Source organism: Psychrobacillus sp. FSL K6-2365 (genome assembly GCF_038003165.1).
GTDB lineage: Bacteria > Bacillota > Bacilli > Bacillales_A > Planococcaceae > Psychrobacillus > Psychrobacillus psychrodurans.
Genome location: NZ_JBBOOO010000001.1, coordinates 3,633,304 through 3,688,288, shown reverse-complemented (window position 1 = coordinate 3,688,288; position 54,985 = coordinate 3,633,304). Strand labels below are relative to the sequence as shown.

Annotated in this window: 81 protein-coding genes and 1 pseudogene (2 of these 82 running past the window's edge); 71 read left to right on the top strand and 11 right to left on the bottom strand. The window is 35.4% G+C overall.

Going from position 1 to position 54,985, the window contains the following annotated elements; genetic code table 11:
* From rimI to MKY29_RS18615, 5 genes are all read left to right on the top strand, one after another.
* Positions 1–132: the 3' portion of a ribosomal protein S18-alanine N-acetyltransferase gene (rimI, locus tag MKY29_RS18635; RefSeq protein WP_340880526.1), read on the top strand. Its footprint begins 324 nt before the window's first position; 132 of the gene's 456 nt are visible here — the last part of the coding sequence; its start codon lies beyond the left edge, outside the window; the stop codon is at positions 130–132.
* Positions 129–1,148, top strand: a complete 1,020-nt coding sequence (tsaD, locus tag MKY29_RS18630; RefSeq protein WP_241600051.1) for a tRNA (adenosine(37)-N6)-threonylcarbamoyltransferase complex transferase subunit TsaD — start codon at positions 129–131, stop codon at positions 1,146–1,148. The genes rimI and tsaD overlap by 4 nt, the downstream gene beginning before the upstream one ends.
* A 550-nt stretch (positions 1,149–1,698) precedes the next feature.
* Positions 1,699–2,184: a DinB family protein gene (locus MKY29_RS18625; RefSeq protein ID WP_340880525.1), complete on the top strand. Its 486-nt coding sequence runs from the start codon at positions 1,699–1,701 to the stop codon at positions 2,182–2,184.
* A complete protein-coding gene (locus MKY29_RS18620; protein WP_340880524.1) occupies positions 2,185–2,460 on the top strand; it encodes a hypothetical protein in 276 nt (91 codons plus the stop codon). It begins immediately after the preceding gene.
* A 140-nt stretch (positions 2,461–2,600) separates the two neighbouring features.
* Positions 2,601–3,680, top strand: coding sequence for a serine hydrolase domain-containing protein (locus tag MKY29_RS18615; RefSeq protein WP_340880523.1), 1,080 nt, complete (start codon positions 2,601–2,603; stop codon positions 3,678–3,680).
* Between the two features lie 57 nt (positions 3,681–3,737).
* Here the strand turns inward: MKY29_RS18615 and MKY29_RS18610 are convergent, their stop codons facing one another.
* Complete coding sequence (locus MKY29_RS18610) at positions 3,738–5,669, bottom strand: ABC-F family ATP-binding cassette domain-containing protein (RefSeq protein ID WP_340880522.1); 1,932 nt, start codon at positions 5,667–5,669, stop codon at positions 3,738–3,740.
* Positions 5,670–5,799: 130 nt separating this feature from the next.
* Here MKY29_RS18610 and MKY29_RS18605 point away from each other — a divergent pair, with 130 nt between their 5' ends.
* Entirely contained in the window at positions 5,800–6,441 is a 642-nt protein-coding gene (locus MKY29_RS18605; protein WP_093495947.1) for a redox-sensing transcriptional repressor Rex, read from the top strand.
* Positions 6,442–6,486: 45 nt separating this feature from the next.
* Here MKY29_RS18605 and MKY29_RS18600 read toward each other — a convergent pair whose 3' ends face one another.
* Complete coding sequence (locus MKY29_RS18600) at positions 6,487–7,224, bottom strand: CPBP family intramembrane glutamic endopeptidase (protein ID WP_340880521.1); 738 nt, start codon at positions 7,222–7,224, stop codon at positions 6,487–6,489.
* A 187-nt stretch (positions 7,225–7,411) separates the two neighbouring features.
* Between MKY29_RS18600 and groES the strand changes: the two genes are divergently transcribed.
* Positions 7,412–7,696, top strand: coding sequence for a co-chaperone GroES (gene groES / locus MKY29_RS18595; RefSeq protein WP_090568929.1), 285 nt, complete (start codon positions 7,412–7,414; stop codon positions 7,694–7,696).
* A gap of 38 nt (positions 7,697–7,734) precedes the next feature.
* Entirely contained in the window at positions 7,735–9,369 is a 1,635-nt protein-coding gene (gene groL, locus MKY29_RS18590; protein WP_090568932.1) for a chaperonin GroEL, read from the top strand.
* A gap of 84 nt (positions 9,370–9,453) precedes the next feature.
* Here the strand turns inward: groL and MKY29_RS18585 are convergent, their stop codons facing one another.
* From MKY29_RS18585 to MKY29_RS18575, 3 genes are all read right to left on the bottom strand, one after another.
* A complete protein-coding gene (locus MKY29_RS18585) occupies positions 9,454–10,641 on the bottom strand; it encodes a site-specific integrase (protein ID WP_340844911.1) in 1,188 nt (395 codons plus the stop codon).
* A gap of 167 nt (positions 10,642–10,808) precedes the next feature.
* Positions 10,809–11,396 carry an ImmA/IrrE family metallo-endopeptidase gene (locus tag MKY29_RS18580; protein WP_340844910.1) on the bottom strand — a complete coding sequence of 196 codons (588 nt, stop codon included), beginning with the start codon at positions 11,394–11,396 and terminating at the stop codon, positions 10,809–10,811.
* Positions 11,377–11,817 (bottom strand): helix-turn-helix domain-containing protein, encoded by a 441-nt coding sequence (locus MKY29_RS18575; protein WP_340844909.1) that lies wholly within the window; start codon positions 11,815–11,817, stop codon positions 11,377–11,379. Before MKY29_RS18575 ends, MKY29_RS18580 begins: the two co-directional genes overlap by 20 nt.
* A gap of 168 nt (positions 11,818–11,985) precedes the next feature.
* On the opposite strand from MKY29_RS18575, the gene MKY29_RS18570 reads away from it, so the two are divergent.
* The 26 genes and pseudogenes from MKY29_RS18570 (at position 11,986) to MKY29_RS18450 (ending at position 22,790) form a co-directional block, all read left to right on the top strand.
* The gene (locus MKY29_RS18570) at positions 11,986–12,189 is read left to right on the top strand and encodes a helix-turn-helix transcriptional regulator (protein WP_445677884.1); all 204 of its coding nucleotides are present in this window, start codon (positions 11,986–11,988) and stop codon (positions 12,187–12,189) included.
* Between the two features lie 14 nt (positions 12,190–12,203).
* Positions 12,204–12,509: a hypothetical protein gene (locus MKY29_RS18565; RefSeq protein WP_340844908.1), complete on the top strand. Its 306-nt coding sequence runs from the start codon at positions 12,204–12,206 to the stop codon at positions 12,507–12,509.
* 75 nt (positions 12,510–12,584) lie between these two features.
* Positions 12,585–13,112, top strand: a complete 528-nt coding sequence (locus tag MKY29_RS18560; protein ID WP_340844907.1) for an XRE family transcriptional regulator — start codon at positions 12,585–12,587, stop codon at positions 13,110–13,112.
* Between the two features lie 177 nt (positions 13,113–13,289).
* On the top strand, positions 13,290–13,748 hold the full coding sequence (locus MKY29_RS18555; protein WP_340880519.1) for a hypothetical protein: 459 nt from the start codon (positions 13,290–13,292) through the stop codon (positions 13,746–13,748).
* A 34-nt stretch (positions 13,749–13,782) separates the two neighbouring features.
* On the top strand, positions 13,783–14,442 hold the full coding sequence (locus MKY29_RS18550) for an ORF6N domain-containing protein (protein ID WP_340880518.1): 660 nt from the start codon (positions 13,783–13,785) through the stop codon (positions 14,440–14,442).
* The gene (locus MKY29_RS18545) at positions 14,435–14,695 is read left to right on the top strand and encodes a hypothetical protein (RefSeq protein ID WP_340880517.1); all 261 of its coding nucleotides are present in this window, start codon (positions 14,435–14,437) and stop codon (positions 14,693–14,695) included. Before MKY29_RS18550 ends, MKY29_RS18545 begins: the two co-directional genes overlap by 8 nt.
* On the top strand, positions 14,688–14,825 hold the full coding sequence (locus MKY29_RS18540; protein ID WP_340880516.1) for a hypothetical protein: 138 nt from the start codon (positions 14,688–14,690) through the stop codon (positions 14,823–14,825). The genes MKY29_RS18545 and MKY29_RS18540 overlap by 8 nt, the downstream gene beginning before the upstream one ends.
* Before the next feature lie 56 nt (positions 14,826–14,881).
* Positions 14,882–15,724, top strand: coding sequence for a hypothetical protein (locus MKY29_RS18535; protein WP_340880515.1), 843 nt, complete (start codon positions 14,882–14,884; stop codon positions 15,722–15,724).
* Positions 15,666–16,535: an ATP-binding protein gene (locus MKY29_RS18530; RefSeq protein WP_340880514.1), complete on the top strand. Its 870-nt coding sequence runs from the start codon at positions 15,666–15,668 to the stop codon at positions 16,533–16,535. Before MKY29_RS18535 ends, MKY29_RS18530 begins: the two co-directional genes overlap by 59 nt.
* A 1-nt stretch (position 16,536) precedes the next feature.
* Complete coding sequence (locus MKY29_RS18525) at positions 16,537–16,692, top strand: hypothetical protein (RefSeq protein ID WP_340880513.1); 156 nt, start codon at positions 16,537–16,539, stop codon at positions 16,690–16,692.
* A complete protein-coding gene (locus tag MKY29_RS18520; protein WP_340880511.1) occupies positions 16,689–16,841 on the top strand; it encodes a hypothetical protein in 153 nt (50 codons plus the stop codon). The genes MKY29_RS18525 and MKY29_RS18520 overlap by 4 nt, the downstream gene beginning before the upstream one ends.
* Positions 16,842–17,013: 172 nt before the next feature.
* Positions 17,014–17,205, top strand: coding sequence for a hypothetical protein (locus MKY29_RS18515; protein ID WP_340880509.1), 192 nt, complete (start codon positions 17,014–17,016; stop codon positions 17,203–17,205).
* Positions 17,206–17,477: 272 nt separating this feature from the next.
* Positions 17,478–18,647: a hypothetical protein gene (locus tag MKY29_RS18510; RefSeq protein WP_340880508.1), complete on the top strand. Its 1,170-nt coding sequence runs from the start codon at positions 17,478–17,480 to the stop codon at positions 18,645–18,647.
* 29 nt (positions 18,648–18,676) lie between these two features.
* Positions 18,677–18,799 (top strand): hypothetical protein, encoded by a 123-nt coding sequence (locus tag MKY29_RS18505; RefSeq protein ID WP_340880507.1) that lies wholly within the window; start codon positions 18,677–18,679, stop codon positions 18,797–18,799.
* 21 nt (positions 18,800–18,820) lie between these two features.
* Positions 18,821–19,042: pseudogene (locus MKY29_RS22030) on the top strand (YopX family protein); the annotation flags it as partial.
* 324 nt (positions 19,043–19,366) lie between these two features.
* Positions 19,367–19,564 carry a hypothetical protein gene (locus MKY29_RS18500; RefSeq protein WP_340880506.1) on the top strand — a complete coding sequence of 66 codons (198 nt, stop codon included), beginning with the start codon at positions 19,367–19,369 and terminating at the stop codon, positions 19,562–19,564.
* Positions 19,539–19,754, top strand: a complete 216-nt coding sequence (locus tag MKY29_RS18495; protein ID WP_340880505.1) for a hypothetical protein — start codon at positions 19,539–19,541, stop codon at positions 19,752–19,754. Before MKY29_RS18500 ends, MKY29_RS18495 begins: the two co-directional genes overlap by 26 nt.
* Before the next feature lie 202 nt (positions 19,755–19,956).
* On the top strand, positions 19,957–20,160 hold the full coding sequence (locus MKY29_RS18490; RefSeq protein ID WP_340880504.1) for a hypothetical protein: 204 nt from the start codon (positions 19,957–19,959) through the stop codon (positions 20,158–20,160).
* Positions 20,161–20,202: 42 nt separating this feature from the next.
* Positions 20,203–20,511, top strand: coding sequence for a hypothetical protein (locus tag MKY29_RS18485; protein WP_340880503.1), 309 nt, complete (start codon positions 20,203–20,205; stop codon positions 20,509–20,511).
* Complete coding sequence (locus MKY29_RS18480) at positions 20,486–20,701, top strand: hypothetical protein (protein WP_340880502.1); 216 nt, start codon at positions 20,486–20,488, stop codon at positions 20,699–20,701. The genes MKY29_RS18485 and MKY29_RS18480 overlap by 26 nt, the downstream gene beginning before the upstream one ends.
* Positions 20,702–20,760: 59 nt before the next feature.
* Positions 20,761–20,946, top strand: coding sequence for a DUF3954 domain-containing protein (locus MKY29_RS18475; RefSeq protein ID WP_340880500.1), 186 nt, complete (start codon positions 20,761–20,763; stop codon positions 20,944–20,946).
* Positions 20,946–21,110 carry a hypothetical protein gene (locus MKY29_RS18470; protein WP_340880499.1) on the top strand — a complete coding sequence of 55 codons (165 nt, stop codon included), beginning with the start codon at positions 20,946–20,948 and terminating at the stop codon, positions 21,108–21,110. Before MKY29_RS18475 ends, MKY29_RS18470 begins: the two co-directional genes overlap by 1 nt.
* Before the next feature lie 97 nt (positions 21,111–21,207).
* Positions 21,208–21,477, top strand: coding sequence for a hypothetical protein (locus MKY29_RS18465; protein WP_340880498.1), 270 nt, complete (start codon positions 21,208–21,210; stop codon positions 21,475–21,477).
* 9 nt (positions 21,478–21,486) lie between these two features.
* The gene (locus MKY29_RS18460; protein WP_340880497.1) at positions 21,487–21,666 is read left to right on the top strand and encodes a hypothetical protein; all 180 of its coding nucleotides are present in this window, start codon (positions 21,487–21,489) and stop codon (positions 21,664–21,666) included.
* A gap of 21 nt (positions 21,667–21,687) precedes the next feature.
* The gene (locus MKY29_RS18455; protein WP_340880496.1) at positions 21,688–22,239 is read left to right on the top strand and encodes a sigma factor-like helix-turn-helix DNA-binding protein; all 552 of its coding nucleotides are present in this window, start codon (positions 21,688–21,690) and stop codon (positions 22,237–22,239) included.
* A complete protein-coding gene (locus MKY29_RS18450) occupies positions 22,236–22,790 on the top strand; it encodes a tyrosine-type recombinase/integrase (protein WP_340880495.1) in 555 nt (184 codons plus the stop codon). The genes MKY29_RS18455 and MKY29_RS18450 overlap by 4 nt, the downstream gene beginning before the upstream one ends.
* A gap of 586 nt (positions 22,791–23,376) precedes the next feature.
* Here the strand turns inward: MKY29_RS18450 and MKY29_RS18445 are convergent.
* The 5 genes from MKY29_RS18445 to MKY29_RS18425 all read right to left on the bottom strand — a co-directional run bounded on the left by MKY29_RS18445 (position 23,377) and on the right by MKY29_RS18425 (position 28,016).
* Entirely contained in the window at positions 23,377–24,336 is a 960-nt protein-coding gene (locus MKY29_RS18445; protein ID WP_340880494.1) for a DUF2268 domain-containing protein, read from the bottom strand.
* A gap of 251 nt (positions 24,337–24,587) precedes the next feature.
* Complete coding sequence (locus tag MKY29_RS18440; RefSeq protein WP_241600705.1) at positions 24,588–25,076, bottom strand: hypothetical protein; 489 nt, start codon at positions 25,074–25,076, stop codon at positions 24,588–24,590.
* Between the two features lie 243 nt (positions 25,077–25,319).
* On the bottom strand, positions 25,320–26,273 hold the full coding sequence (locus MKY29_RS18435; protein ID WP_241600707.1) for a calcium/sodium antiporter: 954 nt from the start codon (positions 26,271–26,273) through the stop codon (positions 25,320–25,322).
* Between the two features lie 521 nt (positions 26,274–26,794).
* Positions 26,795–27,004, bottom strand: coding sequence for a hypothetical protein (locus MKY29_RS18430; protein WP_093496779.1), 210 nt, complete (start codon positions 27,002–27,004; stop codon positions 26,795–26,797).
* 586 nt (positions 27,005–27,590) lie between these two features.
* A complete protein-coding gene (locus MKY29_RS18425; protein WP_420877850.1) occupies positions 27,591–28,016 on the bottom strand; it encodes a hypothetical protein in 426 nt (141 codons plus the stop codon).
* Between the two features lie 623 nt (positions 28,017–28,639).
* Here MKY29_RS18425 and MKY29_RS18420 point away from each other — a divergent pair.
* The 34 genes from MKY29_RS18420 (at position 28,640) to MKY29_RS18255 (ending at position 53,496) form a co-directional block, all read left to right on the top strand.
* Positions 28,640–29,164, top strand: a complete 525-nt coding sequence (locus tag MKY29_RS18420; RefSeq protein WP_340880493.1) for a hypothetical protein — start codon at positions 28,640–28,642, stop codon at positions 29,162–29,164.
* The gene (locus MKY29_RS18415; protein WP_340880492.1) at positions 29,157–30,935 is read left to right on the top strand and encodes a phage terminase large subunit family protein; all 1,779 of its coding nucleotides are present in this window, start codon (positions 29,157–29,159) and stop codon (positions 30,933–30,935) included. Before MKY29_RS18420 ends, MKY29_RS18415 begins: the two co-directional genes overlap by 8 nt.
* On the top strand, positions 30,932–31,162 hold the full coding sequence (locus MKY29_RS18410; protein ID WP_340880491.1) for a DUF6148 family protein: 231 nt from the start codon (positions 30,932–30,934) through the stop codon (positions 31,160–31,162). The genes MKY29_RS18415 and MKY29_RS18410 overlap by 4 nt, the downstream gene beginning before the upstream one ends.
* 21 nt (positions 31,163–31,183) lie before the next feature.
* Entirely contained in the window at positions 31,184–32,800 is a 1,617-nt protein-coding gene (locus MKY29_RS18405; protein WP_340880490.1) for a phage portal protein, read from the top strand.
* Positions 32,790–33,011: an Acb2/Tad1 domain-containing protein gene (locus MKY29_RS18400; RefSeq protein WP_340880489.1), complete on the top strand. Its 222-nt coding sequence runs from the start codon at positions 32,790–32,792 to the stop codon at positions 33,009–33,011. Before MKY29_RS18405 ends, MKY29_RS18400 begins: the two co-directional genes overlap by 11 nt.
* A gap of 29 nt (positions 33,012–33,040) precedes the next feature.
* Positions 33,041–34,105, top strand: a complete 1,065-nt coding sequence (locus MKY29_RS18395; RefSeq protein ID WP_340880488.1) for a head maturation protease, ClpP-related — start codon at positions 33,041–33,043, stop codon at positions 34,103–34,105.
* Between the two features lies 1 nt (position 34,106).
* Complete coding sequence (locus tag MKY29_RS18390) at positions 34,107–34,472, top strand: head decoration protein (protein ID WP_340880487.1); 366 nt, start codon at positions 34,107–34,109, stop codon at positions 34,470–34,472.
* A gap of 18 nt (positions 34,473–34,490) precedes the next feature.
* Positions 34,491–35,540, top strand: coding sequence for a major capsid protein (locus tag MKY29_RS18385; RefSeq protein ID WP_340880486.1), 1,050 nt, complete (start codon positions 34,491–34,493; stop codon positions 35,538–35,540).
* Positions 35,541–35,557: 17 nt separating this feature from the next.
* Positions 35,558–35,944 carry a hypothetical protein gene (locus tag MKY29_RS18380; protein ID WP_340880485.1) on the top strand — a complete coding sequence of 129 codons (387 nt, stop codon included), beginning with the start codon at positions 35,558–35,560 and terminating at the stop codon, positions 35,942–35,944.
* A gap of 12 nt (positions 35,945–35,956) precedes the next feature.
* A complete protein-coding gene (locus MKY29_RS18375; protein ID WP_340880484.1) occupies positions 35,957–36,277 on the top strand; it encodes a hypothetical protein in 321 nt (106 codons plus the stop codon).
* A complete protein-coding gene (locus tag MKY29_RS18370) occupies positions 36,274–36,831 on the top strand; it encodes a phage tail protein (RefSeq protein WP_340880483.1) in 558 nt (185 codons plus the stop codon). The genes MKY29_RS18375 and MKY29_RS18370 overlap by 4 nt, the downstream gene beginning before the upstream one ends.
* Before the next feature lie 3 nt (positions 36,832–36,834).
* The gene (locus MKY29_RS18365; RefSeq protein WP_340880482.1) at positions 36,835–37,302 is read left to right on the top strand and encodes a hypothetical protein; all 468 of its coding nucleotides are present in this window, start codon (positions 36,835–36,837) and stop codon (positions 37,300–37,302) included.
* Positions 37,299–37,637, top strand: coding sequence for a hypothetical protein (locus MKY29_RS18360; RefSeq protein WP_340880480.1), 339 nt, complete (start codon positions 37,299–37,301; stop codon positions 37,635–37,637). The genes MKY29_RS18365 and MKY29_RS18360 overlap by 4 nt, the downstream gene beginning before the upstream one ends.
* Positions 37,627–39,081, top strand: coding sequence for a phage tail sheath family protein (locus MKY29_RS18355; protein ID WP_340880479.1), 1,455 nt, complete (start codon positions 37,627–37,629; stop codon positions 39,079–39,081). The genes MKY29_RS18360 and MKY29_RS18355 overlap by 11 nt, the downstream gene beginning before the upstream one ends.
* A gap of 2 nt (positions 39,082–39,083) precedes the next feature.
* Positions 39,084–39,602, top strand: coding sequence for a phage major tail tube protein (locus MKY29_RS18350; protein ID WP_340880478.1), 519 nt, complete (start codon positions 39,084–39,086; stop codon positions 39,600–39,602).
* 18 nt (positions 39,603–39,620) lie between these two features.
* Positions 39,621–39,920, top strand: a complete 300-nt coding sequence (locus MKY29_RS18345) for a hypothetical protein (RefSeq protein WP_340880477.1) — start codon at positions 39,621–39,623, stop codon at positions 39,918–39,920.
* Positions 39,921–40,095: 175 nt separating this feature from the next.
* Positions 40,096–42,690: a phage tail tape measure protein gene (locus MKY29_RS18340; protein WP_340880476.1), complete on the top strand. Its 2,595-nt coding sequence runs from the start codon at positions 40,096–40,098 to the stop codon at positions 42,688–42,690.
* 13 nt (positions 42,691–42,703) lie between these two features.
* On the top strand, positions 42,704–42,907 hold the full coding sequence (locus tag MKY29_RS18335; RefSeq protein WP_340880474.1) for a tail protein X: 204 nt from the start codon (positions 42,704–42,706) through the stop codon (positions 42,905–42,907).
* 4 nt (positions 42,908–42,911) lie between these two features.
* Positions 42,912–43,931, top strand: coding sequence for a phage late control D family protein (locus MKY29_RS18330; RefSeq protein ID WP_340880473.1), 1,020 nt, complete (start codon positions 42,912–42,914; stop codon positions 43,929–43,931).
* On the top strand, positions 43,931–44,365 hold the full coding sequence (locus MKY29_RS18325; RefSeq protein ID WP_340880472.1) for a hypothetical protein: 435 nt from the start codon (positions 43,931–43,933) through the stop codon (positions 44,363–44,365). Before MKY29_RS18330 ends, MKY29_RS18325 begins: the two co-directional genes overlap by 1 nt.
* Positions 44,366–44,373: 8 nt before the next feature.
* Positions 44,374–44,772: a phage tail protein gene (locus MKY29_RS18320; protein WP_340880471.1), complete on the top strand. Its 399-nt coding sequence runs from the start codon at positions 44,374–44,376 to the stop codon at positions 44,770–44,772.
* Positions 44,773–45,081, top strand: a complete 309-nt coding sequence (locus MKY29_RS18315) for a hypothetical protein (protein WP_340880470.1) — start codon at positions 44,773–44,775, stop codon at positions 45,079–45,081.
* Positions 45,068–46,201, top strand: coding sequence for a baseplate assembly protein (locus MKY29_RS18310; RefSeq protein ID WP_340880469.1), 1,134 nt, complete (start codon positions 45,068–45,070; stop codon positions 46,199–46,201). Before MKY29_RS18315 ends, MKY29_RS18310 begins: the two co-directional genes overlap by 14 nt.
* The gene (locus MKY29_RS18305) at positions 46,194–46,865 is read left to right on the top strand and encodes a phage tail protein I (RefSeq protein WP_340880468.1); all 672 of its coding nucleotides are present in this window, start codon (positions 46,194–46,196) and stop codon (positions 46,863–46,865) included. Before MKY29_RS18310 ends, MKY29_RS18305 begins: the two co-directional genes overlap by 8 nt.
* Positions 46,866–47,165, top strand: a complete 300-nt coding sequence (locus tag MKY29_RS18300; RefSeq protein ID WP_340880467.1) for a hypothetical protein — start codon at positions 46,866–46,868, stop codon at positions 47,163–47,165.
* Positions 47,166–47,762 carry a hypothetical protein gene (locus MKY29_RS18295; protein ID WP_340880466.1) on the top strand — a complete coding sequence of 199 codons (597 nt, stop codon included), beginning with the start codon at positions 47,166–47,168 and terminating at the stop codon, positions 47,760–47,762. It begins immediately after the preceding gene.
* Positions 47,763–49,130 carry a hypothetical protein gene (locus MKY29_RS18290; RefSeq protein WP_340880465.1) on the top strand — a complete coding sequence of 456 codons (1,368 nt, stop codon included), beginning with the start codon at positions 47,763–47,765 and terminating at the stop codon, positions 49,128–49,130.
* A complete protein-coding gene (locus MKY29_RS18285) occupies positions 49,130–49,321 on the top strand; it encodes a hypothetical protein (protein ID WP_340844854.1) in 192 nt (63 codons plus the stop codon). Before MKY29_RS18290 ends, MKY29_RS18285 begins: the two co-directional genes overlap by 1 nt.
* Positions 49,321–49,455, top strand: coding sequence for a CD1375 family protein (locus MKY29_RS18280; RefSeq protein ID WP_340844853.1), 135 nt, complete (start codon positions 49,321–49,323; stop codon positions 49,453–49,455). Before MKY29_RS18285 ends, MKY29_RS18280 begins: the two co-directional genes overlap by 1 nt.
* A 450-nt stretch (positions 49,456–49,905) precedes the next feature.
* Entirely contained in the window at positions 49,906–50,451 is a 546-nt protein-coding gene (locus MKY29_RS18275) for a phage holin family protein (RefSeq protein ID WP_340880464.1), read from the top strand.
* Positions 50,448–50,732 (top strand): phage holin, encoded by a 285-nt coding sequence (locus tag MKY29_RS18270; protein ID WP_340880463.1) that lies wholly within the window; start codon positions 50,448–50,450, stop codon positions 50,730–50,732. The genes MKY29_RS18275 and MKY29_RS18270 overlap by 4 nt, the downstream gene beginning before the upstream one ends.
* Positions 50,726–51,490, top strand: coding sequence for a peptidoglycan recognition protein family protein (locus MKY29_RS18265; RefSeq protein ID WP_340880462.1), 765 nt, complete (start codon positions 50,726–50,728; stop codon positions 51,488–51,490). Before MKY29_RS18270 ends, MKY29_RS18265 begins: the two co-directional genes overlap by 7 nt.
* A 180-nt stretch (positions 51,491–51,670) precedes the next feature.
* Complete coding sequence (locus tag MKY29_RS18260) at positions 51,671–52,663, top strand: HipA family kinase (protein WP_340880461.1); 993 nt, start codon at positions 51,671–51,673, stop codon at positions 52,661–52,663.
* Complete coding sequence (locus MKY29_RS18255) at positions 52,633–53,496, top strand: DUF3037 domain-containing protein (RefSeq protein ID WP_340880460.1); 864 nt, start codon at positions 52,633–52,635, stop codon at positions 53,494–53,496. Before MKY29_RS18260 ends, MKY29_RS18255 begins: the two co-directional genes overlap by 31 nt.
* A 40-nt stretch (positions 53,497–53,536) precedes the next feature.
* On the opposite strand, the gene MKY29_RS18250 is transcribed toward MKY29_RS18255, so the two are convergent.
* Positions 53,537–54,310: an ATP-dependent DNA ligase gene (locus MKY29_RS18250; protein ID WP_340880459.1), complete on the bottom strand. Its 774-nt coding sequence runs from the start codon at positions 54,308–54,310 to the stop codon at positions 53,537–53,539.
* A 140-nt stretch (positions 54,311–54,450) separates the two neighbouring features.
* Here MKY29_RS18250 and MKY29_RS18245 point away from each other — a divergent pair, with 140 nt between their 5' ends.
* The 3 genes in view from MKY29_RS18245 to MKY29_RS18235 are tightly spaced (each overlapping or abutting the next) and all read left to right on the top strand, a layout consistent with a single transcriptional unit that may run on beyond the window.
* Positions 54,451–54,672 (top strand): transcriptional regulator, encoded by a 222-nt coding sequence (locus MKY29_RS18245; protein WP_340880458.1) that lies wholly within the window; start codon positions 54,451–54,453, stop codon positions 54,670–54,672.
* Positions 54,669–54,872 (top strand): LexA family protein, encoded by a 204-nt coding sequence (locus MKY29_RS18240; protein ID WP_445677883.1) that lies wholly within the window; start codon positions 54,669–54,671, stop codon positions 54,870–54,872. The genes MKY29_RS18245 and MKY29_RS18240 overlap by 4 nt, the downstream gene beginning before the upstream one ends.
* On the top strand, positions 54,869–54,985 hold the start of the coding sequence (locus tag MKY29_RS18235) for a Y-family DNA polymerase (RefSeq protein ID WP_340880457.1). It continues 1,146 nt past the right edge of the window; the window shows 117 of its 1,263 coding nt (coding positions 1–117); its start codon is at positions 54,869–54,871; the stop codon falls past the right edge of the window. The genes MKY29_RS18240 and MKY29_RS18235 overlap by 4 nt, the downstream gene beginning before the upstream one ends.

Here is a 54,985-nt window from a genome sequence, read left to right as displayed (position 1 = left end):
GAAGTTAGAGTATCAAATGATGTGGCGAAAAACTTATATTATAAACTTAACTTCCAAGACGGAGGCATACGGAAAAATTATTATTCAGACACCGGAGAGGATGCACTTGTGATGTGGGTGGAATTTAAATGAGAAAAGACCAATATATATTAGGAATTGAAACGAGCTGTGATGAAACAGCAGCATCGATTGTAAAAAATGGGCATGAGATTATATCCAATGTAGTAGCATCACAAATCGAAAGCCATAAACGATTTGGTGGAGTAGTACCAGAAGTCGCATCGAGACACCATGTGGAGCAGATTACGATTGTTATCGAAGAAGCATTAAAACAAGCGGATATGACACCACAGGATTTAGATGCAGTTGCAGTTACAGAAGGCCCAGGGTTAGTCGGAGCACTTCTGATAGGTATAAATGCTGCGAAAGCATTCGCTTTTGCAAATGGGCTTCCACTAGTTGGAGTCCACCACATCGCGGGGCATATTTACGCTAATGCACTAGTACAGAAGATGGAATTCCCACTTTTGGCATTAGTTGTTTCTGGAGGTCATACGGAGCTTGTATTGATGAAGGAAGATGGACAGTTCGAGTTAATCGGTGAGACTAGGGATGACGCTGCAGGTGAAGCGTACGACAAAGTAGCTCGAGTATTGAATCTTCCATATCCAGGAGGTCCACATATCGATAAACTTGCTAACGAAAGTGATGAAGCATTGCAATTTCCTAGAGCATGGCTAGAGGAAGGGTCATATGATTTTAGCTTCAGTGGATTAAAATCTGCAGTTATCAATTATCAGCATAACGCCGAGCAACGTGGAGAAGAGATAAATCCGAACCACCTAGCGGCAGGATTCCAGCAAAGTGTAGTGGAAGTGTTAACGACAAAAACTATACGTGCAGCACGTGAATTTAAAGTGAAGCAAGTTATTGCTGCCGGTGGAGTTGCTGCAAATAAAGGACTTCGTAATTCACTAGAGGAAGCTTTTACAAAAGAGAATATACCTTTTTATGTACCACCCATCAAGCTATGTACAGACAATGCTGCCATGATTGCTGCCGCTGGAAATTCTAAGTATTCAGCAGGACATTTAAGTGATATGTCGATGAATGGTAGACCAGGTCTAGAATTAAATAGTTGGAATTAAGAAAAACAAATGCGCCTATTTTAGTACCGAGATTCTGAAACGAGTCAAAGCCTATTCGCTTGTAGTCTAGACTCTAAACAACTAAATGAAATACTCAAATCCTCTTTTCTTCGACAAGAAAAGAGGATTTTTTATCATGGAATTTAGAAGTTGTCAATAGAGAACATTCGTACTTATGCACATTTTGTGGATAACATGTGCGTAACTTAGACGCAAACTATATATAGTATGATTGTTATACACATCAATGTGGACAACTTATTTTTAAAATTGTGGACAATGTGGATAAACCTGTTGATAGATTGATATAACTAGTTTTTCTTTGTGAATAAATATGTGGAGAAAAGTTATTATAAAATAGTACTTGACCAACATATATGTATACTATTCGACACTGCAACAATTATAAGATTAAAACATAAGAAGGATTATCGCTGAAATTGTAGAATTCTAGTAATAGGTGGAAAGTATCAGAATAGGTTGTAAGGTTTCATTCTGGCCAATAAAAATAAGATAGAATATTATTACTCAATTTTAGGGAGGAAACTTAGTGAAGATGTTTTTTCAGTATAATTGGTTGGTTAGGGAAGACTGGTATCTATGGTGTGAGAGATTAAGTGAAGAAGAACTGTTATGCAAACGCACAGGTGGAGTAGGAAGCATTTTAGAAACATTATTTCATATAGTAGATGTGGAATGGAGTTGGATTCGTGTTTTACAGGATCAGCCTGATTTTCAGGAGAGTTTTGAAAATTATAGTACTATGGAGAAAGTAAGGCAATTAGACGCAAAATTTCGATTGGAAGTCGAAGCCTTTGTAAACAACTGGAATGATAGCATGGAAAGTCGCATACTTTACGATACGTTGCCAGATGGAAGAATTGAACGGGATACTTGGGGTGAAGTTATTCGACATGTAATTGCTCATGAGATACACCATATCGGACAATTATCTATTTGGGCAAGAGAATTAGGAAAAAAACCGATATCTGCTAATGTAATTGGACGTGGACTTGCTGATTCAGCAAAAGAATAAATGATTCACAAGACAAACGGAGTTGTAATTTACCGCACATCTTCGATGAAGTTTTATCTTTATCGGAGGCATCTGATTACCTTAAAAATAAGTGAAAAATCTATTGAGGCAATTATAAGTCAGGATAAAATACAATTGAATAATTATGGTTCATTTTTAGGTATGATGTTCCCTTATTCAAAAGTATATGAGGAGGTTATCTTTTCAAAAAAGTCCTTAGATGCTTGGGTAAATGAGACAACAAAAAATAGGAACGAGTTTTCTAAAGATAATTAGGAAGAATCAGTTAGGTTCTATACACATATTTTGAGATTCAAAGGATTAGGTCATTTTTAGAAAAGGTAAAAGAGTGCAACAGCTAAAATATTTTTCTAACAGCTTATTTCAAATGTTGTAAAACGATGGAGGACATAATGTTGAATACGACAAGTATAGAGGCCGTAAAGAGGCATTTGGATAAATACTTTAATAAAATTCATCAAAAAAATACTCAATCAAGCATCCAAATTCTGATTGATAGTAAAAAGTTAGATTTTCAGTATAACTATTCATCAGAAGATTCAAACCAACCTTTCCATATTGCAAGTATTGGTAAAATGTTTACTGCTACTCTAATAATGATTTTAATAGACAGAAATAGTTTATCCTTACACGATCCGATATCAAATTATTTTACAAATATAGAACTTGAAAATCTCTTTATATTTAAGGATAAAGATTATATGAAAGAAGTTACCGTAGAACAATTATTAGCGCATACTTCAGGAATCGGTGATTATTTCGAAGATCCAGTAAATTTAGGTAGTCCGATGTCTAAATTGATCGTTTCCGAATCTGAAAAGAAATGGACTCCTTATGAATTAGTTGAATTCACACGGAAAAGGCAAAAAGCTGCAGGGATACCTGGGAAGGTCTTTCATTACTCAGATACTGGTTATATTTTACTTGGTTTAATCATTGAAAAAGTTTCAGGAAAACCATTTCATGAGAATCTACATGATGAAATCTTTACCCCACTTGGAATGCAGGACTCTTATATGCTGTTCTATTCGGAACCTAAAAATCCCCTACAAAAATTTCAAAAGATTTGGCTTAACGGCACAGATGTAACAGACTTTCAAAGTCTAAGTGTGGACTGGTCGGGAGGTGGAATAATATCTACTCCAAATGATCTTCTTTCTTTTAATAGAGCTTTTAGAGAAGGAAGATTATTTCATGAAGAAAAAATACAGTTTATGGAAAAATTCAAACATAAATTCAGAACTGGTATTCACTATGGAACAGGGCTAATGGAAATCCGATTTGAAGAGTTCTTTTTTCTATTGAAAGGGTTACCAAGAGTAAGAGGGCATATTGGAGTTCTTTCAACTCATTTGTTTTATGACCCATCTACTGAGACCCATATTATTATGAATTTTGGATCGAGTAAACTAATGGTTCAAAGTTTCAAGGCATTAATTGAAATTATTAGACAACTAAAAAGAGTAAAATCATAAGCAATTAGAAAAGGTAGTGAAGCCAAAAAAACGAATTGGTTTCACTACCTTTTTTCTTTATGGGGCTATTTCTTCTAATTGTTCCTGTAATTCTAACCATTCATTTGATAGGTCATCTTGTTTTTCCTTCAACTGATCTAGTTCACGCTGTAATTGTTGGACAGCTTCGTGGTCTTGGAAGATTTCAGGGTCACATAACTTTTCTTCGATAATAACAATTTCCGCATCAACAGTTGGAATCTGACTTTCCAATTCCTCTAGCTGGCGTCGAAGCTGACGTTCTTTTTTCTTTGCTTCTTTATCAATTGTGGATGTGTTCACTTTTGTAATTACTGTATTTTCAACTACTGCATTTTCTAAAGCAAGCTCTTCCATTTCTTCTTTTTTCTCTAGGTAATAGTCATAGTCTCCAAGGAATAGAGTTGCATCTTCGCTTGCTAACTCAATAACCTTTGTTGCAATTCGGTTAATAAAATATCGGTCATGGGATACGAATATGATAGTCCCGGGGAAGTCGAGTAATGCATTTTCGAGAACTTCTTTACTGTCTAAGTCTAGATGGTTGGTAGGCTCATCGAGTACGAGGGTGTTCGCTTTTAAAAGCATTAGCTTTGCAAGAGCGAGTCTTGCCTTTTCACCACCGGATAGTGTAGATACCGTTTTTTGTACATCATCTCCTGAAAACAAGAAACGACCTAATACAGTGCGGACATCTCGTTCATTCATTAACGGCCATTCATCCCATAGTTCTTGTAAAGCTGTTTTGTTGCCAGTTAATGCTGCTTGTTCTTGATCATAGTATCCAAATTGGACATTCGTACCATACTGGATTTTCCCATCAGCGGCATTTAATTGTTTCATAATTGTTTTTAGTAAAGTTGATTTGCCCACTCCGTTTGGTCCAACGAGTGCAATGCGGTCTTGCTTGTACACAGAGAAGGAAATATTCGATGAAACAGTTTTGTTTGGATAGCCAACTGCAATTTGCTCCAGACGAAGTACGTCATTGCCACTTGGTCGATCGATAGTAAATCCGAAAGAAGCAGATTTTTCATCACCATCTGGGGATTCCATCCAATCTGTTTTCTCAATAACTTTACGTCTAGATTGAGCCATTTTAGTTGTAGAGGCACGGGCAAGATTTTTACTGACAAAATCCTCGAGCTTTGCTTTTTCCTCTTGCTGTTTTTCATACTTCTTTCTATCTAACTCATAGTTTTTTGCTTTTTGCGTTAAGTACGAACTGTAGTTGCCAACGTATCTTACTACATTATGCCGAGATACTTCGTAAACAAAGTTGACTACTTGGTCTAAAAAGTAACGGTCATGTGAGACGATAAGAACTGCACCGCTATAATTTTTCAGGTAGTTTTCTAAAAAGCTTAGCGTTTGAATGTCCAAATGGTTGGTAGGCTCATCGAGGATTAGTAAGTCTGGCTTACTTAGAAGCATTTTTGCAAGTGCTAGCCTCGTTTTTTGTCCTCCTGACAATGCTTGGACAGGCTTATCATAATCATCTGGGAAAAACTGCATGCCGTGTAATATAGAGCGTATATCTGATTCGAAGCGATAGCCACCTGCCTCATTAAAGGCTAACTGTAATTCATCGTACGTTGCTGCCACTCTTGCATAAGCTTCAGTATCTTCATATATAGTAGGGTCTGCCATTTGTGATTCTAGGGAACGAAGCTCTTTTTCAGAGTTAATGAGATGACTAAATATTGTCTTCATTTCCTCCCAGATTGTCAATTTAGATTCGAGACCTGCATGCTGTTCTAAATAGCCAAGACGAATATTTTTTGGCATAATTATTTCGCCTGAATCATACGACATTTCACCTGCTATTATTTTAAGTAGTGTAGATTTTCCGGCACCGTTTCTACCAACAAGGGCAACCCGGTCTCGATCCTGAACCTCTAGCTTTACGTTAGTTAATATATCTTCACCGTTAAAGGATTTTGTTATTTGATTGACTTGTAAAACAATCACAATTATTCGCACCTCAATTCTATCCTTAGTGTAATAGATAGGGCTTGTCGTTGCAACGCTCTAGGTTTACAATGGTAGAAATGTCTAGTAAGATAATAACGATTTGTTTGACTAAACTAGGAGGATTTTTATGAAGCCAGAAATACCGAGAATTCCTCAAGCAACTACGAAAAGACTTCCATTATATTATAGATTTTTACAAAGCTTTCATAATGCTGGGCACAAACGAGTTTCTTCGCAGGAATTGAGTGAAGCGATGAAAATCGATTCCGCAACAATTAGGAGAGATTTCTCTCATTTTGGTGCGCTTGGAAAAAAGGGTTACGGTTATGACGTTCCGACTTTACTTGAGTTTTTCCGTAAAACACTCGATCAGGATGAGGCTGCGAATGTTGCGCTCATTGGAGTTGGAAGTTTGGGAACTGCTTTTCTAAAGTATAATTTCCAAAAAAACCATAATACAAAAATTGTCGTGGCATTCGATACAAAGGCTCCGGTAGAAGGAACGACCATAAGTGATATTCCTGTGTATCATTCGAGTGTTATGCTTGAAAAGCTAGAGGAATATGGAATTGAACTGGTCATTTTTACTTTGCCAAGTCGGTCTGCACAGCAAGTAGCCGATCAATTAGAAGCTTCTTCTATTAAAGGGATATTAAACTTTACACCAATACGTTTACAAACAACCGATGCTATCCGTGTACATACCATCGATCTTTCTGTAGAATTACAGACTCTTATTTATTTAATAAGAAATGAACTGACTGAATAACAAAAAAAGCCTTTGACCATAATGCTAACAGGTCAAAGGCTTTTATTAATGAAAAAATAGGAACTGCATATTTGAATATTGTTTAAGAAACTGTTGAATTTCCTCACCGTAAAATTGAACTAGCACAACAAATCCATTTAATAACATATGGGAGATAATTGATGCGATAATTCGCTTTGTCTTGTAATAGATAAATGCGAATATAAATCCGGAAACCGCATATAGTAGTATGTGCGTAAAGTCAAAGTGAATAATTCCAAACACAATTGCACTTACAGAAGCGGCTACAAAGAAATTCGTTTTTGGCAACAGAGTTCCGAAAATGATTCTTCGGAATATCAGCTCCTCTAATATAGGGGCAAAAATGACAATTGAAAAAATAGCTAATGGTACGGTATGGGCAATTTCTATAAACTGAGTTGTATTTTCTGATCCAGGATCCACACCAAATTTAAGCTCGATGCTTGCTGCAATACCCTGTCCTACAAATACTAGAAAGAAACCAGCAATTCCCCAACCGATCGTTTGGAGGGTTGGGCTTGGCTTACTATTTAGTGGCTTCAAGTAAGTCTTGTCTTTACGGATGACTAGCAGGGTGATCAATGTAGCGATTCCCATGCTAAGAAATACCCACCAACCAGAAATGAAAAGTGCTGGATTTTCCACTCCTTTAGCTTCTAATAGGGTATAAAGCTCTGGTAGGAACGGGACAAGTATACCTGAAGATAGTTGCATTATACAGTAAACGATTAAAATGTATATACCAGTTTTTTGTTGTTTCATAAACAGTTTTATTCCTCTCTATATGTACCTTCTTTTCTTATTGTATCGGAAATAGAAAATAAAAGAAAAAGATAGCTTCTTACTTGCAAAATGTTCTGTGATTAATTATTATTATAAGTGTGTTAGCACTCAAAGAGTAAGAGTGCTAATAATATTACATTTTACTATTTTAGGGAGGTAGTTTCACTTGTTAAGACCATTAGGTGATCGTATCGTAATCGAATTAATCGAAGCTGAGGAAAAAACAGCATCTGGCATCGTACTTCCAGACTCTGCTAAAGAAAAACCGCAAGAAGGAAATGTTGTTGCTACAGGGACTGGACGAGTACTTGAAAACGGCACTCGCGTTGAACTTGACGTAAAAGAGGGAGACCGCATCATCTTCTCTAAATATTCAGGCACAGAAGTGAAATATGAAAACAACGATTATTTAATTTTACGCGAAAGCGATGTTCTAGCTATTATTGGCTAATAAAACTTAGGAAAATATATTCAGGAGGTAACTAACACATGGCTAAAGAAATTAAATTCAGTGAAGACGCACGTAGCGCAATGTTACGTGGAGTAGATAAACTTGCAGATGCTGTTAAAGTAACACTTGGACCAAAAGGACGTAACGTAGTTCTTGAGAAAAAATTTGGTTCACCACTTATTACTAATGATGGTGTAACGATTGCAAAAGATATCGAATTGGAAGATGCATTTGAAAATATGGGTGCTAAATTAGTGGCAGAGGTTGCTTCTAAAACAAACGATATAGCTGGTGACGGTACAACAACTGCTACTGTATTAGCGCAATCGATGATCCGTGAAGGGTTGAAAAACGTAACAGCTGGTGCTAACCCAGTAGGAATCCGTAAAGGTATTGACCTTGCAGTTGCTGCTGCAGTTACAGAGTTAAAAGCAATTTCTAAACAAATCGAAGGTAAAGAGTCTATTGCTCAGGTTGCAGCTATTTCTTCAGGAGATTCTGAAGTAGGTGAACTAATTGCTGAAGCAATGGAGCGCGTTGGTAACGACGGTGTCATTACAATTGAAGAATCTAAAGGGTTCACTACTGAACTTGACGTGGTAGAAGGTATGCAGTTCGATCGTGGATATGCATCTCCTTATATGGTAACAGATTCGGATAAAATGGAAGCTATTTTAGACAATCCATATATTTTAATAACAGATAAAAAAATCACAAGCATACAAGAAATTCTTCCTGTGCTTGAGCAAGTAGTACAACAAGGCAAACCACTTTTACTAATCTCTGAGGACGTAGAAGGGGAAGCTCTAGCTACTCTAGTATTAAACAAATTACGTGGAACTTTCAATGCTGTAGCTGTTAAAGCGCCAGGATTTGGTGACCGTCGTAAAGCGATGTTAGAAGATATCGCAGTTCTTACTGGAGCTGAAGTAATCACAGAAGATTTAGGTTTAGACTTAAAATCTGCTAACATTACTCAATTAGGTCGCGCTTCTAAAGTTGTTGTATCTAAAGATAATACTACAATCGTAGAGGGTAACGGAGAGTCTGATCGCATCGCTGGTCGTGTAACACAAATCCGTTCTCAATTAGAAGACACTACATCTGAATTCGACAAAGAAAAACTACAAGAACGCCTAGCTAAATTAGCTGGTGGTGTAGCTGTAGTTAAAGTCGGAGCAGCAACAGAAACAGAACTAAAAGAACGCAAGCTTCGTATTGAAGATGCTCTTAATGCTACTCGCGCAGCAGTTGAAGAAGGTATCGTAGCTGGTGGTGGTACTGCACTAGTAAACGTATATAACAAAGTTGCCGAATTAGCAGAAACAAAAGAAGGCGACGTAGCTACGGGTCTGAAAATTGTACTTCGTGCATTAGAAGAACCAGTTCGTCAAATCGCTAACAATGCAGGTCTTGAAGGATCTATCGTTGTAGATCGTTTAAAACGTGAAGAAGTCGGTATCGGATTCAATGCTGCAACTGGCGAATGGGTGAATATGATCGAAGCAGGTATTGTTGATCCAACTAAAGTAACTCGTTCAGCACTTCAAAACGCTGCATCTGTAGCAGCATTATTCTTAACTACAGAAGCAGTAGTAGCAGACATTCCAGAACCAGCAGGAGCTGGCGGTATGGGTATGCCTGATATGGGCGGAATGGGCGGCATGATGTAATTTAATAAAAATACCCTTTGATACCATTGGTGTTAAAGGGTATTTTTTTATTTTCGATGCCTAAATGATGCCTTAAATATAAATTTATAAACTTCTCATAAGTTTTCCGAACTTTTGAGAAGCTTCTTTTTTTCTATCTTTTGTAATGTGAAGGTAGACTTGGGTCGTTGTTTCATCATCTGTATGACCAAGACGATCCATTATTTGAGTTAATTCAACTCCAGCCTCGGCCAGTAACGATGTATGGGTATGTCTCAGTGAATGTGGTGTTAAATGCTTTTTATTATCAATTTTTTTTAATATAGAAGCCATTCTATTTTCAACAGTCTTGATGAAATGTGGATATCCATAGTAAGGTGGGAATAAACGAACAAAGATAAAATCATCATCAAAATATTCTTTCCCAACTACTAATTTCACTTCTTTCTGTTTAATACGGTGTTTCTTTAAAGCTATAATTATCTCATCTTCAACATCAATTTTACGAATAGATCCGTCAGTTTTTGGAGGGAGAAGAGTGAATTTTTTTGTGTTGTTATTGGGATTATAATATGTTTTTGTTATGTTAATTGTTTGTTCATTGAAGTCAATGTCTCTCCACTTTAAAGCTAGTAATTCACCAACTCTTAGTCCAGTCCATGCTAAAGTTAAAAATATTACGTAATCATCTGAATCTGCATTTTTTTCTGCAGTATCTAAAAATAATTTAAGTTCATGCTTCTCTAAAAATTTTTCTTCAACATTTGTATTCTCAATATCTTCAACAGTTTTTTTGTCTTTTGGTATATATGCATATTCGGTTGGATCTTGTGATAAAATATCTTGCTCCATAGCACGTTTAAATATCATTCTTGCAGTACCATGTATTCCAGATATAGTGTTGTGTGCTAACCCGTCATTTTTAAGTGTAGTTAATAAGTTTTGATACATTTTTTTGGTTACATCTCGTAATTTTACATAAGCAAAATACTTTTTTAGATGACCAATTTCATGCTTTCTTACTCGTATAGTGCTTATTTTTACACTTGATTGACTATATACCTCTAACCATTCGTCAGCCATATCTGCAAAAGATATTTGATTCTTTAAGTCAATCTTCCACTTACCTAACTGGTATTCAACTTCTTGTGCAGCCTTCTTTGCCTCTTTTTCCTTTATAAACCCTCTTTTTACAATCCGACTACGTTTTCCTGTGGATGGATCAATACCATTTTCAATAGTATACATCCATCTATCGCCTTTTTGAGTTTGATACTTTTGTATCGATGCCATGACAAGACCCCCTATGTTTTGATTATGATTCTATGTATTTTATTGTTCTTCATTGATTCACCTTTAAAAGAAGTGCAAACATAAGTTCTTTTTATAACTACAAAAAATTCGCCAACAGAAAGGCGACTTTTAAAAACAAAATAATAAAATATAAAAGTTATGTATTGTTACTCCAACCATTCAATAGCTCCTAATTTTCCTCTAATAGAGAATAAAGCATCAACATTTCTATTTAATAATAATTCGATACGATATTTCGCAAATTCTTCTGATACTACGAAGTAGTCGGCTATCTCGTAGATTAATACGGTTTGTTCAGCAGCTAAGTCAAAAACATCTTGGATATATCTAAGAGGCATTAATAAATATGCAGACATCCGTTTTGCCTGATTTTCTAATTTGTTTATTACATGAGTATCTAATGTCAGTTGCGATGAATGATGAGCATATATGTGGCAAAACTCTTCTGCAAGTAACAACTTCCTCTCAATCGCATCTAATCCAGGTTTTAGAAATATTATTCCTCTCCTATCCCTTTCGCTTGGAATGGCGAATGATTTCAAAGAATCAATTTCATCTCTTTCTAAATACGGTTCAGCAAAATATATATCTAACGGTTTAATTTTTATACCATATCTCCAACAAATATCTTCTATATCGATTTCATCAGGACCATCCATTTGAAAATTGGAAAGAACCTTTTCTGCACGTTCTTCCCAATAGTCCGAACTACAATCAATCTTTAAGGTCGCCAAATCCATCACCTAATTCTTCATCGTCTTCTAATAGTAACTTTTTCATTTTGTGAAGTTTAACAATTTCTCTTACTTTTTTTTCTGGATCAACAGATAGTTCATTAAATAGAACAGGGTGTTTTTTGATTTCTTGAAGTAATAAATAGTCAGCATCTGTAAAATTCTTTAATGGGCTGTTTTTTAATACAGGTATGTCGTATGAGGAACTTGGTTCTTGAATTGTACTTGTTCTACCTAACAAATAATCCGTACTAACTTCGAAAAAGTTAGCTATAGATTGTAAAGTATCAAAGTCAGGTTGGCGATTGCCTTGTTCATAAGCACCATATGTTGCCCTTGCAACACCAACATGTTTGGCGACATCAGCTTGATAGAGTCCTTTACTTTTTCTCAATTCAATTAGTCTCTTATTGAATTCCACGATTTGCAACTCCTTTTTAATAACTCTATTCTAACTCTACATAAAGAAGAATAAATGCAATTCTTCAAAAAGAAGAAAAAATGTTGACATGCTACAAAACGTAGTTTATAGTAAGTTTATAAGAAAGCTACGAAGTGAAGAATGTAGGTGAAAATAATGAGAACCTGGTTGAGAAAAAAACGGGAAGAATCTGGACTGACTCAAGATCAACTAGCAAAGAAGGCAGGTATAGCTAGAGCAACATACGGACATATAGAATCTGGAGAACGTAATGCTACAGTTGCTAGTGCCAAAAAAATTTCGAATGCATTGTCCTTTAGTTGGACTCTTTTTTTTGAAGATGAGTGCCACGATATGAAGAATGAAAAATAAGGAGAGATGAAAAAATGGCTAATGTTCAATTTGATTTGGAGGATTTAAGTCAAATAAGAGAAATTATTCGAGAAGAATTTCGTGAGAGCTTCAAAAACTCTTCAAACTTAAACAAATATCCACCAACACTAACCAGAAAAGATTTATCAGATATTTTTCAAGTGGAACAAACTGCAATTAACAAACTAGTATCTATTCCAACATTTCCTAAGTTTCAACATGTTAAATCTAGATACCCTCGTGATTTGGTACTTGAGTGGATTGAAAAAAACTCTACTTGGGTTGAAACAAATACCAATCACTATAGCAAAGTAATCTAACTCAAGTTTAAAACAAGTTATTGTATCAAAACAGAGCCATTTAGATACAAAAAAGGAGCCGTGGGGGAAATGACAATGAAAACTGCTACACACATGGGACAAGCCATTGAAAGGTTAATGCAAAGTGAGGAACTTAATGGAGATCAATTAGCATCTGATTTAAACATTAGTCGTCAGCTGGGAAGTCACATGAAAAATGATAGAAGGATGATGCAACAAGATATAGCTGTATCAGCAATGCAAACATATGACAATGCAGAGTTCATTGCAGATATGCTACATGAGTTTAGTGAGGGATATACTTCGCCGGTATTTAGAGGTCCAAACATTGAGCAACACAGACTATCCATTGAATCACTCGCGTATAGAGAGTTAAAAGAAGCCATTAATAAACTTGAAGAAGTTTGTTTAGCAAAGCCACCTGGAGTGATTACCAAGGAAGAACGGCAAGAAATCAAAGTCCTAATGGAAGAATTATTAGATGGTAAAGCATTCATTAATAACTTGTTAATTCAATTACAAAAGGATTATCGGATTTCTATTAAAGAATGCATTAAGGGATTAGTTCCACGGTGGATAGCGAAAGGATGGCTAGCACAATGAAGGAACCAAAAGAAAATAAAAAAGCTGATTAACTCGGGAAAGTTAACCAGCAGTAAAACTTATATGTAACTTTATTATGACGTAGAGTTTGGCTCTCGTCAAGAAACTCATAAGTATCCCCCTTTGCACTTGTGAGTTTCTTGATGTGATTCAACATCAACAGGAGGTGAAATAATTGTGGAAAAAGTCATTGAAAAAGGAAAGGTCTATGGAGGCAGATACTTTTTATCTGTAGTTTGTATGGCTCTTGAAGATGCATCTAATCCCGATGATTTTATTCACGTAATAGATTTAGAGACTGGTAAAGACTCATATATTTATGCACACCAGTTGGAGTTAATGCAAGAGGAATACGCACGTGAATACACTCAATCAGAAATGATTTGGGAATATCCTAACTGGATTGAGATAGTTCAAAGTCATTCGGCAAAGCACATTTTTACGTTTGGGGGAGGACATCGATTCTGGAACAGATATGTAATCATTCAATCAGCTTCTGTAGACCGTGCAAGACAATCGATGTTTGATACTTTTGGGAACGAATGGTCCATGCAATATACGGAGAAAGAATTTGCAAAAGCTAAGTCTGAAGGATTCTTCTTGAATTTAGATCCTTTTCCAACGATAAGGGCGTGAGTCAATATGACGTAATCCTAAAAGGAGTGATGAAATGGAGTTACAAGCTATCGAACAAAGCGGTAAAAGAGTGCTTACTACTTCTCAACTTGCTGAATCATTTAACGTGAACCCGAAGATTATTAATCGTAATTTTCAAAGAAATAAAGTTCATTACGAACAAGGGAAACATTTTTTCGCCTTAACAGGTGAAGACTTAAAGGGTTTTAAAGCTGAACGTCAAGAAGACGCAAGCCTTAAATTTGTATCTGTTTTGTATCTTTGGACTGAACAGGGGGCATGGTTACATGCAAAATCCTTAAACAATGAAAAGGCAAGAGAAGCATATAGCGCACTAGTGGATGGTTATTATAACCTTGCAGACAAGATGAAGTCTCCAGAGTTTTTAATAGCTATTCAAGATGAAAAAATATTAGAGATGGCAGAAAAAATAAACAAAATGGAAAAGGGGATGATGACAATTCAAACTCAAATGCAAAACCAAATAACCTTAAATTCTGGTGAACAACGTCGTCTTCAAAAAGCTGTAGGAGAAAGGGCGTTTACTCTTGAAAAAGACTCTACAGCAAGAGGGCAAGTATTTAGAGGTATTTACAGTGCAATTAAAAAACAGTTTGCAGTTAAATCATACCGAGATGTTAAACAACATCAACTTCAAAAGGCAATACGGTTTGTGGAGAAATGGAATGGTTAAGTTAGATCAGCAGGAACTAGACAATTTGGCAACAAAAATTGTGAAAGAAAAATCATGTGTTGAAGATTGTTTGACACTGATTCAAGTCTATATGGTTCGTGGCGAATACGAGCAAGCTATCTCTCATTGTGAAGATACAATCAAATCTTTAAAAGAGTTAGTGGCATTGGAATGGAAGCATTCGAGACATCAAAAGGTAAACGATTTAAATGCACAAGGCTTTCACATAAAGGTGGTGAAGCGAAGTGTTTAACAGCCCAGAAGAAGTTTTCATATTCTTATTTTCTATTGTTGCTGTAGTGTCGGCAACTAAACTATGGAACAGTCCAGAAGACAATAAAAAAACTGAACAACTCGGCAAAGTTGGTCAGCGGTTTGAATAACAATATTACATTTATCTTATAACAAGAAAGCCAAAAACACAAATGGAAGTGGTTAAATGGATAATTACAGCACAATTAGAGAACTTTTAAAACGTATCAGTGGTCAAGACAATACATTTACCATACCAAAAATTTATGTAGAATACACCGGAGATTTAACTACGGCTGTATTACTTAATCAAATAGTTTTTTATTCTGACAAGTCAAAAAGGACAGATGGTTTTTTCTACAAATCTTATCAAGAATGGGAAAAAGAAGTTTGTCTTAGTGAAAAGCAAGTAAGGAGATCAACTAACAAATTAAAAGATTTTGGAGTAGTTGAAACAAAGCTATTAAAAGCTAATGGTGCACCCACACTTCATTACAAATTAGATTACGACAGATTGGCAGAATCCATTCTTACCTTTTGTCAGAATCCATCCTTACCAATTGTCAGAAATGATTCAGACGTTTTGTCAGAAACATTAACAGAGAATACAACAGAGAATACAACAGAGAATAAAGATAATAGTCGCAAACAAGTTTACGACGAAAATTCAATTTATTTTCAGTTATCCAATCGGTTGTATCAAAAAATTCTTTCACATCATCCTGCTTTTAAAAAACCAAATTTACAGAAATGGTCAAATGAAATGCGGTTAATGATGGAACGGGATGAACGAACGGAGAAACAGATTATCTACGTTATTGATTGGTGCCAGGATAACAACTTTTGGAAAACTATTATTCTATCCATTTCGAAGTTAAGAAATAAGTTCGATCAACTTGTAATTCAAATTAAGGCTGAACATAAAAAGAATGAACCAGTTAAAAAGCCAGAGTATGGGGAGGTAAATACTCATGAAGGACGTAATGAGAAACATTCTACAACAAGCGGGGATGTCCAACTCTTCAGATAAGCCTGAAGTAATACAATGCGAATATTGTGGCAAGGACAAGGAGCAAATTCAAATTGAGCATCCTTTTAAAAAAGTCATGCATTGGGTACATTGCGCTTGCACTTGCGAAACAGATCGCATTCAAGATTTCAGGAGAGAACAAGAATCTAAGGCAAAGTTAGTACGTATTAATCGATCCCTCAAACTAAGTAGCGCGATGGATGAAATTAAGCATATGACTTTCGAAAATTACAAAATTAGACCAGGCACAGAGTCAGCTCAACAGGAAGTAAATGATGCGGTTGCAAACTTTGAAGATCGTGGTAGATTAGGAGTCTTTATTTTTGGTGAGACAGGTAATGGTAAAAGTCATTTAACTGCTGCAGGAGGAAATGCTTTAATTGCTAAAGGATATGCAGTCATCTTTATTGCAGAAAAGGATTTACTTAGTCGTTTACTAGCCACTAAAAACTTTAATAACAAAGAGTCGTTTCATGAAATCATGGATGCTTGCCTCAGTGCAGATTTATTAATATGGGACGACTTTATGAGTAGCCAAAAATTATCACTGGATGAAAAAGACTGGATTTTTCAAATTATCAACGGCCGAGAGAGAGCAAATAAACCTATATGGTTCACTTCGAATATCACTCCAAAAGAATTTGCAAGTGAAGAGATACCTTACAAATTAGACGATAAAGGAAGAACCTGGTGGAGGATTATTGGCAATTCAAACTGTTTGCAGAATCGAGCAACTAACCATCGAAAAGCTTTTGCTACAGCTAGAATGCTTGGTGTAACTGTTGAAGAATACGAAAAGGGGATGAAATAAAATGCCTCAATGGATTAAAGGTCAAGGCTTTTATTATGTACAGCCAACAGGCCCAATCGATACGGATGCAAACAGAAAGCGTCTGGACCAAGTGGAAGTGAAGCTCCAGGAAGCTGAGGAGCGTTTTGGGTTAAACAGGAAGGAACAATCAGCATGAAGGATAGTGAAACATCTCTACCACTTAATATCGACCGTGATGCAATCATCTTTTCAATTAGCATAAATACAAGGTATTCCGAAGAGTATCTGGAGAAATTAAGTGACAGTGAATTGTTGGAAACATACGAACGAACAATTAAAAATTAGGAGGTTTTCAAATGTGCCCTAATTGTGCCAGTGAAGAAATAGGCGATTTTTTAAAAAAATCAAAGGATCTTGAAAGCTTTTTGAAATTAAACAAGTGTCATGAATGCAATTGTGTTTTTGTCGTATTTGACTTTCGGTTCAAAGAAGATATGGAAATGGCGGTGAGCGTGTAATGGGAACATACAATAATCTATTTATTATTTGTGATAACTGCAATTCACCGGTTGTGATTTCTGAGTCAATGGAAAAAACAGCATTAGTAAAAGCAACGGCAATTCACTGCCAGTATTGCCAATACGAAAATGATGATTTGGAAGGATTAAAGGAATATGCACAACATTCCAGAGAATTCGCAAACAATTGAATATGATCGTTTAGGCAGAATGAGGTATAACTCGTTTTATCACCCTAACCAAGGAACTAGATTTACAGAGGGTGGTGAAATACTGCAAGTTTTCGGAAAAAGACAAAACAAAAAATCTTTCTCTTGCGCTCGGAAGAACAGAAACGAGTCTTGCTAAAAAGATTCAAATATTAAGACAGAAATCCCAATATGAATTTTATAAAAACTTCGAAGGGGACTACGAGGAATAAAATGCATTTGACACATAAAGCGAAGGAATGGAGAGATGAAATATGAGTGAAAAAACCTTTCACGAGACAACAAGTAGTAACGGTACGTTTATTGGTGCAGGAGGAAATGAAGCATTTACATTTCCAACATTAAGAAAAATATTTAATTTGCTTGAAACTAGAGGTTGGTTTATTCAAACAGACCAACGAATATTAAAGGATTACGCTATTTTAGCTAAAGATCATTGGGAAGGTAAAAAAGGTGATTTACAATTTAAGGCAAAGCGTTATCCATCGGGAATAGAATTGGAATTTTTCCAAGAAGTAAATACGAAAAACTCAAACGGCGGGAAATATGATTTTGACAAATTGAAAATGATGCCTTACTTAATCCGTTGTCAGTTCTTAGTTGAGTTAAAACATATTAAAAACCTTTTGTTAGAAGAGGGTTTTGAAGACACAACCAAACCAAATTATAAATATGCAATAGATAAAGTAATGTTTCGTATAAAAGATTGCTGGCATTACGAAGAAGGCAAAGAATTGCCTGAGTATGAAATTTCATCATATAACTCAAAAGATAAAGATGGAAAACAATTACGAAATGGAGATATTAAATATTTCCGAGATCACAAAGGGAGATTACGCAGGGGTACAATTTATCACAATATCAACAATATGTGGTGGGTTGTTCTAAATAAATTTGAATTCACAAATGAAGCTTCATTTTACTTTTTTGACTTGGATAGTGAAGAGAATCGAGTTAGAAAATTAGTTAAGAAATCAGGGTATCACAAACCTTTGGCTCGTTTAATATTTGATGCAGACAAAACAAAACAGGTTCAGCGTAAAGCAAAAGAAATAGGCAAACAAGGTCGTCTGGATAAAGCTAATGAAATGCTTAAATATCTTTTCAAAATTGGGTGGACTTCAAGATGGTTTTCTTTCGAATTAAAGTCAAATGGTAGATTAGGTTTGCTAGAAATTGAAAGTAAAGCTTGGGGTGTTCATAGGGTTCACGAGAAGCCAGCCAAACTATCCTTGTATGGACGTACATTGCCGATGTCTAGTACTGAAAGCTACTGGGTGAAGTCTTTAAGAGAATATGTAGTCCATTCAAAGAGAAGTATTACGGACTGGTTTTGTGAAGATCGTAATGGACAAGGCAGTGATGCACACTATTGGCCAGAAGTTAGAAAATTGGCTTGGGAAATCGGAGTATTAGCATCGTAGTTCATAGAAAAAGTGAAGGAGGAAACTAAGTGAGTGAAAATAAGTTTCGTGGTTTAGATGTTGATGGTAACTGGTTTATAGGTAGCCATTTAAAAACAGGTACAGGAATGCATTATATTGTTCCACAAAATGTAATTGGAAGTTTACCTTAATACTCTGTACGTGCTGAAACACTTGGCCAATACACAGGATTAATAGACATAAAAGGAAAACAAATATTTAAAGCTGATTTATTAAAAGATGATGAAAACTTTATCTGGCAAGTCATTTATAGTCAAGGTGCTTTTTATGCTCAATGTAATGATTTGATGGCTAAACAACTATTGTCATCTATCAATTTATTTGGATGTGTAGTTGGCAACATACATGAACATCCAGAATTATTAACCGCATAGTACGACCGTAATATGGAATTGAAAGGGCACCATATGCCCTAACAAATTATTTGAACAATTCATAAAACCCCATATTTAGAGGATATGCCCATATTAAAAAACTTGCGATAAATCCACAACCGAAAAGATAGTTCGAAAGTTCTTTTGACCATGATTTTGATATTATGCTACAAAGAAAGGCTACTAGAGACATAGTAATTATCAATACAGTGACTGGACCTATATATTGCATTGCATTTATATCAACATTTTCAAATAAATTCAGTATACTCACCACCTAACTATTTAAATAGTACTACAAATTAATTAGGAAGGAGAATGAACATGGAATTAAAAGAAGCGCAAAAAGTCATTCATGCAGGGTTAGCTTGGGCAAATTGGACAGATGAACAACAAGCAGCCATGCGAAAAGCGTTGGAGTGCATGATTAAGGTGGAGCAAATCAGAAAAGAAGCAAATAGTCTGTACAGCGAAGAAATTGATCTGGCTGATTTCGGTGAACGGGTTTCAAATATTATTTAACAGCACAGTTCTACCAAAAAGCATCGCAAAAGAGGTGGAAGATATCACTTTTACTGAATGGTATAAAGAAAATTATGAAGAGGAGTGGCATGAAGATTTTGCCGAATTGTATTCCTTTGCAACTGAAGTCGCTGGCAAGTACGAAGAATGGTGTGAGGAGAAAAAGATACAAGCAATTAGGAATGGTTAGTTCTAGGTGATTATATGACAAAAACACCGAATTGGAAAAGTGATATTAACTTAAATACCAAATGTGGTAGTTGTAAATACTTTGAAAGTTTCGTTAAAAAAGGTGTACTAACTGCAAGAGGTACATGTTCCCTAAAGAATAATTACAAGCAAAGGACCGAAAGTTGCTTGAAGCTCGACCATAAAACGAAGGAGTGAAGAAATTGGAGAAAGATTGCTTTGTGAAAATAAAGGCCGAATTAATTGAAGCAGAGTTTATGGGTGTTTATCAATACTCAAATGTTCTTGGCGAATCGCCAATGATTGGTGGTCATCGTGGTGGAGTTGTTGCATATCCGATTGCAGTAGTTAAAATAAATGGCATGTTAAAAGAAGTTAAATTATCAGAAATAACATTTAGTATTTAATATACAGTTCGAAAAAAAGTGTCGAAAGAAAGGAGTTAAAACATGACCACTATAACAGATAAATGGCATGAATGGAAAAAGATAGCTAGGAAACATAACGTTCCACAGGAAGTATTCGAAGCAAGAATTCACATTTTAAATTGGTCTGAAGAAAAGGCAGCAACAGATTCTGTCACAGATATGAGAGTCAGTAGAATATTTAATCAAAAAGAACGAGAAATCATGAGAAAGAACCGAATCTCATTAATTTCAGCAAGTAGAAGATATAAAAGTGGGAAATTCACAAAAGAAGAAGCAATAACAAAACCGATTAGAGGGAGAGGGCATGAATTATTATCTGTTCGAGCATGAGAAAATTCAATTAGATCCAGTGTTTGAAGAACATGAAATAAAAAAATTCATATTCCTTTGGGAAGATGGATTCGATGTATTCACAATTGCTGAAAAGATGAAACGTGGTGTACTTGATATTACATTGCTAGTAGTCGATCGTGCAGAAATTGGGGAGATTAAGCAAAGGCCAAAAGGATTGTTCGCATAAAAAAAGACAAGATTTCTCCTGTCTCCGACAAGACAATTATAACACAAGGAGGAGTCTTGGTGGAAAAGGATATGGTTGTAGAAATAGATTTGATGGAAAATGCTCTTTATATCGTGAAAGAAGGGCGAATCACAAAGGTTTCTCCCAAAAAACACGGACAAGATATAGTAATTTGGAAAAATGGACAAGTATTGGACGTGGATAGAAGTGAACGAATTAGGTTAGAAGGACAGGAGGTAATTTAATGGACCCAATTCATGAGCTCGAGCAATTATCTGCAGGACTCGCTGATATAGCAGTACTATTATTCCAATATAAACAGGATTTAGTGAAACAGAAATTCACAGAACAACAAGCATTTCAATTAGTTAGAGATTATCAAATGATTTTATTTAACAACAAAAATTAAATAAAAGTCCTTACGGAAGAACCGACGGACATCGAACAATCAGAGGAATCGCTCTCATTGTTTGATGTCCTTTTCATTTTCAAAAAGGGGTGTATATATGGAAATCAATCAAGAAGCAATTGAGATATTAAAAGAAATAATTAGTAGATTCGTTAAGTCTATCACTGAAGCGATTAACAACTTTATTAAATGGGCTCAAAAGCATTGGAAATTTGTTAAAGAAAATTGGAGTAAGTTTTATCAGTTTGAAAAAGAAAAAACAATAACGAGAAAAGTTACCTACAGGAAAGAAGCAACTGTAAAAAAAATGAAACATCAAGTAATCGACCGCAAGCCTAGATGTATGGTCCGAAAAATAATTTATTGAGGTGAAAATGTGAGAACTATTCAAAGTGAACTTACTGAAAAAGGATTTACAAAGCCATCAAAAGACAATTATCCAGCTCTACAGACTAAGGTCAAAGAAAAACTGTCAAAAAGAGATTTGAAAGATCTTATGGGGTGTAATCGTGGCACCTATGCAAGAGGTAAAGGCGGAGCTTTTAGACAAAGATAAAAGAAAGGTGGTGCGTTTGATTTGAGAGAGTTATTAGTAGAGTATAGACAAACTTTGAAAGAAACACGTGCATTAAGAAATCGTTTAGAAAAGAAAGTCGCGATTGCAAAACGGATAAAAAACAACAAGGCGCTTCACATTTTAATAAGGCTGCAAGAAGATAAAAAGATTATAAACAGCTGGATTTCAAATCTACAATACTCAATCGAATGGATCACTATCGGTAAACGTCCAGGAGCTCGAAGAGAAATCAGCAGAAGAGCATCAGAAGAGAGAGAAGTTCCTTTTGAACCCTATTGGATTCAGTTAAGAAAAGATGGGTCTGAGAGCATCGATTCAATAGAAAGACTATTTGATGAAGAAGATAAGGAAAAAGAAATAATGAAAGAGGCATCAGTAAAGGAAATTACTAAAATCCTGAACGCTAAACAAAAAGAAATATTGACACTAAAAGCAGATGGCGCAACACATAGTGAAATAGCAGAAAGTCTGAGAATCCCTAAAGGTACGGTAGATGTGACTATGAAAAGAATTAAAGAAAAGATAAAAGCGGAAGGATGGTTTATGCTATGAAATCTGTTGAACCTATACGTGATGAAATGTGGAGAGAATCCTTTATTGAATACTTTGAGAACACCAGTGATAGAAACTTAGTATTATTTTTAATTGGCATTTATACTGGATTCCGTATATCAGACATTACAAAATTAAGGGTAAAAGATGTCCAGGATAAGATGCACTTAGACATAGTAGAAGGAAAAACAAAGAAGCCAAGAAAAGTATTTATCCATAGAAATCTAAAGAGACCACTTGAACGATTGATTAAGAACAAAAATAAATATGATTATCTGTTTGAATCTAGACAAAGAACTCGCACCGGTAAAAATAAAGCCATTGAACGTAGCACGGTAGATAAGTTCTTGAAAAAGGCAGCAAAAGAAATTGGTTATACAGAACCAATAGCAACTCATTCAATGAGGAAAACGTTCGGTCATATGTATTATACAAAACACAAAGATCTTGCGGACTTACAGGATCTGTTCAATCATTCTTCACCCAAAATAACATTGAGATACATAGGTATGCAACAAGCTAAGTTTGATGAAAACGTTGCTAACCTTTAGTGAGGCAAAGGGAATTATATCTCTTTGTCTTTTTTTATTGGTGATGTTAAAGATAAAGGTTGATTTAAAATACACACATAAAATGAGCTTAGATATGTTCTCCAAACTCATTTTATTTTGATGTCCTTTTTTACTAAAGCACCCGTTAGCCATCCATGAAGCGCAAAATCAGCGCTTCACCACAGAGAATGAAAATGTGAAAATCGGGTATAGGATACTACGGCTGGCGAAGAAGGTCGATCAACTATGGTGCCATTGAGCCCATCCGTTAGTCTGACTCCGACGACCACGGTGCATCACAGACTGTCGCACTCTATACGAGTAGCACTCATGGGAGATTAATCCTACTCTGGTTATTGCACCAGCCTGCCTTTATTCTTACAAGAATGGAGTTGATTCTTGATTTACCTTGCAACTTAATATAACTCCACTCTAAAGGCTCAGCCTTTTTTTAAAAAAGCTATTTCTGAGTCTCTTTTGTTATGCAATTTTGTTGATTTTGAACATTTTTTAATTTTCATGGGAGTTGAATAAAAAGTTTCGAAAAAGATATATTTATTCAATTAATATTCCAGTCAATTCTCACTTACTTATTGTAATACTTACTTTTTTGAAAAATATCACTTTCGGATACTTTGGTCCATTCTTCTATGGATAAACCCGAGTTTTCATCAAGGAAACTTTGCATAATTTGATTTCCAATTCTATAAGTTGACCACTGAGGTATTCCATAGTATGGGTTTCCATGAGTAAAACCTTCTATAAATGATGAATCTGTTGATTCCATATTTTCCCGAAAAATTTCCCATACTTTTTGATTCTCTTGTTCTATTAATGGTTCAGACCATGGTACGTAAACATTTGGATAAATTGTTTTTGCAAAAATATCTGCCTTTCCTTCTACCAGAGTGTTTTCTAATAAACTGTACCAAATATCAGCATTCATTTCCCTATAAACCGTATGATGGTATTCATGAGCAACTGTATATTTTAAATCTTCTTCAAGAAAAGAAGGGTCAATTTGAATGAGTATAGAATCTTTATTCCACACGTATCCTCCTACATAATTAACTTCTTTCATAGAAGCACCAAATTCAGGCCAAGACGGTAAGACATGTATCGTTTTATTCCCTCCTGGAAGTAGTGTTGCGGACTCTAACAAGGCTTCTTTGATTGAATCATTAAGTAAGACTTGTTTGTCGATTAGTTTACTCATGGTTTCCTCCAAAGCCTCTATATCTGAAGGAGTAGTGAACATCCAGTCAGAAAGTTCACTGTATCCAAAACCATTTTTCCTTAGTGTATCAAGGACTGATTGTTTATAGAGAACTTCTAAATTATCTGGTTGCTCTTTAGTAGCTTTGAGAAAGTCTAGAGTTTCTTGATAATAGTTTATAATTTCAAATTCCTGTTCGCCATGTTTAAATGCTATTGGACTTTGAATTATTCTATCAGATGAACTTTCAAATTTTTCAGACTCGTTTGAACAACTAATAAGAAAAATAGACATGCTTAAAGTAATACAAAAATAAAATACTTTCTTCACGATAACTCTCTCCCATAACAATAAAGAATTGTTTTTTTGTTCTTCAACTAAGTTACATTTCCACATAAAAATTCCCATATTATTACTAATTCGTCGTCCAACCAAATAATCCTTCTTATTCAACTAACCTGCTGCTTTAGTTCAATAAGAAAAAAGGATTTACTCCTTCTTGAAGTAAAGCACCCGTTAGTTAAAGAAGAAATCCTTTTCTTTTACTAACGGGTTCGGTTGATGGGGAGAAAACAATAAACCTATCTTGCATTTATTAATCCCAATTCATTGCACGAAGGTCCTTGTCCCTTGCATTGAAATTGATAAACTTTATCTTCATTTTTAATTTTTAGTTCAATTCTATAATCGAATGGATGGTGAAAATCACCTTTCATTGCATCTCCAACTAAGTAGACTTTATCAATATCTTGATAACTAAGGTTTAATAGTTGATAGTCAGAGGAATTCCCCAAAATGACTAATAAACGATTTTGTTCATTTAGTAATTGATTCGACTGCCTATCGTATGCATAGAAACTAATAACCCCTAGTTGTAAAATTAATATGATGCAGATACCAATTCCAATTTTTTTAGGAAGTTCATTTCGCACTTTCCAAAACAAGAGGATGATCAATGAGGATGCTACGAATAAGATTGTAAATTCAATCGTTACGTTATTTAAAGCGATACCATTTCTAAACAGAATAAAACAAAACAGGAGAATCAGTGTAATAATTATTCCAACCATTTCATGACCCCTTCTATTTAATCGTTACCCATTTTGTTAACTATTCGACACCCACCCACTAATACCTTCCTGTTGAACTAAACTGCCGCTTTAGTTTAATAAGAAAAAGGGTTGCCTAAGCAACCCTATAATCTTTTACTAACCGCACCCGTTTAGTTGAAGAAGATATAAGTCAAGGCTCTTAAGCCAACAAACTAGCACCTATCTTAGATCTATGCCTATAAAGAATGAACGACTGTTTCATCAATTCCGTAATATAATATACACAAAGTAAATAATATAGGCGGCGACAAGTACTAATCCTTCCCGCTTTCCAACCTTGAAGCTGGTTCTTGAGAAAACCAATAATATAATAGTCAATACAATCATAAGAATGACATCAATAAACATTTTATCATTTACGGCTAATGGAGAAATCGTAGCAGAGGCACCTAGTACAAATAAGATGTTAAAAATATTACTCCCGACAATATTTCCCAGTGCTATATCACTTTCTTTTTTCAGTGCCGCAGAGACGGAAGTGACAAGTTCAGGTAGGGATGTTCCAATTGCAATAATCGTTAAGCCCACCAATGTTTCACTCATACCAAGAGAGTATGCAATTTTTGTACCGTTATCTACTACCAGGTCCCCTCCAAATATAATTGCAGCCAATCCTAATATGGTAATTAATATATTTTTACCCCATCTGATGTCCTCAGGAACTGGTTCGCCTGCTGAATCTTTTCGGCTTTTTAGACCAATCTCAATTACATAGTACATAAAGATGGATAAGAACAATAAAAAGATAAATCCATCACTCCGTGTAAATAAGTTGCTATTGGTTCCTTGCAATACAATATCACTCATTAGAATTAGCAATGCCGCACATGCGAGTATGGTAAATGGGATTTCTTTTCTAATGGTTTCACTTTCAACTCTCAAAGGGTATAAAAAAGCTGCCACACCTACAACAAGGGTAATGTTAAAAATATTGCTTCCAACTACGTTACCCAGTGAAACATCTGCACTTCCTTCCAGTGCTGCAATAATACTGACAGTTGCTTCAGGTGAACTTGTTCCAAAAGCGACAATGGTTAACCCGATTAAAATAGTCGGAACTCGTAGCAGTTTAGCGATATTGGAAGACCCGTCAACAAAGAGATCAGCTCCTTTTATCAACAATGCAAAGCCAACAATTAAAAAAATATAAGCCATAGTTTGTTCTCCTTCAGTTTCTATTACTTTCTAATTTACTGTAAATATACCCTAATATTACGGAATTAAAAAGGATAACCTAAAACCACTTCTAGAAGGAGAAAGTTATTCAATACGCGCTTATTGCAGCACAGTCTTGGGAACAACGTCAATACCTTGATTATTACTTCTATCTTCTTTTTTTAAAAAATCAGCTTACCCCATAGCGTCAACCCATCCCCTAAAACCCATTAAAATTATGCTGAATAAATCAGCAATCATATGAAATCCAAACAAAAGTAGAGAACATCTTTTTTGACACAATAAATATTTAAATCATCTCTAATGGAACTTAATAATATAGCTAAGATTTTTATAATAAATACGATTCTTACTAACCCTTATGCAACTAACCTGCCGCGTTAGTTGAAGTGTAACATTTCACAATGGATTTCTGAGATCTACTTGGTGTTTTGGATAAAAAAAGGGACCATCGAAATCATGGCCTTGTTTGACTAAAGCACCCGTTAGTTGAATAACTTCTAGTCTTTACTGGAAATAACATTTAAAATAATCAAAAATACTTTTTCATTATTAAATTCACCAACGTTTACTAATTGGTGAAGTTCGACCGATTCCCCTTCATTTAAACTTGCGTGCTTTATGGCATTATCTAGTGCCTTTGAAAAAGAAAAATCCTCGTAAACTCTCGCAATGGTCCATTCAATAACTAATTGATTACCTATCCTCAATTAAATTCACCTCATTTAATATATTTTGTATAAGTAAGCGAAACATCATTAGGTAACTTATTCTACGATTCCCACTTAAATCCCTTCTTCAAGTAACCTGCTTACTTTACTTTAATAATAAAAGGCTTTACTCCTTCTTGAAGTAAAGCACCCGTTAATTAAGTAAGGAAAAACTATTATTCCACGTATATCCTTACTGTCTAGTGGTTTCTATTAATTCCCAAAGAGAGCTGCCTCCCTATACAGACTCAGGATTAAAGGTTGCCATAATGCCTAATACAATAAGTATGACAGTGATTATTAAAACAGCATATAAAGCTAATTTCACTTTTTTTGACATATAGTTCATTCCTTTATCTTTATTTATGGCTGTTTTCTTAAATATTAAAAAATAATTCCCCTTTCAATAACTACTTCTACAACCTTCTAAAAATACCTGCTTATTCAACTAAACTGCCCCTTTAGTTTAAGTGTAACATTTCACAATGCATATTGAGTTCAACTTAATGTTTTGGACATAAAAAATAGACCATCGAATTGATGGCCATGTTTTGCTAAAGCACACCGTTAGTTGAACAAGGGGTGTTTAGTTTGGTAAGTTTTCGCCCGTTAAAATTTCAATTAAAATACTTGAATTTTCCTTATTTAGTTTAGCGTATGCATCATCTTCCATTACAATTTCGACTACGTCATTATTAGGACTTATCCAAAGTTTATATGACGCAGCTTTAGCTACTATATTAGGATTTTTATACTGAAATATAAACCTATAATCAGCAGGATGTTCCATCTGTACTTTTGCATTTTCCCATTCAATATCAAATACTATCTCTTCCACTTTTTGGACTTCATCATTATCCGAAATTACTTTGAAATCTTTATAATTGTTTTCATCGTCAATACGCTTTTGAACTTCAATTTTTTGTTCTACATTCACTATTTTATTTGAACAACCTGCGACTATTGATAAAAATAAAACAACCATAACGAAAAGTAGTTTATGAGTCTTCAAAATATCCCTCCCATTTCAATAAGTCGTTTTCGACATTAGTTTTGTTACTCCGTTATTCAACTAAACTGCCCCGTTAGTTTAAGTGTAACATTTCACAAACTATATAACCTCACGAATAATCAACCCTTACCTTTAACATAGCCTTTTATTTTATAGAACTACCAACGATTGTTAGTTCTAACAGTTCTATTATCGTTTTACTTCCCTTCAATAAGAGTATTAACAGAACTGAAATGAAATTACTTTTTAGTTTGTTGATTTATCAAGCTTTGAGCGTTTGTAAATGAGTTCAACTCCCTATGTCTTGAAGAGAACTCAAAGGGTTGATGTAAGCAACTGCCCACTAAGAGTGAAGGGCAATGATTAAAACATTGCATACTTCTTGTAGTAAACACCTCCTTGTGTGAGTCGTGGACCCTTTAACTACAAGGGTTCATGACATATGAATGAGGGTGTATATGATATTCAATTAATGAATAGAAAAACACTAGGTTCTCCTGGGTTTTAAATTGACATACGGGTGCTTTCGAGCCCGAAAGTCGTCTAGTTACAAAACGAAAACGGTGATTTACGTTTTCGAAAAAAAAAATGTAAATTTAATAATTTGAAAGGGGTGAGAGTGCTTGGCACGTAAAGCTTCAGAGGATTCAGCGTGGATTGTTAGTAGCAAAGAAATTTCGATAGTCTTAGGTGTTTCAGAGGCTCGAATCCGTCAATATACGAAAGAAAATGCAGTGGTTAGGGTATCGCATGGGAAGTATGATTTACCGAAATCTATTAAAGCATACATTGCTTATTTAGATAGCAAACGTACCGAAGTCGTTGATAAAACAGTTGAAGAAGCTTATTGGACAAGGGCTAGACGTGAAAAAACGGAGCTGCAGGTACAAGTTATGAGGGGGGATTTACACCGTTCAGAAGATGTTGAACGTGTAATGAATGAAATGTTAGGTCATTTCAGAGGTAAACTCTTAGCATTCCCGTCCAAAATGGCATCTCGTGTAGCTGGTAAAACAGATTTAACAGAAATCAGAGACATACTGAAATCAGGAATACACGAAGCAATGACAGAATTAGCGGAATATAACGCAAAGGATTTTTACTCAGAAGATGTATTTATTGAAGAAGAAGATGGATTGAATGAGTAAAGAATACTTAGCAACATTAAAGCTAATTCAAAATAGTATTAAAGAAAACTTGTCTCCTCCACCTGATTTAACAGTTTCGGAATGGGCTGACAAATTCCGAGTGCTACCATCAGAAACTTCTGCTGAACCTGGACAATGGGATACAAGTAGAGCTCCGTATCAACGCGAAATTATGAATGCTATTACAGATCCACGCTATGAAGATATTGTAATTATGTCTTCAGCGCAAGTAGGGAAATCAGAAATACTATTAAATGGCCTAGGCTATTTTATAGACATGGAACCTTATCCAATAATGATGTTGCAACCAACTGAACAAGCTGCAAAGAACTTTTCAAAAGAACGTCTTGCACCTATGTTCAGAGCTTGCCCATCATTAAGAAATAAAGTCTCAAATTCGAAATCACGTGATGGTGAAAATACAATTTTACAAAAATCGTTTCCAGGTGGATTTGTAGCACTAGCTGGTGCAAATGCGCCTTCTGGATTAGCATCGCGTCCTATTCGTGTTTTATTAGCAGATGAAATTGATCGTTTTCCAGCTTCTGCAGGTGGTGAGGGTGACCCATTATCTTTAGCGGAAAAACGAACAACTACTTTCTACAATCGTAAAAAGATAAAAGTATCGACACCAACGGATAAAGGTACATCCAGAATTGAAAAAGAGTTTGAATCGAGTACAAAAGAACGATATCACTTACCATGTCCATCATGTAATCATGAACAACCTTTAAAATGGGCACAAATTCATTTTGAATCTGTCACACACGCATGTATTGAATGTGGCTCTATGCATACTCAATTTGAGTGGAAAAACCAAGAAGGTCGTTGGATTGCTGAAGTTCCTGATGCTCTCAAACGAGGATTCCACTTAAACGAACTATTATCGCCATGGCGTAAATGGGAAGAAATTATTGTTGCCTTTAAATCAGCATTAAAAAATGGCAAAGAGGAATTAAAAGTATTTATTAATACATCACTAGGTGAGGTTTGGGAGGAAGAAGGCAAGGAAGTAAACGAACATGAACTGATGAGTAGACAAGAAGATTACGAAGCTGAAGTTCCAGATGGTGTAAATATTTTAACTGCAGCTATCGATGTGCAAGATGATCGTTTTGAAATTGAAGTAATGGGTTGGGGGAAATCGAAAGAATCTTGGGGTATTGAGTACCATATCATTCCTGGTGATTTAAAGCGGCCTCAAGTTTGGGACGAACTAAGCGAATACTTAAGTCGTACCTGGTCTAAAAGAGACGGCAAACGTTTTGGTATCGTTGGAGCGTTTATGGATTCAGGAGGTCACTTTACCCAAGAAGTATATAAATTTACTCGAAAGCATGAATTGAAAAGAGTTCATGCTATTAAAGGGGCATCAGCTAAAAAGGGTGAAAACGTTCCTTTGATTAATGGTATAAGTCGAACTAAAGTTGTCCGAAATTATCTTATTTCTTTGGGTGTAAATGATGGGAAAAATAGAGTTTTAAGCAACTTACAGCAGACAGACTTTGGCCCTAACTATTGCCACTTCCCAAAAGGGAGAGGGTATCACGAACAATATTTTAACGGTTTAACTGCAGAGCGATTAGAAACACGTTATGAACGAGGGATTCCTTACAATGTATGGGTAAAAATACGAGCTCGAAACGAACCTTTTGATCTTCGAGTATACAATTTAGCTTGTTTAGAATTTCTGAATCCCAACTTAGAGCTTGAATATTTCCAAAACGAAGCTAAAAAGAAGAAGAAAAAAAGGAGAGTGCGAGCTAGATGATTACCTTAGAACGTGCAAAAACCCATTATGATGCATGGTTAGATGCAGAATTAGCAGTTTCTACTGGTCAAAGTTATTCAATTGGTTCTCGTTCACTTACACGAGCAAATTTAGCAGAAATACGAAAGCAAATAGATTATTGGGAAAAAAAAGTTGCCGCACTAACCATTACAACTAGTGGCGGTCGAATTAGACGTGCAAAGCGTTATATACCACGAGATTTATAAAAGAAATGAGGTGAATATCAATTGCTAAATGAAAAAGTGGATTCAATAAGAACCGAAAATGAGGAACCTATATCAACAATAAAACAACATTCAAGTCGAAAAGCTCCCAACAATCAAGTTGGAGAAGGACAAGGTTACGGTCGTCATGGAGCTAGCCGGACTAGAAAAAGCTTAGAAGGTTGGATAAGTTCCCTTGGTTCTCCATTAGAAGATATCGAACGCAACATTGGGACATTACGTGAACGTTCAAGGGATCTCTATATGGGTTCACCCATTTCGACAGGAGCACTTCGGACGCTTGTAACTAATGTTGTTGGTTCTGGGTTACGACTAAACGCTTCCATTGATGCGGAGTTTTTAAATCTAACAGAAGAAGAGGCAGATGCATGGGAAACGCATGTTGAACGTGAATTTGCATTATGGTCTGAATCAAAATCTTGTGATGTTACTAGAATGAATGACTTTTACCAATTACAGCAGTTATCTTTTTTATCAATGCTTGTTTCTGGTGACACATTTGCAACTTTGCCATATCACAAACGTGTTGGAGTACCTTATGAATTAACAATACAATTACTCGAAGCTGACAGAATATGTTCTCCAGGTGGATTTGAAACATATACAGATACCACTATTGTAAATGGCGTTGAAACAGATAAAAAGGGTGAAGTAATTGCATACCATGTTGCTGATAAACACCCTAAATCAATAACTTCCGTACAAAATAAATGGATTCGTATAGAAAAATACGGAAAAAATAGTGGGAGACCAAACATATTACATTTAATTGAGATGGAAAGACCGGAACAACGAAGAGGTGTACCCATTCTTGCGCCAGTTATAGAGACGTTAAAACAACTGACTAGATATTCTGACGCAGAACTAATGGCTGCAGTTATCTCTGGGATGTATACATTGTTTGTGACGAGCGAATCACCTGAAGCAGACACAATTGGTCGTGGAATTTCACCAGAAGATGAAATTGATTTTGGAAATGAATCCGATGAAGATATTCAAGTAGGGAATGGAACAGTAAATTTCTTACGAGAGGGCGAAAAAATACAAGAATCAAATCCTGGTAGACCAAATGTGGCATTTGACGGATTTGTTACAAGTATGTGCCGTCAAATAGGAGTAGCACTTGAAATTCCTTACGAAGTGTTGATGAAACATTTTACATCGAGTTATTCAGCTTCACGTGGTGCATTATTAGAGGCTTGGAAAATGTTTAAGCGTAGACGTCAGTTTGTGGCTACGAATTTTTGTCAACCAATTTATGAAGAGTTCTTAGTTGAAGGCATTGCGAAAGGTCGTATCTATGCACCGGGTTATTTTACAGATCCTATGGTAAGAAAATCATATTCAAAAGCAGAGTGGCACGGACCAACACAGGGTCAATTAGATCCATTGAAAGAAGTAAATGCTGCATCTAAACGTATTGATGAAGGTTTAAGTACACGGACAAGAGAAGCAAATGAATTAACTGGTACAAATTTCTTTGAAAATCATAGTTTGCGTGTACGTGAAGAAAAAGCACGTCGTGAGGCAGGGTTAGATCCTGCAAGTATGAAACAACCTACACCGGTGTTAGAACCGGAAAAGGAAGATGACGAGGAGGATGACAGAGATGACAAGTAACACTAAGCATAACTCCAAAATTGAAAATAGTTTCAAATACCATTCACCAAAAGAGGGGCAACCAGAGAAATATGAATCTATTCGAGAAAAAGCTAAAGAATTAGCATATTTAATTAATGAAGTTTGCCCAGAGAGTCGAGAAAAATCGGTAGCAATGACTCAATTAGAAGACTCTGTAATGTGGGCAAATGCTTCAATAGCTAGAAATTAAAAATATCATTAGAGAGGAGGTGGAAGAAGATGAAACTTGATATCAAGGGCCCAATTGTCGGTGATGCTGATCAATGGATATATGACTGGTTTGGTATACCAGCAGTAAGTCCGAGCAAAGTAAATTCAGTAATCGAGGAAGCGGAGGGGACTAATTCAAAACAAATTGATGTTTTTATTAATAGTGGTGGTGGGTCCGTTTTTGCAGCATCTGAAATGTATTCAAGCTTAAGGGCATTCTCAGGTAAGGTAGTAATAAACATAGTCGGCATGGCAGCATCGGCTGCGGGTGTAGTAGCTATGGCAGGTGATGATGGTAATGTATTAATGGCTCCAACTGGTCAGTTTATGCTTCACAATGCTTCAACAATTGCATCAGGTGATTATAGAGATATGGATCATACATCAGAATTTCTACAAAATGTTAATCAATCAATTGCTAATGCATACATGATAAAAACCAAAAAAAGCTCTGATGAACTAAAAGTCATGATGGATAAAGAAACGTGGTTAACTGCCCAACAAGCATTGGAACATGGATTTATAGACAATGTGATGTTTGAAAATCAGCCTTTAGCGGTGGCAGATGGCAGTAATGAACTAGTTAATGGCCTATTACCTCCTGAAGTAATAGAAAAGGTAAGGAATGAGCTTGCAAGAGACAAGTCTCTACAAACAGTTAATTCAGCAACACCAATTGTTCCAACAACGAATGTGAAAGAGGAGGATTCAATAATGGATTTAGAAAAATTGAAAAACGAATACCCAGAACTTTTTAAGGAAGTTAAAAACTTAGGATTTACAGATGGTGTAAAGGCTGAGAACGAACGTATGAAAGCGATTGATGAAATGGCATTACCTGGCAACGAATCAATGGTGGAAGCAGCAAAATATGAGACACCAGTAACAGCTGAACAACTAGCAGTAAAAATGATTAAAGCTCAAAAAGAAGCTGGTAGCAATCATTTGAAGAACGCTAAAGAAGATGCGCAGCCATTAAACCAAGTAACACCAAGCGCAGCACCAGAAACCGATAACGTAACGGCCGAAGATAAAGCAGTTTCAGCACTAGTTAGTCTATGGGGAGGTAAATAATATGAATCTAGTAAATAGTACAAGTGAATTTGAATATGATGGTCTAATTGCCGATGCATCTATTCCAGTTTTAAAATCAGTTGTTTCAATTGAATCTGGACAAGGAGTTTTATTGCGTGGATCAGTTCTCGGAAAAGCTGCAGATGGAAAAGTTATTTTAGTTGGTGGTACTACGGCTGCCACAGCTGAGTATATTTTGGCGGATGACATAGATACAGGAACTGTGGTCGGTGATCCAATAAGTGTTATTACTTATGCATCTGGTGCATTTAATCGCTTTGCACTAATTATTGATGGAGCAGGTAAAATCGATGACCACGAGGCAGACTTAAAAAAATTCGGACTGTATCTTAAAGCAGTACTTTAATTTGGAGGGGTTATAACAATGACAAACTTATATCAAACACGCACAATGTTACCAGCAGTGGAGGTAATGCCACATGCATCAAGCTTTTTACGTGACACATTTTTCCCGCGACTAAATGATCAAACGGAAATTACTGAAAAAGTTGAATTAGATTACAAAAAAGGACGTCGAAAAATGGCTCCGTTTGTTGCGCCACGAGTTGGCGGTGTTACAGTATCTCGTGAAGGTTTTACAACAAAAGAATTAGCCCCACCACGTATAGCTCCTCAACGTGTAATGACAATCGATGATATTAATCAACGTAGTATGGGTGAAACAGTTTATAGTAAAAAAACACCTGCAGAACGTCAAGTTGAATTACTTTCAAAAGATTTAGAGGACTTAGGCGAACATATTGACCGTCGTGAAGAGTGGATGGTATCAGAGTTATTATTTGAAGGGAAAGTTGTTGTAAAAGGGTATGCCGACAACACATTCAAAGATTACATTGAACAAGAAATTGACTATGGCTTTGATAACTTTGATGTTCTTAGTGGTACAGATTTATGGACTGATCCTAATTCAAACCCATATGAATACTTGCGTAAAGCTCGCTTAGAAACATTACAAAAAAGCAGCGTAGCACCGAATATTGTTATTTTCGGAAATGATGCATATAAAGAATTCATGAATAACCCAAAAGTTATTGAGTTATTTAATAAATTGAATGTGTCATTAGGGCATATTCAACCTACTTTACAAGATGATCATGTTTCTTTCATCGGAAAATTGCCAGAGCTTGGTTTAGAGCTTTACTTATACAATGATTGGTACGTTGATGAAGATAATATTGAAAAACCATTTGTTCCAAGTGACAAAATATTAATGGCACATATTGGACTAGGAGGTTTTGTTTACGGATCCGTAACCCAATTGGAACAAGCGGGTCAATTCGTGACATATGAAGGTTCACGTGTACCGAAGTTTTGGGCAAACGTAGAAAGCGATGCAAGAATGGTGCGCTTAACTTCACGTCCAGTTCCTCTGCCAAAAAATGTTGATTCTTGGTTCGTAGCAACAGTAATTTAAGGGAAGGAAGATGAAAAATGATAAAAGGATATACAGTTAATAGAAAACCAATTCGACATAATGGAAAGCGTTATTTAGAAAAAGAATTTATTCCAGAATCAGAATTGACAGAACAACAAGCTGGACGGTTGCTAACAATGAACGCTATCACAAAAGCGACTAAAGAAGAAGAGGAAACAGTTTCAGTCCTTGATTCAGGTTCTAGTTCAAATTCGGGTCATCAAACACAGGATGAGGAACCAGTAGAAGTTACACTGGATATAAATTTTGAATATCAAGAACTAGTGGATGGTGCAAATGAAAAAGGATTAGATTTTAAAGGTAATATTTCAAAGAAAGCATTAATTGAATTAATCATTAAAACTGAAAATGCACAATTCTTCTTAGATCAATTAGAAGACTAAGGGGGTATTTATATGCCTAGTTTTAAAGATTTCACTGAATCAGATTTGGATTCAGTTTTTTTTAATCCAAATGAATTTGGTATTCCTATATTAATTGAGGATGAATTAGTAGTAGTTGTAATGGATGATGAAAAGATGGTTGAACGAAAGTTATTTAAAGGTGCAGAGGGGTTCCATACTGAGGAACTCCTTTTTTATGTTAAAAAAAATGCACTATCATTTTATCCCCGACCTGATAATTTAGTGGTATTTGACAATGTCGACTGGAAGATAACAGACGTCCAAGAAGACGTAGGTTTACTTACTGTGTCTGGTGAGCGGGTGAGCGGATGAATTTTAATGTAGTGATTAACGAAAATCAAGTGAATGAGATACAAAACAGACTTGGCCAGTTCAAAAAAAAGACTCCCAATGTGGTGGCAAGTGCACTTAATAGAGGCATGTCGAACATGCAAGCAAATATTAAAAGAGAAGTGCGCAAAGAGTACCACATAAAAGCAGGAGATATTGATGTAACACTACAAAAAAATAGAGCAAACAAAGGCAATTTAAGTGCCAGCGTTGCTTCTATTGGCGGTGTTATTCCATTAGATAAATTTAAAGTCAGTCCTAAGTCAATTAACCCAAAAAGAAAATCGACAATTAGTGTAGCAGTTAGAAAAGATGGAACAAAGAAATTTAAAGGTGCATTTATGACAGATATAAATGGACCAAAGCTATTTATTCGAGTAAAAAAAACAAGGCTACCAATCGAGCGCTTATTCGGTCCATCTATTCCTCAGATGATTGGAAGAGAAGATATTGTTCAACGTATACAGCTTGAGGGGCAAGAAACATTTGATAGACGATTAGATTACGAAATAGATCGTATTCTTGGGAGGGCTTGATAAATGATCCCTATAAAACTGCAAGGTGCATTAAAGAGACGAATTGAAGAAGTATTATCGGGTATGAAACTACCATCTCAAGAAGGAGATACTAAGGAAATTCAGGTATTTGAGCAACATATACCAAGAAAAACCAAATCATCCTCTAGAAATAGTGAGGAAACTAATTATCCGTGCGTCGTAGTTTACATTGATGAAGGTGAAAATGGGGAAGTAAAAGTGCTGTTGATTGTGGCGGTTCATGATAGTGCATCTGACAACCAAGGATACCGAGATGTATTTAACATCATTGATAAAGTACACAGTGATTTACTGAAAAACCCTGAAATTGACAGAACATTTGAGTTAAAACCAGAATCACTAAAGTGGTTTTACAACGATCAAGACAACTATCCATATTACTTTGGGTGGATAGAAACAATTTTTGAGATACCACGCTCTTTGCGTGAAGATGTGGAGGCTATGATATGAGTGAAGTAAAAGAACAATTGGTAGAAGTAAAGAAATCATCATCATCTAAGAATTCAGGCGTTAAAGCAACGTCTACAAATGAAAATTTAAAAAAACAACTAATTTACTTTGGCCCATCACTAAAAAACTTGCAACAATTTCAAGTTTTTAAAGGTGAATTACCTGAACATGTAAAGAAATATATCAATGTACAGCCTATCCTTCAAAACTTATTTATTGAACCAAAGGAACTTCCTATAGTTCAAAGAAATATTGGCGTCAAAGGCACTAAAGAGCACCAGCTATATAGCCTTGCTTTAAGTGTAACGAAAGGAGGAATTGTAAATGCCCTATAATCATGGTATCTCAATATTAGAGAATCCAACATCTATTGAACAACCAGTAGAAACATTGTCTGCTGTGCAGGTGGTTTTTGGAACTGCACCAGTAAACTTAGCGGCAGATTCAACTTCTAAGGTAGATAAACCAATCTTATTAAGGTCATTAGAGGAAGCAAAAAAACATTTTGGATATTCTAATGACTTTAAAAAATTCACTCTTTGTGAAGCAATGTTTGTGAACTTTGAGGTATTAAAAGTTTCTCCACTCGTCTTTGTAAACGTTCTAGATCCTAAAATTCACAAAAAAAATGTGTCGGATGCAAGTATCACTATCACTAATAAAACAGGTGTTATTAATCAAGAAGGGATTATCTTAGACTCATTAGTAGTTAAAGATAGTACTGGGGTCACTACTTATGTAAAGAACACAGATTACATTGCTGGATTTAATAATGATGGAAAAGTAGTTATCTCCATTCTGTCAAACACTACTGTTATAAGTTCAGTAAAAGTAGATTATGATCAATTAGATCCATCGATGGTTAAAGAGTCAGAAATAATTGGCGGTTATGATGCAACGGATAATTCATATAGCGGGCTAGAGTTAACAAAAACAATTTTCCCCACTTTGAATGTTGTACCAAATATTTTATTAGCGCCAGGTTATTCGCATATACCAGAAGTTGCAGCAGTCTTAGTTGCTAAGTCGTATAAAATTAATGGATGTTTCAACGCTACTAACGTTATAGATCTATCTGGAAAAACAAAAGAAGAAGCGTTGACTTTTAAAGAAGATAATCATTTTGTAGACAAGTCTTCTATCTCTTGCTGGCCAAAAGTGAAGATAGGAAAAAAAGTAATAAATTACAGTACGGTAGTGGCCTCTGCATACGCAAGACGTAACGCAGATGATGACGGTATATCCTATCGGTCCGCATCCAATATGAAGGTACCTATTAGTAGTATGGTGAACGAAGATGGGAATGAAGTATTCCTAGATCAAGTAGAAGCAAATGTGTTAAACGCAAAAGGTGTGGTAACAGCAATAAATATGAGAGGATGGAGAATTTGGGGAAACAATACGGCAATGTTTGACGCAGACATTCCAATTATTGCAGATCCTAAAGATCGCTTTATTCCAGTTCGTCGTATGTTTGACTGGTGGGGTAATTCATTCATTCAAAACTTCTTTGATAGCTTAGATGGACCAATTAGTTATCGTTTAATAGAAAGTATTGTAGATTCAGAGAATATTAGATCCAATGGATTTCAAGCTTCTGGTGTTATTGCTGGTGCGAAGATTGAGTTCCGTACTATAGATAATCCAATTAACAATATTTTAAGCGGGAAAATACAATTCATTCAAAAAGTAGGATTCTTTGCTCCTGCAGAAGAGATTGTTAATGTCTTAGAGTTTGATCCAACTATTTTAGAAGCAAGTCTAACAGGGGGTGAATAAGAATGAGTAACGTAATTCCAGAAAAAGTTGTGAATTATAATGTGTATAATGACATAGAAAAAATGGTAGGCGTTGCAGGAGAAGTCACATTACCTGATTTTGAATCACTAACAGAAACAATTAGTGGTGCCGGAATTGCAGGAGAATATGAATCTCCGACACCAGGACATTTTGGTTCTCAAGAAATTGAAATCCAATTTAGAACACTTTCCGATACCTCTTTCAATTTAATGAATAATGCAGGGAAGTCGATTGTATTACGAGCAGCCCAACAAAGTACTGACATGGCACAAGGGAAAGTCAGTAGAAGACCTTTAAAAATTACTTTTAGAGGCATCCCGAAAGGCTTATCGTTAGGGAAAATAGGGGTAGGAACACCTACGGAAACCACTAACAAAATGGAAGTGCTCTATATCAAGGTTGAAGAAAGCGGTAAAGTTTTGCTTGAATTCGATAAATTAAACTTTATTTGCATTATTAATGGGGAAGACATACTAGCAGAAGTTAGAAATGCTATCTAACTAAGAGGAGGAAATATTTTGAAGCAAACATCAAACGAGTTTTTAGTGAATTTTAAAAATCCCTTTACTTTCGAAGGGAAAGAATATAAGAATGTGGACATTTCAGGGATAACGAAATTAACAACAGGGGACCTAATTGAAGCTGACGCTTTATTTGGACAAACTGGGCAATTCGCTGTAATGAATGAAATGACAACAGGATATGCTTGTATTGTGGCAGCGCAAGCCTCCGATAAACCAGTAGAGTTCTTTCAACAGTTACCAGCTGTTGAGGGTGTAAAACTTAAACGTATAGTAATGGGTTTTTTCAACAGTTAGGATTCATTGAGTTAAAGGGTAATAAATATATAAAACAAGTAGACGGACAGACACTTCGTAAAGTGTGTGTCCGTCTTTCTTTATCTACATTTACAAGTATTGAGTACTTTGAAAAATTAAGACCAGATGATTTAAGAAATGTCATTGATGAAATTGGGGAGGTGAATAAACCTAAATGAGTCAAAGAAATTATGAAATTGCTTTTGAACTGGGTGCAAGAGTCAATTCATCTATGCGTTCCGCCTTCTCAAATGCCAGTAACAGTGTAAATGACTTAAATAGTAACTCTAGAAATCTTAATAACAGTACAGGAAGACTAAGTAAAGGGTTCACCGCTTTAAGAGGTCCTATCTTAGCAGTGGCAGCCGGGGCAACATCTTTGGTAGCTGGAATGAGTGCCGCATTAAAAAGTTCTAGTGAATTTGCAGACGCTATGGGGTTGATTGAGGCCCGTACAGACGAAAGCATTGTAAATATGGCGGAAATTAAAAAGATTTCTAAGAATCTTTATCAAAAAAATATGGGTGAAGATTGGGCAGATCTCGGGAGTGCGATATCTAGTGTGCAAAGCGTAACAAAGCTATCCGGAAAAGAACTAGAGAGAGCGTCTCAAAATGCAATTCTATATCGTGATGTATTTGGCGAAGATATCAATCAGTCTGTTAAAGCAAGTGATACAATGATGCGAAACTTTGGCATAACAGCAGATCAAGCTTACAATCTATTGGCCCAAGGAGCTAAAAAGGGGTTAAACAAATCTGACGAATTGATCGATAGTGCAAATGAATATTCCCCATACTTTTCAAAGCTTGGATTTTCTGCGGATCAAATGTTTAGTACATTTAGTGCTGGTTTAGAAAATGGAGCTTTTAATTTAGACAAAGTAGGAGATGCGGTAAAAGAGTTTAATATTCGTGCTAAGGATGGTTCTAAAACATCTGCTGCCGCATTTAAAGCTTTAGGCATGAATTCTGATGCTATGATGCAAACATTCGCTAGAGGTGGACCTAAAGCTCAAGAATCATTTCAAAAAGTAGTACAAGCAATATCTTCAATGAAAGATCCAGTGAAAAAAAATGAAACTGGTGTAGCTCTTTTCGGAACTCAATTTGAAGATTTAGAAGCCGATGTCATTGCAGCGATGGGGACAGTGAAAAATCAATTTGATATGACTAAAGAGAGTATGGAAGCGTTAGCTATCACTAAGATTGACACACTACCGGAAGTATTCAAGGCAGTAGGAAGAACAATAGACATTCATTTGATACAACCACTGGGCAATAAGTTAATGCCGACGTTTCGTAAGGCTGTAAAAGGTATACAGAGTTCTATGCCAGTCGTTCAAAAAACAATGAAAAGTGTATCAGGGAAATCAATTGAGTATTTCGGGAAAATCTCATCCAAAGTAAATGAATTAAAGGATTTCTTTGCCCCTGCCTTTCAAGCTATAAAAGGTATTGTACTCCCTATTTTATTGGATGCAGTAAATTTTATTATTGATATATGGTCTCAAATTAAAGTTTTTTGGGATAAAAATGGAGCTGAAATAATACAAGCAGTTAAAAACGTTTTTTCTTTCATTATAAAAGTAGTTCAAGTTTTAGCACCAGTTGTACTATTTATTATTAAATCACTCTGGAATAACGTTAAAGGGGTAATTCAAGGTGGGTTAAATATTATTTTAGGACTCGTCAAAGTATTTTCTTCATTATTTACAGGGAATTGGTCGGGTATTTGGGAAGGTGTTAAAAAAATTCTTGGAGGAGCTGTTCAGTTCCTATGGAATTTATGGAATTTAATGATGGTAGGAAAGCTAGTTAAAAGTGTAGGAACCATGGTGAAAGGAATCGTAGCATTCTTTAAAGGACTTGGGCCCAAAATCGCTACCAATGTCCAGTATTATTACCATACGTTTATGGATGGATTCTATAAAATTGGTACCGGTATATTTAAAACAATCTGGAACGCAATTACTTCCATTGTAGGTGTGGCAAGGTCGGGTGTTAGTAGATTCATAACCATTTTTCAAACTGCAAGAACATATGGTGTAAACATCTTCATGTCCTTGGTCTCTGCTATTCGAAATTTATTTGCTAGCATAATAGGTTCTATCGGCACGACATTATCTACCGTAATTAGCGGAGCTGTTACAAGAATAAGTGGATTTATTGGCACTATCAAAGGATTCATGAGTGGTTTATTAGGCTCTATTAAAACTATATTTACAAATATACAAATAGCTATGCTTTCCCCTTTCAATGCTCTTAGAGGATTGGTGACGTCTGTGACTAGCTCTGTTAGTGGGCTTGTTAGTGGTTTATTTACTGGAGTACAAGCTACTGGTCGCGGAGCAATAAATGCTTTAATTATGAGCGCCAATGCCATGATCGGTGGAATTAATAAATTAAAGGTGAATGTACCTGAATGGGTACCTGAAATCGGTGGTAATTCTATAGGGTTTAGTATACCTAATATTCCTATGCTTGCTAAAGGTGGAGTGACTACTGGAGCTACGCTAGCGATGATAGGTGAGGGAAAAGAGCAGGAAGCAGTTCTTCCACTTTCTAAACTAAATGCGTTACTTGGTATATCTAAATCTAGCGGCCCTAATGGTGGAGGAAATCAAATTCATTACAATCCACAATACATCATACAAGGTAACGCTTCCCAAAGTGATATTGAACAAGTTCAACAAAAAGGTTTTCAAGATTTCAAACGCTTTGCTAAAGATTTAGATGCAGAACGCAAACGATTGAGTTTTAATCCGTAAATGAGGTGATGTAATGCCATATACAACTGTACAAGGTGATATGTGGGATTCAATTTCAAAAAGTGTGTACGGTAGCGAGTTTCACACAGATATTTTAATAAAAGCTAATTCCCAATATGTATCTACCTTAATATTTTCTTCAGGGATTGTATTAAACACACCATTAGTGGAGGCAGCAACTCAATTTGCTGATTTGCCACCATGGAAGCGAGGTTGAATAAATGCTAGCACGGAGAGCATATGTGGAGGTGTTTTATCAAGGGATAGATATAACCACTACTTTATCGAAAGACCTACTTTCATTTAATTATACAGACAATGCTAGCGGTGAAGCTGATAGCATTGATATCTCTATAAATGATGCAAGACGAAAATGGATAGAAAAGTGGAACTTTGAGCAAGGGGACACTCTAAAGGCTAATATAGTCACTATAAATTGGAGGAAGGAAGGCGAAACAAAACGTCTTCCTTGTGGATTATTTATGGTAGATGAACCAGAGTATAGTGGAAGACCATCTGTTATAACTTTAAAAGGCATATCTACTCCCGCCAATAGCAACTTCATGCATACTAAACGTAGTAAAGCATGGAAAAACATCACAATTAAAGCGTTAGCAAAAGAAATTGCAAATCGATATGGTTTGCAGTTATTTTTTGATAGCAAAACAAATCCAACGCTAAAAAAGGTAGAACAATCGGAGTCCCCAGATGCAGCATTCTTTCAACAAGTATGTGAGGATGAAGGATTTGCTTTTAAAGTAACAGATCAACAGATAATCGTCTTTAATGAAAAGGATTATGAGTCAAAAAAAACGATTGCCACTTTCCACGAAAGTGGTAGCACGGTACTTAATTATTCCTTTAAACCAACCATGACTGATACTGGTTACGCAGGAGTTAGCCTAAGATATTATGATTCTAAAAAGACAAAACTAATCGAATATCTATATGCCATTAGAGAGATTGACCCAAAGAAAGACAAGGTTTATAAATTAAATCGAAGAGTAGCGAATGAAGAAGAAGCAATTAGACTTGCTCGAAGTACTCTTCGAAAGAAAAATAAAAAACAGGTTACAGCGACGTTGGAACTAGTGGGAGATACGCGTATTCTTGCGTCTTCCACAATAGAGTTAGTTGGATTTGGTGTTTTTAGTGGTAAGTACTATGTAGATAAGGCTTCTCACAGTTTATCAGGATATAAAACTACACTAGAAGTCCATAAAGTGTTAGGAGGGTACTAATGAATGAACTCGATAATTTAATTAGAGTAGGAGAAGTAGATGGGATCAATGAGCACGAAGGAACTGTTCGTGTAACATTTCCAGATAGAGATGACATGGTGGCAGAAGACTTGGCATTATTCAGCTCTGAGCAATGGTTTCCACAAATTAAAGAAAGTGTAGTGTGTTTGTTTTTACCTAACGGATTGCAGCAAGGTTTTTGTTTAGGACCATATTTTAATAATGAAAATCCTCCACCTATTCCGAATAAAAATAAGTTTGTAAAGAAATTCAATGATGGTTTAACGTTAGAATATGATCTAAAAAATAATAAACTTACTATTAGTGCAGAAAATCCAGTGACTATTAACAGTAGTATTACTAGTAATGGAAATGTCACTATTAATGGTAATCTTACCGTCTCTGGAACAATTTCTGGCACTATATCGAATTAGGTGATCACATGATTGGGTACTTTGGAAATGTAAAATTCGTTTCAAATAGTAAAAAAATACTTACTTTTAGTGATATGAAATATGATTCTACCGTGCGAAATGAAAAACACGGGGTAATCGGAAGGAAACCAATAAAAGAATATATTGGGCCAGAATTAGATACCGTTTCATTTACGATTCTTTTATCTGCAGCAAACGGAGTTAAACCACGTACAGAATTAGAGGTTTGGCATAGGATGAAGCACCGTCAAGAAGCCCGTCTATTAGTAATAGGCGGAAAGATATTAGGAACGGATAAATGGACTGTAGAGAGTGTTTCTAGCTCTTGGGATATTATATGGAATAAAGGGGAGCTTTACAGTTGTAAAGTGGATATCACTCTCGAAGAATATATTGAGGTGTTTTAAATGATAGATATTAACAGTGTAAATGTGCTATTAGATCAAGACGCCCCTATGAGCAAGGAAATTATAAGGAATGCTAAGGTTATTTTAACCACCTTTGAAGGGGAAGTTCCATACGACAGAAGTTTTGGAATGATTCCAGAAATACTAGATTTACCTATTCCAGAGGCTCGTGAATTATATACCGTTGAGTGTATAACGAAGTTAAGAAAGTTTGAGCCAAGGGCAACAGTCCAAAATGTAAACTTTGTGGTTGATGATGATACAGGAATATTGTATCCAAAGGTGGTGTTATCGTATGAATCTGAATGATTTACCAGACGTAACATTTGTGGAAACAAATCCAGAAGTGATTTTATCAGAAATAGTTAAGGATTATGAAAATGCGTATTTTGATTCTACCGGTATTCGTAAAGTGTTACAACCTGGTGATCCAGTACGCATTTTTTTATACACACAAGCGTTAAGAGAAATCCAATTAAGACATCTAGTAAATGATACAGCGAAACAAAATTTAGTTAAATATGCACGGGGTGATGCATTGGAGCACTTGGGTAGCTCCACTAGAACTCCAAGACTAGGAGAAAAATCGGCTGTTACTAGAATGAAACTAAGTTTTTCTAAAAACGATATGACTAATCGGATTATTCCTGCTTTCACTAGATTTTCGACCCCAAGTAATGTGGTTTTTAGAACCAAGATAGATTATGTACTACCTGCCGGCAAAGACGAGTTAATAATTAGTGTGGAGTGCGAAGAGGTGGGGGAAATCGGCAATAGATTCTTGCCGGGATCAATTAATATAATAGTAGATCCACTGCCTTTCATGGTGGATGCAGTAAATATAGACGAAACCCAAGGTGGCGTTGATGCAGAAGATGACGAAAAATACCGTGAACGTGTTTATCTTGCCCCTGAAAAACTTAGTATAGCTGGACCAGAAGGGGCTTATATTTATCACGCATTATCTTATAACCCTTTGATTAGTGATATTAAAGTGTTGAGTCCTAAAGGGACAGGTATAGTTAATATCTATGTCATACTAAATGGCGGAATTATACCTTCCGAAGAATTTCTCGTTGAGTTTGAGAAATATTTTTCAAAAGATATTAGACCCTTAACCGATTACGTACAAGCTCATTCACCGACGGTGGTTGAATACGACGCTCAAGTAACTTATTATATCTCAACTAGTGAGCGAGAAGTAATGGAAGTCCATAACCAAATAGAAGAAGCATTTCAGCAATTCTTATATTGGCAAAAAACAAAAATTGGAAGAGATATAAACCCTTCCGAATTGGTCCACAAATTGAGAATGGCCGGAGCTAAAAGAGTAGAAGTAACACTGCCAACCCATACAATTATAGCAGATACCGAAATAGCTAAGGATCGATTGGTGAACTTAGTTTTTGGAGGGATGGAAAATGATTAATATAAAGGAATCTAGACTGTATGATTTATTGCCGACAAACCTACGAGATGATAAAGACATAGTTGCTGCAGCTCTCGCTATAGATAAGTCTACAAACTCTATCAATTCATTAATTGAAAAGCTAAATTTTAGATCGAATCCAGAAATACAAGATGACTATATATTAGATGCATTAGCTGCAGATATGCATGTCGATTACTATGATAAAAGTTTTTCACCTGAAATCAAACGAAAAATTATAGACAATTCAATGATACTTCACACGTTAAAAGGAACCCCTGGATCAGTTGAAAGGGCTCTAGCAACGGTAAACCTTGATGGTGTTATTCAGGAATGGTGGGAGTACGATGGCGATCCATATCATTTTCAAGTTGAAATTGAACCGTTTACCACTATTAACTTTCAACAAGTAAATAAGTTAATAAATGAGTATAAAAATCTTCGCTCATGGTTTGATGGATTTATAATTTCTTTTAGAGAAACTATAATTTTAAGTCAAAAAACTTATCACTTTGAGGTTCCGTATCAAATTTGTAATACCTTCGAAACTGACGAAATCAGTGGGATGAATGTTAATGGCAATTTGACACTCGAGTCACTTGTTTACGAATTCGATGTTGGATATTTAAGTTGTAACAACTTCTACACCGGGGAGGTATTTTAAATGGGCGTACAACAGATTTTAATTGAACAAACAATCAACTACATTGATTCAATAGTACATTCAGCAAAGCTAGTTATAGATGGAATGGAAGTTTCAAAAAATATCTATAAAACAGTAAAAAACGGTGCCGAATTAAAGAAATACGTGTATTTGGAAAATGAAACCGGAACTATTACAAAAGCATCTCTTATTGATGCAAATGGTCGTGAATTAGTCACGAGAGAAGCGCAGTTTGAGAAAGGTGCAGATGGTTTTATGATTGTCTTTCCATTCACACTGAAAGTAGAGGAGGGTATTTAATTGCCAATAGATTTTATGAAAAATCCATATGCACCTACGGATTGGGAAGATAGAATTGTAGATCCTACCATCCCTGTGGGTCAACTTGGTCACCTATTGCAAGAAGGTACACGATTTAATGCGAAGCGTGCAAATAACATTGAACAAGGTATTTGGTTGTCATTTGAGCAACATCGTCAAATGTATTCAATAGTTCGACGAATGCAAGTTCAATTGGAGTTAGAAGGTCGTTACCCAGGCAACTCTGGAACATTCGCTGATACGCTTGATGGAACACTAAATAAACTGGTTCTGTTAGATGCATCTACCGATGTAATAGAGGCAGCGGTAATTGGAGCAACAACATTAAAACTTGCAAGCGTTACAGGTTTTGAGACATTCAAGCAGTACACAATATTTGATGGTACTAATGTAGAAGTTGTAATGGTTCAATCGATTGATACAAATGCAAAAACTATTACAGTGACAGCTTTAGTAAATGGTTATGTCAAAGGCTCTAAGCTGGTCAGATCTAATGCGTTATTGGATGAATTAAATAATAGATTAGAAGTTGGATCTTGGAATCTATACGATCTATCAGTTAGTGAGGTGATATAGTTGGTTAGATATTTATATAGCAAATACAATTTAAAGGACATTCACATTGAAAAATTACTTAGCGGTCCAAGATATATAACGCGAGAAGGTGCTAATGCCGCTGGTAGAGTGTCATATTTTCTTGATCCTGATACCGGGATATATACTCCTACTGGAGAACAAAGAACGGTCGGATTACATAAATCCGAACCGATCTATGTGAACGATCAATTTGGAGGTCTAGGAAATAAAGGTTTAATAAGTTATGCCGGAACTGGTACCAGTCTTGTTGAGTTTGTGTATAGTACAGATATAGTAAAAGGTCGAGGATCTTTAGTTCAATCTAATATTGCTGCAGAAGATGGATCATATCCCAATGACGGTATGCATACAGATGGATTTTGGTATGTAAGAGGTGGATTAGCAAATTCAAATCCTATTGTTACTCTAAATACCAGTGACAATAGAACATTGTACGAAAACGACACAATATCGATTGATGGAAGCGCAAATGACATAGATGCTGGAAACGTTATTGCTGTTAGATATTCCTTGAATGGAGGAACTGCAAGAGCTATAGCAACTGCAATATCAGCAGGAGTGGCAATTCCATTTTCTAAAGTATTGCAAGTTAAAAACAGTAAGTTTATGGATGGAAATACTGTCCTATTAGAAAATCTTGTTGAAGGACAGGCTAATACATTGCGAGTATGGGCATCGGATGACCAAGGTGGTGTTTCTGCTGAACAGATTCGTACATTCTATGTGACTCCTAATCGTCCACCATCTTTAGTAATTGATACTTTCACACAAAAAGTTGGATTAATAGATTCTGACCATATTACAATCACTGGTAGTGTAACAGATCCTGAAGGCGGAAATATTGTGGTCAAATACCAAATCGGTGAAGTCAATCCTGTTCAAGTACATGATGGACCAGGTGGAACATTTACTTTCGATATTCCTTTAACAAATTTGAAAGATGGTGAGAATTCCATCATTCTACTTGCTACAGACAGTCTCAATTTCACCTCTCAAAAAACGTTGAAAGTTAATAAAGCAGTTAGCAAAACGGAGCTTTTACAAAGTGTAAGACGATATAAAGCATTGCCCCCAAAAGGCAGTGCAAAAAACGTGATTATTTGGGTTCAAAGAGATATCAACCTATCACTTACTGCCGAAGCATCGATGGTGATGAAAAACGAAGCAGAAAACTTTGTGGAAATGACAAAGACCAACTCTGCACCAGTCACCAATACGATCATGGAAGATGAATTTACTATTAGTTCAGATGTGCCTAAAGATGATATCGTATTCCAATTTAATATGACTCGCAGCTCTATTGATTCAACTGAATCTATCCATTTAATTTCGGGAGGGTTTGAATAATGAAGATACGTAGACGTTTGCCGGATGGATCTTTCGGTGAGTTGGAACAAGTATTTCCACCTACTGCAGACCCTTTATTGGTTTCTGCATTTGAAGCAATTGCAATGCAGAACGAAATGTTTATGGCTCAACAAGCTGAAATGGAGTTAATGAAAGAAGAAATTAAAATATTGAAAGGAGGCGTTGAGTAATGGTATTGCAATATATGATTCCTGTATATGGTTTTCTTGTGAAAGCAGGTAGTCGAGAAATTGAAAATCTTCCGGAACAATATCAATTGCCGGTTGCGGAATATTTAGCTTCACAAGTAGAAACAGAGAAGTAATAGAATGACCAATTTAACGCAACATTAGTTAGCGTTATTTTTATTGCTATTTATTATATAATTGAGCGCTGATTAAAGCGCTCATCGTAATATCATTTAACAAAATAAATGATAAACCTAAAAGTATTCTCACATTCAGGGCAAGTACCAATACAATCATAATCTAAGTAATGTATGACTGATATACAGCGTAAATCAATTAACTTTGTTGTGCAATTAGGACAATTCATTTTATCACCTCCCGAAAACCTTCTATTATTAAATATCCAAAAAAAGCGGATTTACTTTTGCGCTTTTATAATTTTTTTTCGGGAGACATTTTACATTAGGAGATATTGTGTCGTATTAATGATTAGAAAAATTAAGATATAAGGGCATCCAAAAGGGTGCTCTTTTAATTTATCCATATATCTAAAGGGGGACTGAGGATGATGGAAGGAGAGAAAGAAGGTGACACGTTTGCAGATAACAGGGGTTAAATCAATTGGAGCATTAATAGCAAGCTTCGGTATGTATATGCTACAAATAGTAAACGAGGCAGTAGTTGTCCTCGTTTTTTTAATGTTATTAGATATGGCAACTGGTGTCATGAGGTCATTTATGACCAAGAGTTGGAACAGTACGGTAGGAATGTCAGGGGTCATAAAAAAAGTTGCGATCTTTGTATTAATAGGGATGGCTGGTGCAGTTGAATATGTAGCTTTGTCTGCAGGACAAGACAGCAAGGGACTTGTAATTCTAGGAGTTACGAGTTTTTTTATTGTTAATGAGTGTATTTCTATCTTAGAGAATACAGCACAAATTGGCTTACCAATTCCACCAATTCTCTATAACGCTTTGGAAAAACTTCACAGGGCACCTAGCGGAAAAGATATATGTGTAGAAAGACATCCGGAGATGGCACGTTTAGATAGACTCTCTTTGCTTAAGGAAAATGAGATTTTACAAAATGAAATATTAAAAAAGGAAGATACCAAGGAGGAAAACACACAATGAAAATCAACTGGAAAGTACGTATTAAAAACCCTATATTTTTATTTCAACTACTACTTACTGCTTTAACTCCGGCACTAGCATACACAGGCCTTAGCTGGGAAGGTCTAACTACTTGGACTTCTTTATGGGATTTGGTAGTACAAGCTTATAGCAATCCGTTTTTGTCGGGTCTTATTGTGATAGCTCTTTACAATCAGATTACTGACCCAGTGACTAAAGGATTTTCAGATTCTAAACAGGCGTTAAGTTACGACAAACCAAAGGAAGATGCAAAATGGTAAAAATCCTAGATATCCGAAATAAATTAGCTCCTTCTAAAACAACGCGTAAAATATCACAAATAACCAAAATAGCACGTCACCATTCAGCAACAACGAGTGGTGATTATTTTGCGTTCTGGAATAACCGATGGAAAGGTTTAGGCTGGGGCAAAGGTGGATATCATGAAATTATTTTAACTGATGGAACAGTTCAACTTTGCTACGATCCTATCTATCCTACAAACGGTATAGGTAACCATAATACAAGCACCTATCATATTTGCGTTGTTGGGAATGGTGCATTTACTGCAGCACAAGAAAGAGCATTTGAAGAACGTTGTTTATTAGCTATACAAAACTTTGGTTTAAGTGTAAATGACGTACTTGGGCATAATGAATTTAGTGGAACCGCAACATCTTGTCCAGGAATCAATATGGACAGTGTTCGTAAGCGTTTGAAAGCATTACAAGTGCCTAACCAAGTTGGTGGAGTTTCTACCGACAAAATCATGTGGGGTAAAACTGAATTGAAAACAGGACAAATAGGAAAAATCACTATTTTACAAGATATCAATGTGTGGAAAGATTCACCTCATGAAAGTGGAAAAATTATTCATACTAGAACATTGACAAAAGGTGGAGAATTTAGAGTGTATAACTATCGGGAAGATCATGGCGGACAATACTACTTAGGTGCAGGCGAGTGGGTGACAAAAATGCCTACTCATATTTTATATGAAACACCATCTAAAGCGATGCTTGCTAAAATAATTAACTAACTAGTATTTTACTCTCAAATATATTCATGCTGATAGGTAATTTGACGGTGTCGATTTATGTCGAAACTATTTCAAAACTAGAAATTAATGATATATTTAAACTACTATAAAACTAATTTACGAAATTATTTATAATAATTTCGAAATGTAGTCAATAAAAGGTTTAGGGGAGAGTTAAATATGTCAATACTTACGGTGAAAACCTTTCTAAAAGAACTTGGTGATGATACTGGAGGGCAGAGTAATCCGGTTGTAGTAATAGCAAGTGATGATCATGAATATATTTTAAAAAATGAAAAGATTTTTACCCCTCAAAAAACATGGCAAACTTGGGATTGTATGTTTTTACAAGAGATTTTAGTTGCCCAAATTGGTAATTATCTTAAAGTGCCCATGCCTAGTACCGCGATTATAGATGTTGAAAAAGTGCATATTGATGTCGCACCATCTCTTACTTTCAAACATAGATACACACCAGGTAAACACTTTGCTTCAAAATACCTTACAGAAGTTGAAAATAATTTGAAAATTGGATACCAGCAATTAAAGCAGATTAAGAAACCGCACACAAACACAAATTGGATTAATTTCTTTAAAAAAATTGCTAATCCGAAAGATGTGTCAAGAATAATAGCGATGGATTTGTTAATAGCCAATTTCGACAGATTTGGAAACGAAGGAAATTTAATGATCTCGAATGAAAATGGGAATAGATCTGTTTATGCAATTGACCATGGACATGCTTTCTTTGGCGCTAGTTGGGAACAGCTAAAAATTGGTCATTTAAGTAGTATTAGCAATGATGCTTCTGTTTTAGGAAACTATTTAACTTACTTTCAGCAAACAAGCAACTACCTTTTTTCTGGTTTGGGGAGTATCTTCAGGGGTATTGAACAGCATATAGACTGTAATGATTTAGCAAATCATGATTTTGTAGATGTTGTTAATATGATTGAGTCAATAGATGGACCAATGATAGATGAGTGGTTCAAACAAATTCCTGATGAATTTTTTAAGGATAAAGCAACACAAATAGCTACTTATAAAAAATTCATTTTGATTAACAAGAAAAATGTAAGATCTTTACTAACTATGATGCAACATTTAGGAGCATTTTCAAATACTAATGGAGGAGAGTTACTATGGAGAGAGCAGAGAACTGGTACTCAGTAATTCGATATTGTCCAGACAAATTGAAGGGTGAAACAATTAATGTGGGTGTAATATTAAACAACTTCGATAAACAAGAGGTATATTATCGGTTGTTAAGTGTATCAAACATTAAATTAAAAGCACTACTTCAAGATAGCAACTCTTTAGAATTGTACAAAGTATATACCGACTATTTGAATTATTATTTTGAGGAATCTATACAGAACCAAGATATATTTTTCAGTAGTTCGATTGACGCTTTTTATACGAATTTAAAAGATATTTTTCCAAAGGGGATGACATTAACAGAGCCTACATTTGCATTAACCGAGGACTCTGAAAAATTGTTTAATCAATTAATGGACATATATATTGGTAAGGTGTTCCTTAAAGAAAATGAAAAATCTAAAACAAATGTAAAGCAGTACGTTCGCAATGCATTTTCAGAACGTTCTCTTATTAATCATAAAATAAAAACTAATGCACGAATTAATCCTATAAAAAATAAAGAACTCATTAGCTTTCAGGTAGATTTCGTATATAAAAATGGTGTGGTAAATCTAATGCAAGTTGCTCCTTCCAAGGATAATCTTCATAACTGGTTCAATAAACTTAATACGCTAGTTGAAAATTATAATAGTGATTCCGTATATCATGTACTAATGGATGATAATATAGAAGAATATCCAGATAAAACTTTTATAGAGATGATAGAGTATTTACGTGAACGTACATCTACTGAGCAATTTAGAATAGTTAACATTAGATCACAGAATTTCATAGATTTATGTGAAAAAATTGAACAGACTGGAAAATATGTATCTGACTTCGAAAGTGAATTAAATGTGAGTTGAACCTAAGCTATAACAAAAAAGCGACTTTCTTTTAACAGAGTTAGTCGCTTTTTTCTATTGAATAAATTAATGGTATTCTCAACTTTCCGCTACTAGTCCATCCACGAGATTTCACTTTGCAATTATAAGGTGGTGTTCTTGTATACAACTCCTCTCTAATTGCCTTAGTAAAACCTATTTGTACACTTCCTAAATAATTTCCATCCACACTTTTCAGATGCACTGTTAATGGACCATATGCAACCTTAGTAACAACACAATCATGATAACTCCAAATTATTGTTTTTCTCCAATTATCTGATCGTTTACCTGTTAAATATTGAGTCCCTAAGCGTTTTGCAACCACACCCTCCATTTTGTTTTCTTTCATTAAATTAAATACCGCTTCACCTTCAGTGTATATGTAGGGTACTAAATTAATATGTGGTACATCTATATTTGATATAGCTTCAGTTAATATTCCTTTTCTTTCTTCGAGTGGGTACCTTGTTATTGTTTCGTTTTTATAGGTAATAATATCAAATGCCATGAAAATTATTTCCTGATCTTTATTACCGCTAAAACGGGACATAACCCCTTCAAAATCATCTGGTGCTACTGTTCCCGGAGCTATTAGTTCTCCATCCAATAAAACTTCTGGTCCAGTAAATAAAAGTTCAGGGAAACGATTTGTGGTAATCGTGCCATGACGGGTATAGGAGAAGTCATTTCCTACTAAGAGTCTTATACCATCGTATTTAGGTTCATATATCCAACCTTCTTCCGAACTAACTTTCTCTTGATACTCCAATAGCATTGGTTTCACTGTTTTCATTATGTATTTCACCTCATTTATATTGTTTCCAATTAGAAAAATTACAATACATAGGCAAAAGTAAATGAAATTAGAAAAATTTACTTGTTGTAAAATCAAACGAGTGTTCGTATAATAAACAAAAGAAGGAGGGAACAGGTGTGCGTATTAATTTAATGAAATGTATGGAACGTAATCAGCTGGTTGAAATAATGTATATGGATTCTAAGGGGAATATAAGCAAAAGACGAGTGGAAATACTGAAATTTCAAGGTGATACTTTTCAGGTATTTTGCTTTAAGCGAAATGCTAAACGTACATTTATTTTTGAAAGTGTGCTCGCATGTGTTCCCATCATTCATAAGGAGCGTGAAGTAGTATGAGTAAACGTCAGTTGCAAATTTATGAGTACATCAAAAAGTATCTAAATGAAAATAAGTACCCACCTTCAATAAGAGAAATAGCTGTTGGGGTTGGACTTAAATCTTCTTCAACTGTACATGGACATTTAGGAAGGATGAAAGATAAGGGGTATATCGACTTTGCTAATTCTGCAGTAAGAACTTTACAAATAATTCGATGATTGATTATAGCGCATTACCTAACCGTTCAATCGCTTGTATCGATATGATGAGTTTTTATGCCTCTTGCATAGCCGTCCTTCACGATTTGGATGTTAGGACAGTACCTATTGCT

What these genes read in the sequence shown, in the direction of transcription:
- MKY29_RS18255 (WP_340880460.1), top strand. Translation starts at nt 52,633, where the DNA reads ATGGAGAGAGCAGAGAACTGGTACTCAGTAATTCGATATTGTCCAGAC.
- MKY29_RS18375 (WP_340880484.1), top strand. Translation starts at nt 35,957, where the DNA reads ATGCCTAGTTTTAAAGATTTCACTGAATCAGATTTGGATTCAGTTTTT.
- MKY29_RS18305 (WP_340880468.1), top strand. Translation starts at nt 46,194, where the DNA reads ATGATTAATATAAAGGAATCTAGACTGTATGATTTATTGCCGACAAAC.
- MKY29_RS18605 (WP_093495947.1), top strand. Translation starts at nt 5,800, where the DNA reads ATGAAGCCAGAAATACCGAGAATTCCTCAAGCAACTACGAAAAGACTT.
- MKY29_RS18385 (WP_340880486.1), top strand. Translation starts at nt 34,491, where the DNA reads ATGACAAACTTATATCAAACACGCACAATGTTACCAGCAGTGGAGGTA.
- MKY29_RS18565 (WP_340844908.1), top strand. Translation starts at nt 12,204, where the DNA reads ATGGCTAATGTTCAATTTGATTTGGAGGATTTAAGTCAAATAAGAGAA.
- MKY29_RS18550 (WP_340880518.1), top strand. Translation starts at nt 13,783, where the DNA reads ATGGAGTTACAAGCTATCGAACAAAGCGGTAAAAGAGTGCTTACTACT.
- MKY29_RS18400 (WP_340880489.1), top strand. Translation starts at nt 32,790, where the DNA reads ATGACAAGTAACACTAAGCATAACTCCAAAATTGAAAATAGTTTCAAA.
- MKY29_RS18510 (WP_340880508.1), top strand. Translation starts at nt 17,478, where the DNA reads ATGAGTGAAAAAACCTTTCACGAGACAACAAGTAGTAACGGTACGTTT.
- groL (WP_090568932.1), top strand. Translation starts at nt 7,735, where the DNA reads ATGGCTAAAGAAATTAAATTCAGTGAAGACGCACGTAGCGCAATGTTA.
- MKY29_RS18315 (WP_340880470.1), top strand. Translation starts at nt 44,773, where the DNA reads ATGATAGATATTAACAGTGTAAATGTGCTATTAGATCAAGACGCCCCT.
- MKY29_RS18410 (WP_340880491.1), top strand. Translation starts at nt 30,932, where the DNA reads ATGATTACCTTAGAACGTGCAAAAACCCATTATGATGCATGGTTAGAT.
- MKY29_RS18355 (WP_340880479.1), top strand. Translation starts at nt 37,627, where the DNA reads ATGCCCTATAATCATGGTATCTCAATATTAGAGAATCCAACATCTATT.
- MKY29_RS18600 (WP_340880521.1), bottom strand. Translation starts at nt 7,224, where the DNA reads ATGAAACAACAAAAAACTGGTATATACATTTTAATCGTTTACTGTATA.
- MKY29_RS18285 (WP_340844854.1), top strand. Translation starts at nt 49,130, where the DNA reads ATGAAGATACGTAGACGTTTGCCGGATGGATCTTTCGGTGAGTTGGAA.
- MKY29_RS18500 (WP_340880506.1), top strand. Translation starts at nt 19,367, where the DNA reads ATGGAATTAAAAGAAGCGCAAAAAGTCATTCATGCAGGGTTAGCTTGG.
- MKY29_RS18250 (WP_340880459.1), bottom strand. Translation starts at nt 54,310, where the DNA reads ATGAAAACAGTGAAACCAATGCTATTGGAGTATCAAGAGAAAGTTAGT.
- MKY29_RS18390 (WP_340880487.1), top strand. Translation starts at nt 34,107, where the DNA reads ATGAATCTAGTAAATAGTACAAGTGAATTTGAATATGATGGTCTAATT.
- MKY29_RS18330 (WP_340880473.1), top strand. Translation starts at nt 42,912, where the DNA reads ATGCTAGCACGGAGAGCATATGTGGAGGTGTTTTATCAAGGGATAGAT.
- MKY29_RS18370 (WP_340880483.1), top strand. Translation starts at nt 36,274, where the DNA reads ATGAATTTTAATGTAGTGATTAACGAAAATCAAGTGAATGAGATACAA.
- MKY29_RS18300 (WP_340880467.1), top strand. Translation starts at nt 46,866, where the DNA reads ATGGGCGTACAACAGATTTTAATTGAACAAACAATCAACTACATTGAT.
- MKY29_RS18450 (WP_340880495.1), top strand. Translation starts at nt 22,236, where the DNA reads ATGAAATCTGTTGAACCTATACGTGATGAAATGTGGAGAGAATCCTTT.
- MKY29_RS18335 (WP_340880474.1), top strand. Translation starts at nt 42,704, where the DNA reads ATGCCATATACAACTGTACAAGGTGATATGTGGGATTCAATTTCAAAA.
- MKY29_RS18360 (WP_340880480.1), top strand. Translation starts at nt 37,299, where the DNA reads ATGAGTGAAGTAAAAGAACAATTGGTAGAAGTAAAGAAATCATCATCA.
- MKY29_RS18485 (WP_340880503.1), top strand. Translation starts at nt 20,203, where the DNA reads ATGACCACTATAACAGATAAATGGCATGAATGGAAAAAGATAGCTAGG.
- MKY29_RS18340 (WP_340880476.1), top strand. Translation starts at nt 40,096, where the DNA reads ATGAGTCAAAGAAATTATGAAATTGCTTTTGAACTGGGTGCAAGAGTC.
- MKY29_RS18620 (WP_340880524.1), top strand. Translation starts at nt 2,185, where the DNA reads ATGATTCACAAGACAAACGGAGTTGTAATTTACCGCACATCTTCGATG.
- MKY29_RS18350 (WP_340880478.1), top strand. Translation starts at nt 39,084, where the DNA reads ATGAGTAACGTAATTCCAGAAAAAGTTGTGAATTATAATGTGTATAAT.
- MKY29_RS18525 (WP_340880513.1), top strand. Translation starts at nt 16,537, where the DNA reads ATGCCTCAATGGATTAAAGGTCAAGGCTTTTATTATGTACAGCCAACA.
- MKY29_RS18365 (WP_340880482.1), top strand. Translation starts at nt 36,835, where the DNA reads ATGATCCCTATAAAACTGCAAGGTGCATTAAAGAGACGAATTGAAGAA.
- MKY29_RS18530 (WP_340880514.1), top strand. Translation starts at nt 15,666, where the DNA reads ATGAAGGACGTAATGAGAAACATTCTACAACAAGCGGGGATGTCCAAC.
- MKY29_RS18515 (WP_340880509.1), top strand. Translation starts at nt 17,014, where the DNA reads ATGGGAACATACAATAATCTATTTATTATTTGTGATAACTGCAATTCA.
- MKY29_RS18470 (WP_340880499.1), top strand. Translation starts at nt 20,946, where the DNA reads ATGGACCCAATTCATGAGCTCGAGCAATTATCTGCAGGACTCGCTGAT.
- MKY29_RS18325 (WP_340880472.1), top strand. Translation starts at nt 43,931, where the DNA reads ATGAATGAACTCGATAATTTAATTAGAGTAGGAGAAGTAGATGGGATC.
- MKY29_RS18270 (WP_340880463.1), top strand. Translation starts at nt 50,448, where the DNA reads ATGAAAATCAACTGGAAAGTACGTATTAAAAACCCTATATTTTTATTT.
- MKY29_RS18260 (WP_340880461.1), top strand. Translation starts at nt 51,671, where the DNA reads ATGTCAATACTTACGGTGAAAACCTTTCTAAAAGAACTTGGTGATGAT.
- MKY29_RS18395 (WP_340880488.1), top strand. Translation starts at nt 33,041, where the DNA reads ATGAAACTTGATATCAAGGGCCCAATTGTCGGTGATGCTGATCAATGG.
- MKY29_RS18280 (WP_340844853.1), top strand. Translation starts at nt 49,321, where the DNA reads ATGGTATTGCAATATATGATTCCTGTATATGGTTTTCTTGTGAAAGCA.
- MKY29_RS18435 (WP_241600707.1), bottom strand. Translation starts at nt 26,273, where the DNA reads ATGGCTTATATTTTTTTAATTGTTGGCTTTGCATTGTTGATAAAAGGA.
- MKY29_RS18585 (WP_340844911.1), bottom strand. Translation starts at nt 10,641, where the DNA reads ATGGCATCGATACAAAAGTATCAAACTCAAAAAGGCGATAGATGGATG.
- MKY29_RS18240 (WP_445677883.1), top strand. Translation starts at nt 54,669, where the DNA reads ATGAGTAAACGTCAGTTGCAAATTTATGAGTACATCAAAAAGTATCTA.
- MKY29_RS18265 (WP_340880462.1), top strand. Translation starts at nt 50,726, where the DNA reads ATGGTAAAAATCCTAGATATCCGAAATAAATTAGCTCCTTCTAAAACA.
- MKY29_RS18415 (WP_340880492.1), top strand. Translation starts at nt 29,157, where the DNA reads ATGAGTAAAGAATACTTAGCAACATTAAAGCTAATTCAAAATAGTATT.
- MKY29_RS18520 (WP_340880511.1), top strand. Translation starts at nt 16,689, where the DNA reads ATGAAGGATAGTGAAACATCTCTACCACTTAATATCGACCGTGATGCA.
- MKY29_RS18380 (WP_340880485.1), top strand. Translation starts at nt 35,558, where the DNA reads ATGATAAAAGGATATACAGTTAATAGAAAACCAATTCGACATAATGGA.
- tsaD (WP_241600051.1), top strand. Translation starts at nt 129, where the DNA reads ATGAGAAAAGACCAATATATATTAGGAATTGAAACGAGCTGTGATGAA.
- MKY29_RS18545 (WP_340880517.1), top strand. Translation starts at nt 14,435, where the DNA reads ATGGTTAAGTTAGATCAGCAGGAACTAGACAATTTGGCAACAAAAATT.
- MKY29_RS18535 (WP_340880515.1), top strand. Translation starts at nt 14,882, where the DNA reads ATGGATAATTACAGCACAATTAGAGAACTTTTAAAACGTATCAGTGGT.
- MKY29_RS18480 (WP_340880502.1), top strand. Translation starts at nt 20,486, where the DNA reads ATGAATTATTATCTGTTCGAGCATGAGAAAATTCAATTAGATCCAGTG.
- MKY29_RS18310 (WP_340880469.1), top strand. Translation starts at nt 45,068, where the DNA reads ATGAATCTGAATGATTTACCAGACGTAACATTTGTGGAAACAAATCCA.
- MKY29_RS18320 (WP_340880471.1), top strand. Translation starts at nt 44,374, where the DNA reads ATGATTGGGTACTTTGGAAATGTAAAATTCGTTTCAAATAGTAAAAAA.
- MKY29_RS18465 (WP_340880498.1), top strand. Translation starts at nt 21,208, where the DNA reads ATGGAAATCAATCAAGAAGCAATTGAGATATTAAAAGAAATAATTAGT.
- MKY29_RS18440 (WP_241600705.1), bottom strand. Translation starts at nt 25,076, where the DNA reads ATGGTTGGAATAATTATTACACTGATTCTCCTGTTTTGTTTTATTCTG.
- MKY29_RS18560 (WP_340844907.1), top strand. Translation starts at nt 12,585, where the DNA reads ATGAAAACTGCTACACACATGGGACAAGCCATTGAAAGGTTAATGCAA.